Genomic DNA, 43,706 nt, shown 5'->3' with positions numbered 1-43,706 from the left:
CCTGTAGGAGCGGACTTGTCCGCGAAGAGGGCGGTACATTCAATGCATTGGCTGCGTTTGGAATATAGCCTTCGCGAACAAGTTCGCTCCTACAGGAGTACGCGGTACCTTGTCGGAGCGAGCTTGCTCGCGAAGAGTCCGGTGCAGTCGATGGCTTTTCTGCGTCAGGAATACCGCCTTCGCGAACAAGTTCGCTCCTACGGGAGTACGCGGTATCTTGTGGGAGCGCGCACGGCATGACGCCCTGAGGGAGCGGCTAGGCGGCGATTCGCCTTGCTCGCGAAGGCGTCAGTCGGGTTTTACTTCTCGGGCGAACCCTGAACAGCGGCTGCCGGATCCTCGATTGCAGCAGGCTCTTCAGCAGGTGCCACGTCGAGCAACCCATCTTCGACCGCCTCGGCAGCCACCTCAGTTTCGGTCGTCAGCGGCCTCAGCAAACTCGGATCCGTCACCCCCGTCAGCTTCTTGCGCAGGCGCTGCAAGTCACCGACGCTGAGCTTCAACAGTTTGGCCGACTTGGTCTTGATCAGCGTGGTGACACTTTCTTCCTCGCCCAGGCGCGCCATCTGCCCCGCCAGGTTCATTGCCAGCACTTCGCGCGTGTAGATGCCGGTGTTGTACTGATACACCGCAGCGATCAGCTCACGCAGTTCCAGCGGCAAACGCCAGCGCGTGCGCAGAGCAGAACCGAAGGCAGCGGAATACTGCTCCAGAGACTGCCCGATCACCTGCTCATCCAGTTGGCCGCCAGCCAGCAGCCACTCCTGCAGACAACCCAATACCGCCAGGTCACCCAGCGATTGCAACAGCCCGGCGCTGAAGCAGCGCTCCGCATCCAGCTCCAGCATGCCGCCCAGAATGCGTGCGTAATCTGCCGTGCGCTGCGACAGGGTCCAAAGCTCATGGGCCTTGACCAGCAACGCATCATTGGTCAGCACCGCCATACGCTTTTTGGCCAGGCCTGACGCGATATTGGCACCCTGCACCGGCCCGAGAATGGCCAGCGCCCCGCCCATGGTCTGGATCGGCTTGCCCAGATGCTGCGCCGCCGTATTGGCAGCTGCGATCAGTACTGCCGTGATGTGCGGATCGTTGCGCAGCTCCTGCTCCAGCAAGGCGGCGTCGATGCCGCTGGCGGTCTGGCTGAGCGTCACCGCCGTGGCGACATCGACGAACAGCGGCGCGCCATCGGCTATATCACGGCGTTTGTCTAGAAACTTGGTCAGGGTCAGGCCCGGCGTCAGCGCGGGCACCGCACCCGCAACCGGGGCACTGCGTTCCAGCAACAGGCCTTCAAGACGCTGGCGCAAGCCTTCAGTATTCAGTGGTTTGGTCAGGTAGGCAGTCGGCGCCAGCGGCACGACCTCACGCACGCTGGCGCTGTCATTGCGATTGCTGATCAGAATGAACGGGATGGCGGGCTGACGACGCAGATTGCGCACGCCCCGCAGCAGGCTCAGGCCATCGATCCCCGGCAGCTCGCGGGCGGCGATGATCAGGTCCGGCAGGTGTTTTTTCATCCACTCGACGGCCTGTTTGCCATCGGTGCACATCTCCAGCTCGATATCCGCACGCACGTCCAACACCAGGTCGCTAAGCGTCTCGCGAACCCATGGATCAGACTCGGCTATCAGTACGCGAGGAACGGCGGGCAAAACTACAGCGGTCATCATGACTCTCCGATGTCAATGCGATCACCTTAGCCAATGCAAACGTCCGGATATACCCAAAACAGCGAAATACCCTGCTCAAACGCAAAAAAAACCCGTCGAAACGGGCTTTTTTTGTCTGTTTGGTCATAAATTAATCAATTCATGACTTCACACTTTTTACGCGATTTCAGCAAAGCATTCGTCGAGAATGGTCAGGCCGCGGTTCAGCAATTCGTCTTCAGCGGTCAACGGCACCAGCACGCGCAACACGTTGCCGTAAGTACCGCAGGACAGCAGAATCAGACCCTTGTCACGCGCCTTGGCAACCACCTGAGCCACAGCGGCGGCGTTAGGCTTGTGCGAATCGCCGTCTTCGAACAGCTCGACAGCGATCATCGCACCCAACGCACGCACTTCACCGATAACCGGGTACTTGGCCTGCATCGCCTTGAGCGAGGTCACCAACTGCTCGCCAACCGCCTTGCAGCGCTCCAGCAGGTGCTCTTCTTCGAAGATGTCCAGCACCGCCAGTGCCGCAGCACAGGCCACGGGGCTACCGGCATAGGTGCCGCCCAGACCGCCGGGTGCAATGGCGTCCATGTATTCAGCCTTGCCGCACACGCCCGCCAGCGGGAAGCCGCCTGCGATGGACTTGGCGAAAGTAGTCAGGTCAGCCGCAACGCCCATCTGCTCCATCGCGAAGAACGTGCCCGTACGGCCCGCGCCGGTCTGCACTTCGTCAGCGATCAGCAGAATGCCGTGCTTGTCGCACAGCTCGCGCAGACGCAGCATGAAGGCCTTCGGCGCCACGTAGAAACCACCTTCGCCCTGTACGGGTTCGATGATGATTGCAGCGATGTCCTTGGGCTCGGCGTCGTTCTTGAAGATGCGCTCGATACTGGCGATGGAATCGTCAACGCTCACACCATGCAGCTCGCACGGGTACAGCGCGCGGAAGATACCGCCCGGCATCAGGCCCATGCCGGCCGAGTAAGGCACGACTTTGCCGGTCAGGCCCAGGGTCATCATGGTACGGCCGTGGTAAGCGCCGGTGAAGGCGATAACGCCCGCACGACCGGTCGCAGCACGGGCGATCTTCACGGCGTTTTCCACCGCTTCGGAACCGGTGGTCACCAGCAGGGTTTTCTTGTCGAAATCGCCTGGCACCCTGGCGTTGATTTTTTCACACAGCTCGACGTAAGGCTCGTAAGCCAGTACCTGGAAGCAGGTGTGGCTCAGCTTGGTCAGCTGTTCTTGCACGGCGGCGATGATCTTCGGGTGCAGGTGACCGGTGTTCAGAACGGCAATACCGCCCGCGAAGTCGATGAACTCACGACCTTCCACGTCGGTAACGGTCGCGTTCTTCGCCGAAGCAGCGAAGATCGGGTGGATCTGACCAACGCCACGCGGGACGGCTGCATGGCGGCGTTGCATCAGGGATTCGTTAGTCTTGCTCATGTATTCCTCATTCGCCGCTCATCGGTCGGCGTGGGTCAAGGATCAAGCGGACCGGATCAACTGCGGCAGCATACGATGATCGACTGCTGCAGCCTTCAGGCCACCAGGAAACTGCGGTGCAACAAAAGCCGATGACACGTCGCTCTCGCGCGCCATCGACTGCAATACCCGAGTGTCGGTCAGACCGACAGGCAGAGGTATTTGATTTCCAGATAATCTTCGATGCCGTACTTGGAGCCTTCACGGCCCAGGCCGGACGACTTGATACCGCCGAACGGCGCCAATTCGTTGGAGATCAGGCCGGTATTGATACCCACCATGCCATATTCCAGCGCCTCGGCAACACGGAACACGCGGCTCATGTTCTGCGCGTAGAAGTACGACGCCAGACCGAACTCGGTGTCGTTGGCCATCGCGATCACTTCGGCCTCGTCCTTGAAGCGGAACAGCGGGGCCAGCGGACCAAAGGTTTCTTCCCGGGCCACGGCGGCATCTTTCGACACGTTGACCAGAATGGTCGGTTCGAAGAACGAGCCTTCCAGGCTGTTGCCACCGGTCAGCACGGTTGCGCCCTTGCTGACGGCGTCGGCGATATGTTCCTTGACCTTGGCCACCGCCTTGTCGTCGATCAACGGGCCGGTGGTGACGCCTTCTTCCAGGCCGTTACCGATCTTCAGCTTGCCGACCGCCGACTTGAGCTTCTCGGCGAATGCGTCGTACACCGCGTCCTGCACGTAGATGCGGTTGGCGCACACGCAGGTCTGGCCGTTGTTGCGGTACTTGGAGATCATCGCGCCTTCGACCGCCTTATCGAGGTCGGCATCGTCGAACACGATGAAAGGCGCGTTACCGCCCAGCTCCAGGGAAACCTTCTTGATGTCCTTGGCGCACTCGGCCATTAGCTGGCGACCAATGTCGGTCGAGCCGGTGAAGGACAGTTTGCGCACGATCGGGTTGCCGGTCAGCTCGGCACCGATATCGCCTGCGCTGCCGGTCACCACGCTGAACACGCCAGCCGGAATGCCCGCACGCTCGGCCAGTTCAGCCAGGGCCAGTGCCGAGAACGGCGTTTGCGACGCAGGCTTGAGCACCATGGTGCAGCCCGCCGCCAGTGCCGGACCGGCCTTGCGGGTGATCATTGCCGCCGGGAAGTTCCACGGAGTGATCGCCGCCGTTACACCAATCGGTTGCTTGAGCACGATCAGGCGCTTGTCCGGCTGGTGACCAGGGATCACATCGCCATAGACGCGCTTGGCTTCTTCGGCGAACCACTCGATGAACGACGCGGCGTAGGTGATCTCGCCCTTGGCTTCAGCCAGTGGCTTGCCCTGCTCCAGAGTCATCAGCAGACCCAGATCGTCCTGGTTCTCGATCATCAGCTCGAACCAGCGGCGCAGCTTGCTGCCACGCTCCTTGGCAGTCAGCGCACGCCAGGCCGGCAGCGCCTTGTCAGCCGCCTCAATCGCCCGACGCGTCTCGGCTGCGCCCATTTTTGGCACCGTGCCGAGGATCTCGTTGTTGGCAGGGTTGTTGACCTTGATCGACTGACCACCGTCCGCATCCAGCCACTGGCCGTTGATGTAGGCTTGCTGGCGGAACAGTGTGGAATCTTTGAGCTGCATGTCGGCCTCCTAAACAGCATCGCCCGAGAGGCGACGCGAACAATTGATATCGATGCACCCCATTTGGAAGCCATCGTCAGGAAAACATTCCATCGGGTTCCAGCGCTGCGCAACGCATGAAGGCAGGAAGACCGAACAAGAGCGTTTGAAATCTCAAACGAATCCTAGGCATTGCAGGGGGAAAGGACAATAGCCCGTTCGAAAAAAAGAACGGGAGTACGGAGGTGTGTAGTTTTCTGATCAGCGCCGAACCTGAACGCAAGGCAGCCGCAGTGTGATCAGGCAGCGCATAAAAGCCGTGAGCGACCACTGAGCAACCGGCGAAGGTCACGATCAACCTCAAGGCATTGCCGAACGACCCGATCATCGTCCTGGCCGGGCCGTGGCTGATCGAGTTCGACAGCGCCATGACCACCGCAGAGCCCGGCGCAGGTTTTAACCCACGCCTGTAGCGCTATCGATAATCCGGAAGCGTGAATGACTGCACCGCCGGGGTCAGCGCCCTGGCAGCACGTTTGCTGATAAAGGGCGTTGCCACCAGCCGCTGCACGGCGCGCAGGATCTTCACCCCGGTCTGACTGCGAGGATGGACCAGACGCGGAACAAGTTTCGGCACGCTCTGCGACTTTTTCACCACAGGGCGCAGGACATATTCGTACGCGGCAAGCGCCTCGGCAATGGTGTCGGTCTTGGTGAGTTCGCCCGCCAGCACATACGCCCCAATCAACGCCAGCGAAGCACCGACTCCACCCAGTGGCGTGACACACCAGGCCGCATCGCCCAGCAGTACCACCGGGCCATTCGACCAGCGATCGATCTTCACCTGACGCAAGTCATCGAACCAGAAATCCTCCGCAGCTTCCATCCCCTCCAGTAAACGAGGCACCTCCCAGCCCGCGCCTGCAAACGACGCCCGGAGAAACGCCTTCTGCTCGGCAATGCTGTTGCCGACCGTCAGATGGCTACGGCCGTGCACATTAAAGAACGCACGCGTCGTACCGCGATTGTCCGGACGAACCCCCGCACTGCGACCGCCCACCGCGTTATACCAGCGCGCGGTCTGGCTATCGGTCGGCGCACGAGGCACGGTAAAGAACGCGCTGGCCAGGTCCATCCGGCGCGGCTGATTCTCGCCGGGGAACACCAGCTCCCGCGTACGCGAGCCGACACCTTCAGCAATAATCAACAGATCAAAACGCTCCTCGCCACCCCTCTCGAACGTGACAGATACGCCCTCGTCATTGTGCTCGACCGAGACAATACGATCACCGAAGCGATAGAACGCATCAGCAGACGACGCCTCATACAGCAGACGCGCAAGATCACCGCGCAACACCTCAAGCTCTGCAGTGGGGCCGTCCCCGTCCAGACCGGCCAGATCAATGCGCGCCGCCGTGCGGTTATCCTCATCGACCCACGCAAGCCCGGTCTCGCCGGTATTGAGCTCCTTCACCGCCTGCTCAAGCCCCATCAAGCGCAAGACCTCCCGAGCCGCGCCCCGCACATCCACATTCTGCCCGCCATCACGAAAGGCAGATGCCTGCTCGACAACCGTGACATCGCAATCGCGCTGCGTCAGCCACCAGGCCGCGGCACACCCCGCGATACTGGCCCCGGTAATAAGAACGCGGCACGGGCTGCGCTCGATGCTTTTGAACTGATTGATAAGAGGCCCTCGGTGAGAACGAACTGACGGAGTGGTATGGGGAGCATCATGCACCACCACACAGCCGTGCCGAAAGCGCAGGTCTGATCCTTTGCGGGCGGTAATGGGTGTGGGCTGATGAAAGGCTGTCGCGGGGCGCGCTGGGTGATTTGTGTCTCGCACCGCCCGCAACTGGACGCCCCGTACCCATGTGAGTATCATGGCGCCCGCGTCGCACCAGTAGCTCAGCTGGATAGAGTACTGCCCTCCGAAGGCAGGGGTCGTGGGTTCGAATCCCGCCTGGTGCGCCATCTTTTGCAGTCTGGATGTGTCTTGAGTTGTGGACAGTCTATGAAATGCCCGAAGCCCGCCTTGTGCGGGCTTTTTTGTTTCTAACCTTCTAAAATGATGCCATAACCTGAACGTACTTGCGTCAAGGTTGGCTCTGCTGTGCTTCAGGATTTTTTGGAGAAATGGTCCCACCTCCGGAAGTAAAAAATCCTTACTTCGATCAGTACATTGGCGCATTTGCAGGTCGAGCCATTCCAATGGTTGGCTAAGCTTACACAGCACCAGCACTAGAACTCATTGGCTATAAAACCGTTGTTGCCTACCATAACATGGTATGTGCTGAAGATCAGGTGTTCTGAATGAGTAAGGATAACGTGGAGTATGAGCTGCTGAACGATATAGTCAGGTGTATTCAAGAGGTGTTTGAATTCAGCAAAGATGCATTTTAAGATCTCAGCCTGGCCACGGATATTAACCGTGAGCTGAGCATCGAAGGGGACGATGCCAATGAGTTGATGCCCGAGTTCTTTGAGCGTTTTTCCATTAGTATGGATAACTATGATCCTTGCAGATATTTTGTACCTGAGGGGTATGATTTTTTTGCCTTTAAACGAGGCAAGGAAAGGCGAGGTAAGATTCCTATAACTCTGGGTATGCTGTATTTGGCTGTTGAAATGAAAATCTGGGACACACAAGAGTTAGAAAGCGTAGGGTTCAGTCCTACTCCGCTTTATAACTGTACGTCTAAGGTTTCTTTGGAAGTTTATAACGTCAATAATAAAATAGAGCTTCTCATTCGCGCGCATCTCACTCGCTTTTGCGTATCCGTTAGACCTCTGTCCATTAGCCTGTTAGGGTCGATCGTCGAACTGCCTGCCAACGTAGAGCGCTAAAGCATTGTGGTTATCACTACACCTCAACTCTGGGCGTCCCCTGCCCAGAGTCGTTCAAGTATCTATACATCTCGAAGCCTTATCGCATGGTGCACACAATTTCTCAATTTGTAAACGGAAGATTAAGCTGAAGGACGTTCAGCCTAATGGACAACGGATTGGGTTCAGTGGCATTAGTCACTGAACGACACCTAGCCGATGCTACCCACTCATTTCCAATGGAAATTTTATTTTCAAGTGAAATAAAAGATCCCGCGTCTGCTCTAATGCAAATCGGTTGATTAATTCCAAGTCTTAACTCTCCGAGCGGCACCGCAAGCTGACCATTATTCAGCGGGCCTGACTTACCTAGTGCCGGATCATGCCAGTACATGCTCCACCCATACAAATTGTCGTCTTTAAGGCTACCCTCACGACGAGTAGCAGCTTTAAAAAAACTATAATTGAAATCTTCAGGTTGTATTTCAGAAATCACATTCCAGTAAAACGCCCCGTTTTCACTTAAGAACTTAATCTCGTAGCTTTGTACGTCATCCCGATAAAGGAATAAATATTGAATATTACGGTTGGTCACAGTAGCCATCGATAATCGATTTCCAGTATAAGCTGCTGCTGGCGATACGCCTGACTGGTATTGTGTAAAACCAATAGCGCCCAGTGAGTTATCTTGGCACATTGTGGCAAGAAAAGAATACTTCTGATTGAAAATGATCACGTCAAATTTTCCTTATTTGATGAGGTGAAAAGCTAGTTAATGGCTAGATAAATTATTGGGCGATCAGCAGTTGGCTATCGCTATACGCAACCATAGCTCCGTCTTGGCATAGGCCTTAGACTTTTTTCGACTAGCGTAAAAAATTAACGATGGTATCCAGGAAGCAGTCGTGGTTGATAGGTGCTTTCTTTATAATTATTCAAAATATTTTTTTGGTTTTTATAATGATTAAGGGAACTCTGAAGAAGACTATCAGATTCGACAAGATGTCTAATCGTAACCGCCGAGGGGCCCGATGAAGCAGAGGACCTTTGCTGGTGCCGGGTATGCTGGTAAGCGCAAGCAAACCCGTAAGGGACGTTTCCTGATTGATCTGGATCAGAACCCTGGAAGGGATTGATCAATCTGATTGAGCCTGGCCGTCCCGCCTATCCATTAATGGCGATGCTGCGCATTCATTTGATGCAAAACTGGTTCGGCTACAGCGACTCCGATATTTATCGGAATATGAAAGGACACCAGTATTTCTTCGGCATGCAAGCGCATGTCGACGAAGATGCCGAGTCGAGTTTAGTACGTGGCCTGGCGGGTACCGCAGCAAGTGTGGCGGACGTGACTCGCATCGATCAGTTGAAACCTAGGTCATTGGCGATGCAGTCTAGACCGGCGTGGACAAGCGTGCGAGTCATCAGAATCGTTAGATAATCTGCTCTATCGCTGTACGCCCGAGCAGTTAAAAACATGGCAAGAAAAGTTTGATCGTACGCGTGCGTCGCAAGATTTAGTACGCGAAAGCCCAGGTTTGGGCGAAGGTTGAGCATCCATTTCGTGTGATCAAGCGCCAGTTTGGTTATATAAAGGTGCGGTCTGAAGGGCTGGTCAAAAACACAGCACAATAGGCCATGCTATTTACCCTACCGAACCTCTAGCTGCTGGCCATGGGAAAGGTGCGCCTGCAAAGCGGGGAAACGTCTCGGAAAGTTGCTATTGGCTGGTAGGCGCCGCCCCGCTACAGCCTGAAACAGCCCACTCTCGGAGTTTGCGGCAGCACAGTCGTGAGGGCGCTGTAAAGCAATTTCAAAAAAACACCTCAAGCACCAGCCCAACGAGTAAAGTACCGCCGCCCGAGACGTGGATCCGGGTTTTCCCATGGAGTTTCACCTTGAAGTCATTTAGCAAAGTCGTAGCCGCAGCAGTATGTGGTCTGGTTCTGGCGGGTTGCACCGGCACCCCTATGAAAACCCCGCAATACGACAGCAGCCAATACACCGTCGTCGGTCACAGTGAAGCAAGCGCCACCGGCCTGATGTTGTTCGGTCTGATCCCGATTCGTCAGAACGACCGTTTCGTTCGTGCGCAGAACAGCGCCATTCAGGCCAAGGGTGGCGATGCGCTGATCAATACCCAAGTGCAGGAGAAGTGGTTCTGGGCCTGGGTTCTGAACGGCTACACCACCACCGTTTCTGGTGACGTGATCAAGCTGAAAACCGCTAAATAAGCACTGCCCGTTTTCAGAAAGCCCGGTTCGCCGGGCTTTTCTGTTTCTGGCGATTGGCGGATGCGCTGCCGAGCGATGGAGCAAGCGCTGACATGCATCGTTACCCACCGCCAAAAGGTTTAGCATTCAGCCCACTTTCGGATGTGAAGTTTTCTGCATGACGGCCTTCTACCTCAAGTTACTCATCACCCCCGCGCTGATGCTGGCTATTTCATTGGCGGCAAAGCGCTGGGGTACCGGTGTTGCAGGGCTGCTTTCCGGACTGCCGATGACCTCGGCGCTGGTCATGCTGTTTCTCAGCCTTGAGCAAGGCACCCAGTTCGCCTCGATGGCGGTGCCCGGCGCACTGGCCGGGCTGGCGGCGATTCAGGCGACTTACCTGTTTTATTTCCTGGTCACTCGACGCGTTTCAGCGTTGACGGGATGCATCCTGGCGCTCGCGGTGTATGGCGCGACGGCCTTTGTGGTGAACCTGTCGGGCTTACTGGCGCTGTCGATCATCTTCACGCTGCTGATGGTTGGGCTGATCGTCGTTGCCACCTCGAAACAGGCTCCGCCGAACGTAGCGTCATATGTTGCAATGCCGCGCTGGGTCATTCCGATGCGAATGCTGACCGCCACCCTTCTGCTGCTGGCGATTACCGCAAGCGCTACCTGGCTCGGGCCGGTGATCAGTGGGCTGCTGGCGCCGATCCCGGTGATCGCCTGGCCGCTTGCAGTGTTCGTCCACGTTCAAGGCGGGCGTTATGAACTGGCGGCGATAATCCGCGGCAATGCCATTGGCGCGGTCGGGGTGGTGAGTTTCTACCTGACCCTCAGGTACTCCATAGTGCAATGGGGCGCGCTTCTGTCTATCGCAACTGCCGTTTTGCTGGCTGTGGTGGTGACGGCTGTGTTGGCGCGGTTGTTGGCGAGGCGGTAGTGCCTATAGTTGTTTCACAGACGTTAAAAAACACTTCAGCCATGCTCCTCAAGGTGCCTTATGAATTTGATACCGGAACTGAACAGCGAGGCTAACGTGCTGATATGCGGAGCCAGCCGAGGTATCGGCTTGGCACTGTGCGCGGCATTGCTTGCTCGCGATGATGTGGCGCGGGTATGGGCGGTCGCGCGACAAGCCAGCACCTCCACAGAACTGGCAACGCTTGAAGAGCAATATGGCCAACGCATCAAACGCGTCGACTGCGACGCGCGCAATGAACAATCCCTCGAAGCGCTCGTGAGCGAGACGCTTGATGGATGCGAGCATCTGCACCTCGTCATCAGTACGCTAGGCATTCTTCATCAGGACGGCGCAAAAGCAGAAAAGGGCCTGGCACAACTGACACTTGCGAGCCTGCAGGCGAGTTTCGCGACCAACACCTTTGCACCGATCCTGCTGCTCAAACACCTACTCCCGTTATTGCGCAAACAACCTTCTACCTTCGCGGCGCTCTCCGCGAGGGTTGGCTCTATTGGCGATAACCGACTGGGTGGCTGGTACAGCTACAGAGCCAGCAAAGCTGCGCTCAACCAGTTGCTGCACACGGCCAGTATTGAGTTGAAACGCCTTAACCCGGCCTCTACTGTCTTGGCAATACACCCAGGCACGACTGACACGGAGCTGTCTCAGCCATTCCAGGCGAACGTGCCCGAAGGCCAACTGTTCGAACCGGCGTTCTCGGCGGATCGCATCATTGAGGTGGTAGGCGCACATGGACCGGCCGACAGCGGGACCTTCTGGGCCTGGGACGACAAGCCTATTGTTTGGTGACTTGTTTCACTCACCAGGGCAATGCATGAGCCAAGTGGAAATTCGACACATCACCCATCTCCCACCGCAAATTCTCGCACTAGAGAAAGAGGCGATTGGAGAGGGTTTCAGGTTTATCACCCGCCTGATTGCCGAGTGGCACTCCGGGGCAAATCGCTTCGATGCCCCCGGCGAATGCTTTATGGCAGCGTATTTGAACCAGCAACTAATAGGCATCGGAGGCCTTTCAGTTGATCCATACGTCAAAACGAACACGGCAAGGCTACGACGCGTTTACGTCAGCGCTTCGTCAAGAGGGCACCACGTGGGGCGGACACTGGTAAAGGCGCTGGTTGCGCATGCAGCTCAGCGTTTTCAAAGCTTGCGCCTCACCACCGATACCTCTGCAGGCGACGCGTTTTATCTGCAGTGTGGATTTTTGCGAATAGATCATGACGATGCCACCCACTCCATGTGCTTGAGCCCCATAGCGAGAACTATCGACGTATGAATTTGGCCCGCGAAAACATCCGAGAGTTTCTTATCAATGGCGTCGTTGTGGGTGATCTTCTTTTACCCACGCACTATGCAGAACTGGATCGTCTTGATGATTTTCAGGCTGGCTTTCGGACACATGGGAATACCGGTGTAAGCCTGGTATCCGATACTGAAGGCGAATGGAATCCAGACTGGTATGTCCTTGCAATGACCGGGCTGGACGACCCGGTTTTTATTGCAGCGACCGAAGCTCCAAGCGGCTATCCCGTCTATACCGCAGCCCACGGAGCAGGTCGGTGGGACGCAATACGGATAGCGCCGAGCCTTGTGGCGTTTCGCCGTTTGCTGGAAGCATTGGCAGAAGTGAATGATGACATCATCGAATTCAGTCGCTTGATCATGGCCGAGATCGGCTCTGCGAATCAGTACTGGCGTGAAGTAATCGATGCGCGCCAGGAAGCAGAGCTCCTGGAGCAATCGCCCGCTGAAGTCAGTGCCTATGACCCGGCTGATTTTGAAAGCGGCGACTTGATCGTTACTGCCCTGGGCCTTCATAAGCTCAAGGTTATTCAGCTAGTCAGCAAAGGGAGCGAGTTGTCATTGAAGGAAGCACTGGCACTTGCCGACGCGTCTGAATTCAACGCCAGAAGCGGTACAAGACGTCAACTGCGCCAATTGCGCGACCAACTGGAAGCCTTCGGCGCAACAGTCGAATTCCGGCCCGATTGACGGCTGAGCGCATACCCAATTTTTCATTGGTAGATCGTACTCGACCAGAAGCAGCGCATCGAGCAGCGCCGTGTTGCCAAGTAAATAATAACGAGTGTAATTGCGCCCTACCTCCCTTCCGGTCCACTCATATGCAGCTCAGCGGACTCACCCTTGATCGAATCAACCGGCCAGGTTCTTCATTGGGCGGGTGTACCGTTACAGAGCGTAGCTACCTGGATTTCCGAATCGACGGGTGTTCGGTCCTGGATATGCTTACGAGCGCTGACGGTGGTCATTCGGATTTCATGACCCCCTTTGCCAGTGGTTTTGCCCAACAAAATCAAGCATTCGTCGCCGATCTCCTATGCTGGGATCTACCTGAAGGACGGGCTGCCCGAGTCATTATTTACATCTGCCCAGAGTGCGCGGACATTGGATGCGGAGCCTATTCTGTAGAAGTTGAAAGGAGCGATACCGGCATCGTCTGGGATTCATTTGCGTATGAAAACGGATATGAATCCCCTCGTCCAATCAGCGGTATTGGCCCATTTGTGTTCGATTCAGATGAGTACAGGCGGATCATCATCGAAGCGCCGGTACTGTGCTAAGTAACCTCGACCAGATCCAAATTCGAACTGCTGAATCGCCGTACTGTCGAGGTTCTGCTATCAGTCCCTGGCAACTGCACATGCCTTGAGCGAAACTTCGGTGCATTAGCCGCCCAGGAACGGACATGGCACTGACCAGCAAGATCACTCCCTACACTCCGGCGTGGCCTGCCCGATTTCTGGCAGACAAGCCATTAATCGCTTCTGCTTTTGGCGATGAACTGATTGCCATACACCACGTTGGAAGCACCGCTGTTCCAGGGCTCGCGGCGAAGCCCGAGATCGATGTGCTCATCGAGGTTAACGATCATCGCCATGCCTCGGCGCGAGACGAGGTGTTAATGGGTTTGGGATATGTACGAGGAGATGATCTATCGGAAGGGCATCATTTCTATCGGCGTAACGTGGCTGGTATTCGCACGCACAAGCTTCACGCTTGTACCCGTGACCACCTTACGATCACCCAGATGTTGGGGTTCAGAGATTTGCTTAGGCGCGAGCCCTCGGTGCGCCTGCAGTATGAAGCGCTGAAGCTTCAGCTGGAGTCGAGCAATACCGGTGGGATGGCGGAGTATCTGGAGAAAAAGTCTCCGTTCATTATCGCGGCGCTACTTCATGCCGGTATATCCATTCGTGAACGACCGATGGGCTGCTAAGCGACACGGGTATCAACTGTCCGCTTCGGGTCGAAAGCTGTCCGTCGTGGAGTCAGCGCTGCGACTCTTCGGCAAATGGTGGTACAAACTGAGCATATGACAGCATGGATAGAGGTGGAATGAATCAGCTGAGTCCCGATCTGCGCGAAGACCTCCTCGAAGTGCTGGATGAGGTCTCTACACTGATGTCCGCTGAATATGCGCAGCTTGGCCCCTTGCCTGATGATCATCCACTGGCACAGTCAGGTCTTGAGAATGGGGCAGAAATCGTTCTGGACTACATCGCGCATGGCGAAGCGGGTGTCGCACTCGATCATCTGTTCTACATGATCAAAGAGCCTCCTCTCGCTATCTCTGCCAGATCTGCCGAGAAGCTGGCTCGGCTTGCCAAAGTGTTCGAAATGCCCTTGAGCTGGAGGGCATGAGGTCTGATCGGATAGTAGAACAGGACGCGCCATTGTCGGAGCGGAAGACGGCTATCGGCCAAAAGCAGGCATTCTGGTCACAACCCCGTGAAACACGAAAACCAAGGTAAAGCAGCGTCACTGCTATGCCCTTTGTACTCTGCTTGTCCTCGAAGATCATGCATACAAAAAGACAAACTGATTGTGGCTGGAATAGACAGAACGTTGAGCATCCAGAGAAAGACATTGCTGGATTCAAACCATAACAAGGCGGCAATGTTAATGACCACAAGGACGATTATCACGATATTGCATTTCAGGTGCTGACGCCTGAAGGAGGCAAAGCTATCCCAGTTATAAATCAGCCACGTATGAGAAAAGACTCCGCATTCGGGGCACTTATGGGTGGGTGGCACCCTGATAGGGAGATGGCCACAGCTGGGGCATCGAAACTTGGCAGCGTTATCCACTGTTGGATTATGTTCCTGATTACGTTTTCTGGGCGGCTGATTTTATCCTAGCACTATTGGCTAGAGGGACGCATGCGCCGATTTCTGCCGATGATGGCCGGCAGCTTAGGCCTAAAGCTGCCTGATCAAGCATTGACCAGACGCATGAAGTGGGTGACATGGACATCTTCTACTTGCGTGAAGCCGCAGCGCGATTGAAAAGCGTCTTTTCCAGAAGTATCGATAGAGGACTCACGTTCTGAAAGTGTTTCAGCCCTTGCCCATCGCCACGGAAGCGATCAAACCAACGTAAATAACTGACTGCAAAACACCTAAAAACGTCGTGCAGTCGCCAAATCTATAAATAAAGCTAACTAATTCTTGGCAATACAAACCTTTTAATCCAGAATTTGCAGGCGTTCAATCGCTTGCTGGTGGTCTGAAAGCTACTCGATATAAGGAAATAAAATGGCGATGGTCTTCTGTCGTGGCTGCGCAAAGGAAATACATGAAACGGCACTCAACTGCCCGCAATGTGGCGCCAGTCAGGTCTCCGCAACTCCCGCGCAACAGCTACAACAAACTGGCTCTCCGTGGATGGCTATCGTCTCTCTGGTGCTGGGCATCCTCTGCTCGCTGGCGCTGTTCGACGATGGTGAATGGGATCTGGATACCGTCGTCGGGCTCGGCATGTGCTCGATAGCCGGACTGGTTCTGGGCGTTATCAGCATCAACAAAAAGTTGCCTGGAAACGGAATAGCGATAGCAGGCACTGTCTTGTCAGCAGTATCGCTGCTGATATTTTTTGGATTAATAGCTAACTGATTTAGGGAAGAATGAGATGGTATTTTGTCGTGGTTGTGCAAAGGAAATCAGTGATGACGCTGGTACGTGTCCGCACTGCGGGGCACCGCAGCTGGTTGTTTCGCCAGCCAGTGCGAGCACCGATAACCCGCCTGCGTGGAGCTGGTACACAGACGTTCTGAAAAAATACGCGGTGTTCACGGGCAGGGCACGCAGAAAAGAATACTGGATGTTTTTTCTGTTCAACATCTTGATCTCGATTGTCCTCGGCGTTATCGGCGGGCTGATAGGTGATGGCGGCATTATCGCTAACCTTTACTCCCTGGCCGTGTTGGTCCCAGGTATCGCGGTGGGTGTTCGCAGGTTGCACGACACGGATCGCAGCGGCTGGTGGCTGCTGGTACCGATTGCTAACCTCGTGTTTTTGATTCAGGAAGGTCATCCAGGACCTAACCGTTTTGGGCCAGGTCCTAAGTAAATACGGTGTGAAGATGTGGTCGTCTGGCCACATCTTCAAAGGCTTTTCGCTGCCGCGCAGCCCATAGATGGAGGCACTGTTTTATATGGACACCTCTGACGGAACGTTACAAGGCACCTGCCATTGCGGCGCTGTACGATTTCAAGTTCGGCTGAGTGACGGGTTTAAGACCGTCCGGCGCTGCAACTGCTCCTACTGCCGCATGCGCGGTGCAATCGCGGTTTCGGCAGCCCTGGAGGATATAGAGATCACTTCTGGCGAGGCGATGCTCAAGCTCTATCAGTTCAATACCCGGCAAGCGAAGCATTATTTTTGCTCACAATGTGGGATATATACACATCACCAGCGACGCTCCAACCCGGCTCAATACGGAGTTAATGTGGCCTGTCTTGAAGGCGTCAGTCCATTTGATTTTGAAGAGGTTCCAGTCAGCGAAGGGCGAATTCATCCGAAGGATAGAACGGCAGGAAGCGGGTCGAACATCGCTGGATACCTACGCTATTTCCCTACTACTACTTCCTGAGATGAGGTAGATCGCTTGGGCGACCTCAATGACTGCTCTGGTCGAAAGCTGATGATCCTGCGCCCGGAAAATCGCATTTTCTGAAAATAACCGGAAGCTCGGGCAATCCGGCTTATGGTGTTACTCCAACGTATTGAAAGCCAACCGACCTGCGGAAAATAGGCTGAACTTGTAACGGGCGCGATCTCTCTCAATAACTACGCACACCTGTTTATAAGGAAAACACCATGTCCAAACTCGCAGAATACCGCCAGCTGGAAAAGCACCTCGCCGAGCAACTCCAGGCACTGGAGACGATGAAGGGCGACCAGGGGCTCAAGAAGGAAATCGAGTTCGAAACCAAGCTGCGCAAGCTGCTTGAGCACTATGGCTTCAGCCTGAAGCACATCATCAATCTGCTGGATCCACAGACCTCGGCCCGCGGACAGACCGCTGAAAAGCCTGCGGGCAAGCGTAAGCCGCGCGAACTCAAGGTTTATAAACATCCGAAAACCGGTGAAGTGATCGAGACCAAGGGTGGAAATCACAAGGTCTTGAAGGAGTGGAAAGCGGAGCATGGTGCCGATGTTGTTGAGGGCTGGCTGAAGAAATAAAGCCTTGCCGCGTGCAACTATCGATTGATCGATCTTGATCCTTGCGTCGACTCATTACCGTTGGCGCGGTGGAATAGCCGACGCCGGGAACGATCCGCGGCGGCTATTCGTCAGACCTGTATCGGCTCACTGAAAAAGGTACAGCACAATGGACAAGGCAATGGAAAAGACGATCACCGTGGACCAACTGGCTAAAACTGACCTCAGATCAGTTAAAGAGATATGGCTTGGTGATACCCATACTCAGCTATGTCTGTGGCGTGGCGAACAAATCGTCACACACGACATGCTCAGCGAGGGTACCCACGATCAGAACAATAGTCGCCTGCACTTGCAACTGGTCAACCCTGACGACCGGGCTGCAGTGGCCAGCGTCGAGGCGCTCGTTCGTGAGCGGCTGGAAAGGATGGGAAGCAAGGGTGAGTTTTATCCCGCTGAGAATGCGGATACTCACCAGTAATCACGCTGATTACACGCGATTCTGTAGGGTCCTTGGACTGCGTTGCCAGACTGTAGATGTGTGACGCAGAGCGTCACGAACTGCATGCCAACGCAGAGCATTGGCACGATGATCATCTGCAATTGCAGAGTTGTTCCGCCTGCAGACACTACCCCTTCAAACAATCTCCCAAATCCTCAATCAAACCTGGCCCCTTGGGCTGCCAGTCCAAGCGTTCGCGTGTCTTGTGGCTCAGGCTGCTCATGTCCTTGGTCGCGAATGTCGACAGCCAGCCAAAGTGTGCGGCAGCTTCATCGGCGGGCAAGGCCAACGTGGGCAGGCCGAGGTGTTCTCCGATGGTTTCGGCAATCAGGCGGAAGGTGATGCCTGATTCGGCAGTCGCGTGATAACGAGCCCCCGGCTGATGTTTCTCCAGAGCCAGACGATACAGGCGCGCCGTGTCTTCAAGGTGCGCTGCGGACCACTGATTAAGGCCTTGGTCGATATAGGCCGAGCAGCCTTTCTCCTTGGCCTGTTTGATGACTTCGCTGACCAAGCCCTGTTTGACCGGGTTATGAATTTGCGAGAGTCGCATGACGACTATGTTGACGCCACGTTGCAACAGCGCCTGCCCGGCGAGCTCCGATGCGACGCGAGGGTTGGGATGGGCTGGGTCGAAGTAGTCCTCGTCTGCGGCCTGCCCGGGTGCTGAAGAGCCCATCGCCGTGCTGGAGGTGATCACCAGCGGGCGCGCAGAGCCTGCCAGCGCAGAACCCAATGCGTCGATAACGCGAGCGTCCTGCTGGCAGTTGGCGACGAAGTGCGCGAAGTTGTGATCAAACGCCGTGTGAATCACCGCGTCGCACTTCTCCACGCCACGCTGAAGGCTGGACAGGTCTTCGATATCACCGCGATGCGGATCGGCTCCCATGGCAAGTAGAGCTCGATCCCCGGCTTCCGAACGTGTCAGCCCCACTACCTGATGGCCTGCGTTGATCAGTTCCCAAGTGACGCGAGTGCCAATAAAGCCTGTGGCGCCGGTTATAAATATGCGCATAGTCAAATCTCTCTTTGCTGAAGTCGGCAGAGTGCGCGTAACGTTTATCCCGTAAAAGACGTGACGTTATCAGGGTATAAAAACCAACAGGATCATCATGGCCAACCCGCTGGGAACGTATTTGAAGGACTGTCGGGCGCGTCTGGACCCCGCGAGTCTGGGGCTTTCCACTACGCGTCGACGCACGCCAGGCTTGCGTCGGGAAGAAGTTGCCCAGCGCGCCAATATCAGCGCAACGTGGTACACGTGGCTGGAACAAGGACGCGGCGGCGCGCCGTCTGCTCAGGTTCTGGACCGGATCGCGCAAAGCCTCCTGATGACCGAGCCCGAGCGGCAACACCTGTTCATGCTCGCTTTTGGTCATCTGCCCGAAGTGGTCTACAGCGCGCCCGAGGGCGTATCGCCACGCTTGCAGCGTATTCTGGATACGCTCGCGTTCAGCCCTGCTTTTATCAAGACCGCCACTTGGGATGTTCTGGCCTGGAACAACGCTGCTGCCGCCGTATTTACTGACTACAGCCTGCTGCCCGTAGAGCAGCGCAACATCCTGCGCCTGATGTTTTGCAATGCTGGCACGCGTGCAAAGCAGGACGACTGGCAGGCCGTCGCGCGCTTTATCGTCGCCGCATTCAGGGCCGACGCGACCCGTGCCGGAGCCGCCTCGGAACTCCGTGAACTCGCTGACGAACTCTGCACGCTCAGTGCTGATTTCGCTGCTTTGTGGCGCGACAACGATGTGCGTTTGCAGGGCGAAGGCACCAAGCGCCTGAGGCATCCGGTTCATGGGCTGATTGAGCTGGAGTATTCGGGTTTCGCAGTGGATGGCCGGCCGGATCTGTCGATGATTGTTTATAACCCGGTTACCCATGAGGACGCAGCGCGGGTTCAGGCGCTGGTGGAGGGTTACGTACAGCGTTAACGCGGCTGGAGAGTCTTCAAACCGACTGGAAAGCCATCAGGCTTTTCTGCTACCAGGCCGCCCTCCCGCCCGAAAGATCGAACCGCCATTCCATCACGTACTCGAAAGTGTGTGACCTCAAAAAACCAGCCCTTTCCCTCCATCTGGCAATGCCGTATTCGAAGCCCCGGTACAGCCCTCGCTTCATTGATGATCGCCGCATTCCGACACCGCCGAACAGGTGTCGACCACAACGCCCCGAACCTCGCCAGATGGTCAATCCGCATTCAAAAAGAGTAACCCTATGAGACCGCAAACCTCCTTCATCTTTGACCTGGACGGCACGCTGACCGACAGCGTTTATCAAAACGTTGCCGCCTGGAAAGAAGCACTGGACGCAGAAGAAATCCCGCTTGCGATGTGGCGTATTCACCGCAAGATCGGCATGAGCGGCGGACTGATGTTGAAATCACTGTCGCGTGAAACCGGCTTGAACATCAGCGAAGAACAAGCCGAACGGCTCAGCGAGAAACATGCTCAGGCTTACGAGCGGCTGCAAGGACAGATCATCGCATTGCCCGGCGCCGTCGAGTTGCTGGAGACGCTCGACAAGGAAAACCTCAAATGGTGCATCGCCACCAGCGGCGGGATCGATACGGCGACGATCAACCTGAAAGCGCTGAAACTGGACGTCAAAAAGATCAACATTGTTACGCGCGATGACGTGAGCTATGGCAAGCCTGACCCCGACCTGTTTCTGGCGGCTGCAAAGAAGATAAACGCTCCGATTGACGAGTGTCTGGTGATAGGGGACGCGATCTGGGACATGCTGGCGGCACGTCGCTGCAAGGCAACCGGCGTCGGTCTGCTGTCGGGTGGCTATGACATAGGCGAGCTTGAGCGTGCTGGCGCGTTAAGGGTTTATGAGGACCCGCTGGATCTGCTGAATCATCTGGACGAGATTGCTTCTCGGCCTTGAGTCGGCGTATTCATCATCCCCAACCTCTGTGAACAGCTCAACGTCCCTTATATGAACACGTTTGAGCTGTTACATCACCTTAGCGCCATATTTGTGCTCCCTCAGCCCGGCGAAACACCACCACCCTCATCCGCGACGATATCCGGGTCATCCGAATACACTTCCGGCTCGTCATCTTCGTAAGCCTCGTCGCCTTCCGTGCGTTTCTTGACCTCGTCGCCGCGTTCCGAACCTACACCGGGTCTGTTCGCATTCATGGCGAGGACCGGGTCTGCTTCACGATCGTACTGGCCGAGTTGCGGGCTGGCGGGGTCTTCTTTGGGCACGCTGTTTGTGAGTATGTGATCGGTTGTCATGTCAGCCACCTTTTTCGTTTGCCAAAGAAAGTGGACGTGGCATCGGGCTGAGGGTTCGATTCAATCGATGAGCGTGGCGGTGCTCAGCCGCCAAACGATGCGTATTGCAAGGGCAGGCCGGTGGTGAATTTGATCTGTTCCATGGCGAAGCTGGAGCTTACGTCGCTGATCCCGGGGATGCTGATCAGTTGTTTGTACACCGCGTCGTACCCTGCGATGTCGGCTACGACGATGCGCAGCATGTAGTCGGTGTCGCCTGCCATGCGGTAGCACTCGACTACTTCAGGCAGCTCGCCGACGGCGGCGTGAAACTGTTCGAGCCAGGCGGCGTTGTGCTGGTTGGTGCGGATGGCGGCGAAGACGCTGACTGAGACGTTCAGCCGTTGCGGATTGAGCAGCGCGACCCGGCGGTCGATGATGCCGGCCTCTTCCAGCTTCTGGATACGTCGCCAGCACGCGGTACTGCCCAGGCCGATACGCTCGGCGATGTCCGCCACCGAACGGGTGCAGTCGGTTTGCAGGATGTTGAGGATTGCCCGGTCGAATTTGTCCATTAGCGGTTTCCTGCGTTAGTCGCTTTACACTGATCGTTCCTCACGCTCCGCGTGGGAATGCCTGTCGTGACGCTCTGCGTCACCCAACGGTGCAGCCCCTTGAGTTCCCGGATTGGACGCGGAGCGTCCAGAACTGCATTCCCACGCGGAGCGTGAGGAACGATGGTGTCTGGCTACGATCTGCGCCTCACGCAGCATGACTATCGTGCCAATGCTCCGCGTTGGCATGCATTTCGTGACGCTCTGCGTCACCCAACAGTGCAGCCCCTTGCATCCTCGGATTGGACGCGGAGCATCCAGAACTGCATTCCCACGCGGAGCGTGAGGAACGATGGGTGTCTGGCTGCGATTCTGCGCCTGAAGCAGCATCCTAGAATTTTTAATCGTAAAAATCCAAGCGTAAGCGAATATTTTTTCGCTTTGGCTGCTCGTATCCGTGTAAATATCAAAAAATTTTCGCCTGCGGATCAGTAATCTTTCAAGCAGTCGGTCTGGTAATGCCAGCCCTTGATTTTGACTCGATTACAAAGCGAATTGCCCATGACCACTTCTGCGCTCTATCTGGATTACGCCGCCACCACGCCTGTTGATGAACAGGTCATCGACGCTATGGTTGCCTGCATGGGGCGCGAAGGTCATTTCGGTAATCCGGCATCCAGCGGGCACGGTTATGGGCAGGTGGCGCGGCAGGCCGTTGAACAGGCACGCGCGCAGGTGGCCGATGCGGTGGGTGCGCCTGTCGACACCATTGTCTGGACCTCCGGCGCAACCGAGTCCAACAACCTGGCGATCAAGGGCATCGCCCATGATTCCAGCGCGCAGCGCCGTCACATCATCACCAGCGTGCTGGAACACAAGGCCGTGCTCGACACCGTCAGCACACTGGAGCGCCAGGGCTTTCCCGTCACTTGGCTGAGGCCGGACGCTCAGGGCCTGATCCAGCCTCACGCCGTACAGGCTGCATTGCGCGAAGACACGCTGCTGGTATCGCTGATGCTGGTGAATAACGAGCTGGGTACGCTGACCGATATTGCCAGCATTGGCGCCTTGGTGCGCGAGCACGGTGCGCTGTTTCATGTGGACGCTGCGCAGGGCGTCGGCAAGGTGAAGGTCGATCTGGCGAGTCTGGCCGTCGACCTGATGTCGTTCTCGGCGCACAAGGCCTACGGCCCCAAGGGCATTGGCGCGCTGTACGTGGGCCCACGCGCGCATTCGTTGCTGAAAGCGCAGATCCACGGCGGCGGACATGAAGGCGGCTTTCGTTCGGGCACCTTGGCCACCCATCAGATCGTCGGCATGGGTACAGCCTTTGCGTTGGCGATCAGCCAGGCCGACACTGAAAACCGCCGTATCGAAGAGCTGAGTCGCCACCTGCGCGAAGGCTTGTTGAGCCTGCCGGATGTGCAGCTCAATGGCTGTCCGCAACAACGCATTCCGCACACCCTGAACCTGTGCATCACCGGCAGTGGCTTCACCAGCTCGCAGCTATCCCACAGCCTGGCGTTGTCCTCGACGTCTGCGTGCAACTCGGCCAGCAATGCCCCCTCGCATGTGCTGCTCGCTCTGGGCATGGACTCCGCCAAGGCCCTGGCCAGCGTGCGTGTCAGCCTTGGCCGCTACACCACGCAGGCAGACGTCGAGCGTGCCATTGAGGTGTTCAGCAAGGCGCTCAGCGCACCTGCTGCGTTCTGGTGACCAGTATTTTCGAGATCAGAAAAAGCAACAACAGAGCGATGTCGTTATAATGGCACAACCCGGCGGCTGCCAAGTGATGCTCACGGATCAGGTTTTAACCCTAAAGGAATAAGTCATGACCTTTGCTCTTCCAATCAGGTGTATTTTCCTGGCGTTTGTGACGACCGCCATCAGCCCCCTGGTTTTTGCCAAGATGTATACCGACTCCGACAAAAATGACGCCTACTCTCCCTACACCCTCTACATGGAGCACTGCAACAAAACGCAAGAGCAAGTGGATTCTCTGGAGGCTCAACAAGGCCCGCTGGACCCAAAAGAAGTGATCAACTCGCTCACTATTACTTCCTACTCCCTCAGCGCTGACAACTACACCCCCAGCGAAATGGGTGTGAGCGCAGAGGAGCTTGCGCGATGCAATGCCACTTACGCTAAAGCGGGTAAGTTACGCAAGCAGGCCGAAGCTACTCTGGCGGCCGCTCAGGCCATTGAAGACAAGAAGCAAAAGAAAGCCGACTTGATCGCTCACCAGAATTTACCTGAATACAAACAGGCGAGATCGTTGGGGTTCAAGGACGTAGGCAATATCACGTTTCTGAAAATGTATGACGACATGGTCGGTGACGCTGAGCTGAAGTCAACACTGATTAACGTTGACCAGCAATGCGGAAAGTATCTGCGGGCCACGCAGTACGTGGAGCCGTACGTCATTTATACGACTGACCCCAGATTCAATGGCCCATGTGGGTCAGTAAAAAGATTCGCGATCAGAGGAACCCGCGGCGTGAACAGCGGTGACTGGATCAACCCCGACGCCCAATTCAGATACGTCGGCTGGCAGAAAATCCTCGCACCCAACGGGTTCAAGATCCGGATACAAGCGCTGGAGCAGCTCTGAGTATCGAAGCGGTCCCTGACGCTCTGAAAAGTAATGCCCTTCCCCAGAGCCAGCCATCGCTGGCTGTCATCTTCTCCCATGTTTTCAAGTCAAGGCCCCGAACATCACCCGGCGGGGGCCTTTAGCGTCGATTACATGAAAATGTACCCCTCCAGATACAAAAAGACACAAATTGGCACAGATCTTTCAAGTGGAACGGTCGTGCCATAAACCAATGGTGCACGCTGCATTCATGGGGTGCCTACACGCACCAAAGTGCAGTTCACGGACGTCAGAGCGTCCACAAACAGTGCAGGGGAGCAGACCACAAGTCTCGCTGCCCGCCAGGAAAGGAATCTAGCTGTGCCCTATCAGTCTTGCGTCAGACCACCGTTACGCTGGCAATTCACACCTTGGGCATCACCTGCCTCAAGCGATGCCGGCACGGCCGCTTCAACCTTGTCCCGATCTGCGCGCTGTTATTCGACCGCCCTGCACGTCTGGACTTAAGACATTTCGCGTGTGCCTTGAATGTTCTGATGATGAATCAGCGCCTTGCACGCCTGTGCGCGTCATTAAGTACACACGGGGTTGTTTTTAATTAAAAGACGGTCGACCTATAAAGAGTGTCCGACACTTTATTTTGAGTGCTTTCATTTTGCCATCATCTAAAAGGGTGGCGTTTATTTCAATAACCACAACTGTCCGCACAACCGCCGTACCCACACGGAGTATTGTTTTTATGAGGCGCTGACCAACTAACGCACCAACGTGGTCCTAGTGACACAGTATTGGTGCATTTAAAAAAGTGACTTGCAGGTCATGATTTTTGAACGCGTCTGCTCATGCAGAGGGTCATTGTTTGCCTGTTTTTTTGTTCAAGGTCTTATTCATATCTGCCGCTTTGAAGTCAACGAAATCGGGAATCGATAAATAGTTATACGAATGCGACACCCGCTCTGCATCAGCGGTTCCAGCGAGGGCTTTCTGGCACAGCGGTTGCAGTGTAAGCATTCAGGAACATCGCTGTACGTCCCCGTACATGACGATAAGCAAGCAAGGATCTGCAATGTCAGTGCCCTGATTCAAGACGTCCTTTAACTGTTTGAGTTCGCCGTGTGCGCACCCACCGCGTTGCCCTGCCTATCCACAATATGCAGGTCTCCATCAATCGAACAGTTACCCATTGTTCGAGCGGAATCTTATTGCCCTTTAACTACCCGAGGGAGCGTTAATGAATGATGCGGTAATAATGAAAGCGGTCCCCTCTCCTTCGCCCGATGACACTTCGACGGCGTGGCAGGGTATTCCTTTCAGCGCCAATACGTCGCGTCCGGGCGGCCTTAACAAGCCGCAAGTAATGGTGTTGATTGCTGCGTCGGTCCTTATTCATGGTGCGATCTGGTGGTACATGCAAACTGCCCAGCCAGACGTCCCGGAAGTTGCACCACAAGTTCCGGAAATGACCATTGAACTGACCAGCCCTACGCCACCTGCCCCGGAACCGCCGCCGCCCGAGCCACCACCTCCGCCGCCGCCTCCACCGCCTCCCCCCGAACCGGAACAACCGGTCGAGGATCCGGACGCTGTCGAGCCGCCGCCCAAGCCAGTGGAAAAGCCCAAGGTCGAGAAGCCCAAGCCGGTCAAGAAAGTCGAGCCGGTGAAAAAGCCGACGCCGCCTGCGCCAACGCCTGCCGCCGCACCCAGCCCGCCCGCGCCGCCAACACCTGCGCCCGCGCCGCCGGCACCTGCTGCGCCACCGGCTCCGGTCAAGGAAAGCGCTGCGGTATCCGGGCTCGCCAGCCTGGGCAACCCGCCGCCGGAATACCCGGGGCTGGCCTTACGACGCAGTTGGGAAGGTCGCGTGATTCTGCGCATCAAGGTGCTGCCAAACGGCCGCGCTGGCGCTGTCGAGGTGACCAAATCCAGCGGCAAACCGGTACTGGACGAAGCGGCCGTGGAGGCTGTGCGCAACTGGAAGTTCATACCGGCCAAACGCGGTGACACGCCGATAGAAGGCTTCGCGACGCAGACCATCGACTTCAAGTTGCCGGAATGATCCGGCGCATGACAACCGACTATTCAATTATCAAAGCTGGTGAGGTTTAAACCATGAACGCATCGCTCTCTTCCATGATCGTCCCGGCCGTGCTCTGGGCACTGATTCTGTTTTCCGTATTGAGTTGGGCACTGTTGCTGATCAAGTCGGCGCAGTACGTGCGCCAGAAGTCCCAGAACAAACAATTCACCAAAGCCTTCTGGAGCGCACCGGACCTGCTCACCGCTGCCGAGCATTCTGCGCAATACCCCGGCGCGCTGGCGCGTATCGCCAATAGTGGCTTCGAAGCCATGGCGGTCGATGAGTCGCCGCGCACCACGCAACAACTGGCGCACACCATCAACCGCTCGGACCGTCTGGAGCGCAACCTGCGCCAGCAGATACAAAAAGAGCGTCGCGCACTGGAAAGTGGTCAGGCAATTCTCGCGAGTATCGGCAGCACCGCGCCCTTCATCGGCCTGTTCGGTACGGTCTGGGGGATCATGGAAGCACTGCAAAGCATCGGTGTGACCGGCTCGGCGAGCCTTGAAGCGGTCGCCGGGCCTATCGGTCACGCGCTGGTCGCCACCGGTGTGGGTATCGCCGTAGCCGTGCCAGCAGTGTTGATCTACAACTTCTTCCTGCGCCGCCTCAAGCTCGCCGTGGCCGACATGGATGACTTCGCCCACGACTTCGACGCCCTCGCCCAGCGCAGCGCCTTCGCGGTCACCCGTCAGCCCATCGCCAGCAAGAATGGCCATGCCGTTCGGGAGGCCAGCTAATGTCTTTCTCCACTCAGGACAGCGATGAAGTACTCAGCGAAATGAACGTCACGCCGCTGGTCGACGTGATGCTTGTGCTGCTGGTGGTGTTCATCGTCACCACGCCGCTGATGACCAACGCGATCAAGGTCAACTTGCCCAAGACCGACGCAGTCGCCCCCGCCGAGAAGAAAAACCCGGTGGTGGTCAGCGTCGATCAGGACGGCAAGTTCTACCTCGCCAAATCGGAAATCGCCCCGGAGCTGCTGGAAAAAAGCCTGCAGGACGAAAAGGCCAAGGACCCGGAAATCCGCGTTCAGTTGCAGGCCGATACCGCCGTGAATTATGGCCAGGTGGCCAAGGCCATGGCCTCCATCGAACGTTCCGGCATTACGAAGATATCCGTCATGACAGCGAAATGACGCTCGACTGACCGGGTGGCTTCGCCTCGCGAAGCCGTCTGACCCGACCCCCGTGAATGCGGTTGTCCGTGGGCTGAAAAGCCCTTGGAGGGGAGCGGCTTGCTGGAAAAAGAAGAAGTGGAACTCCCGCTCGGCACAACCGCGTCGGGAACAGAGGGCTCACAAGGCCATTTCAATAATGTCTGGATCAAGTCGGAACTAACCATGCTGATGAATCTTCCCGGTTGCACCCTCAAACCACTGGCCCTCGCGGTCCGGCGTCATCCACGTGCCCTGCTCTGTGCATTGGCCATGGGCATGAGCGGTGCCCAGGCGGCAGATGCCGTCGATGCGGATACCAGCGGCTCGGCCGTGTCCACCAGTGCAGCGGTTGTGCCTGCCACAACTCAACTGCAACGTGTAGAAGTCACCGGTTCGGCAATCCGCCGGGTCGATGCCGAAACCGCCGTGCCGATAACCATCCTGCGCGCCGACGACCTGAAGAAACAGGGCGTGACCACCACCCAGGAAATGGTCCAGCGCATTACCGGCAGCCAGTCGATCAACAACAGCGCAGGCTCGGTCGGCGCCGGAACAGGTGGTGCCTCGTTTGCCGATATGCGCGGCATCGGCGCCAACAAGACGCTGGTGCTGCTCAACGGCCGCCGTCTGGCCAATAACGCACTGTCGGGTGTGGGCACGCCCAACGGCAGCGCCATCGACCTGAACATGATCCCTTTTGCCGCCATCGACCGTGTGGAAGTATTGCGTGACGGCGCCTCGGCGCTATACGGGACTGACGCCATTGGCGGTGTGATCAACTTCATCACCAAAAAATCCCTGACCGACGGCAGCCTGACCCTGGGTGGAGAAACCCCGACCGCCAGCGGCGGCGGTGCCACCAAGGACATGAGCGCCAGTTGGGGCTTTGGCGATCTGGAGCAAGACCGCTTCAACGTCATGGGTGTATTCAACTACAACAAGCAGCAAAACCTGGACGCCAACGACCGCTCGTTTGCCAGAGATTACGTGCCAGGACGCGGGCTCAATCAGACCTCCGGTACGGCCTATCCCGGCAATTACTTCCAGGGTGACAACTCTGCGAACCCGCTGGGCAGAAACTGCGGCGGCCCTAACCTGATCGCCAGCAACGGCATCTGCCGGTTCAGCACCCGTGAATACATCGACCTGATCCCGCAAACCGAAAAGACCTCGTTTTTTGGCAAGGCCACCGGCAAGCTGGCAGACGATCATAACGTCAGCCTCGAATACTTCTGGGCTCGTAACAACAACCATACCGATATCGGGCCTGCGCCCCTTACCGGCCTGTCTCTGGACTCATCGTCGCCTTTTTATCCCGGCAACGGCATCACTCCGGCACCGACCGACTTTACTCTCGACCCGACCCAACCGATCAGCACAGCCTGGCGAGAAACCGCAGCCGGGCCACGCGGGTCCAGCGACCAGAACACCAGCCAGCGTTTCCTGCTGAACTTCGACGGCCTGGTGGGCGGCTGGGACTACAACGTAGGTGCTTCTTACAACCAGAACAAAGTCCTGTCATCGCTCACCAACGGTTATGTCAGTGACGCTGCAATGCTCAACGGCCTGGCCAATGGCACCCTTAACCCGTTCGGCCCGCAAACCGCTGCCGGTCAGGCACTGATCGATGCCAACGAATATCACGGCCAGTACTCCAGTGCTGTGGGCCGGGTGGCCGGGCTCGATGCGCGCATCAGCCGGGAAATCGGTGACTGGTTCGGTGCAGGCCCTGCGGGTCTGGCGTTGGGCGGCGAATACCGCAAAGAGAAAATGCATCAGCAGTACGAAGCCTACGTCAACGACATCAGCAGCCTGGGCGCAGATGCCGCCGGTAGCGTCGAAGGCGACAGGAGCGTCAAGGCGGAATACGCCGAACTGAACGTGCCCGTGCTGGACAGCCTTGAACTGACCGCCGCCGTCCGTCACGACAAATACAGCGACTTCGGCAGCACCACCAACCCGAAATACTCGTTCCGCTACCAGCCGTTCAAGCAACTGGTGGTCCGTGGTGCCTACAGCGAAGGTTTCCGCGCGCCGTCGCTTTACGAACTGTATGCCCCGCGCAGTACGACTTTCACCCAGGGCTATTACAACGACCCGGTTCTGTGTGCCGGTGGCGTCGTCCAGCCGGGTGGTAACGCCGGTCGTGATTGCCAGCAGCAGTTCCTCAACAATGGTGGAGGCAACACCGAGCTGGCCCCGGAAAAAGCCCGCAACATGACGCTGGGCTTCGTCTATCAGCCGGTCAACAACCTGTCGATGGGCCTGGATTTCTGGTGGATTCACATTTCCAACCAGATCCAGGCGTTCCCCGAGTCGACCGTGTTCGATGACCCCAACACCTACGCCGACCGCTACGTGCGCGCTGCCGACGGTTCGATCGCCAATATCGTCACCGGCAACGCCAACCTGGGCATCGTCAAGACCAGCGGTGTCGACGTAACCCTCGACTATCGCTTCCCGAACACGCCTTATGGTCAGTTCGGTCTGGGCATGACCGGCACCTATGTGACGCGTTATGACTTCCAGAACATCATCGACGGCCCGTACACCGACAAGGTCGGCGACTTCCAGGGCGACGGCGTGATTTCGCGTTGGAAACACGTGCTGACCGGTACCTGGGCACTGGGCGATACCCGCGCCTCCATCACCAACCGCTTCACCAGCGGCTACAACGACTACGACCGCACCACCAATGCGCGGGTCGCGTCGTATGCGCTGTGGGACATGTCGGTGGGTCATACCTTCGACAAAGTGCTGGATATCGACGCCGGTGTGCGCAACATGTTCGACCGCAACCCGCCGTTCTCCAACCAGGCCTACAACTTCCAGTCCGGCTACGACCCTCGTTACGCCGACCCGCTGGGCCGCACCCTGTTCGCCCGCGCGACTTACCACTTCTGAGTGTGACGACGTGGCCCATAACGCTCCGTGGGCCACGTCAGATTGCGAGCTCGCCCCCTCCGGCCCAGGTTTCATCCGCCTTCCCCGGCCGGGGGCTTTTTCGCAGTGTTCCGTCATTCAGTGCGTACGAGGAAAGCCCCACCATGTCGCGTCTTAACCGTTTTCTGCGGCGCCTGCTTCTGGGTGTTGCACTGTGCAGTGGCTGGCAGACTGTGCTGGCGACGCCGACCCACGCCTTGACCGTCTATGGCGAGGCACCGAAATACCCGGCCGGTTTCCAGCACTTCGATTACGTCAACCCGAACGCTCCCAAGGGTGGTTCGCTGACCCGGTCGGCGGAAGAAATCGGCCAGTTCAATTACCTCAATCCCTACGTCGATCAGGGCATCAATGTGCGCGAGGTCGACAGCTGGGTGTACTCGCCACTGGCCTATCGCTCGCTGGATGAGCCGTACACGGTGTATGGCCTGATCGCGGAAAAGATGGAGATGGACCCGGACGGTCTGTGGATTCGTTTTTTCCTCAACCCCAAGGCGCGCTTCGAGGACGGCAAGCCCGTCACCGCCGAAGACGTGCGCTACACCTTCGAGCTGATAACCACCAAGGCCAGCTTCAGTTATCGACCCATGTTCGCTGACGTCAAAGAGGTGACCATCGAAGGGCCGCTGCAGATTCGCTTCGACTTCAAGAACAACCTCAACCGCATGCTGGCGCTGGACATCGCCAGCCTGCACATCCTCCCCGAACACTGGTGGAAGACCCGCGACTTCGCCAACGGCGGCGGTTTCGAGCCGCCTTTGGGCAACGGGCCGTACCGGGTCGCCAAGGTTGACGCCGGGCGCAGCGTCACCTTCGAACGGGTCAAGAACTGGTGGGGCAAGGACCTGTCGGTCAGCCGTGGCCTGTACAACTTCGACACGCTCACCGTGAACTACTACGGCGACACCGAAATCGCCCGCCAGTTGCTGCAGGCCGGGACGTTCGACTACAACCGCGAGTTCTCCTCTTCAGGCTTCGTGGTCGGCTACAGCGGCCCGGCGATTGACGACGGGCGCCTGCAAAAGCGCATCCTCGCACCGCAACGTCCGGTCGCCGCGCAGGGCTTTGTGTTCAATCTGGACAAACCCATGTTCAAGGACCGCCGCGTGCGCGAGGCGCTGTCGTTGCTGTGGGATTTCGACTGGATCAATCGTCGGGTCATGCGCAATTTCTACGTGCGCGAACAAAGCTATTTCCCGAAAAGCGACATGGCCGCCACCGAGCTGCCGACCCCGGCCGAGCTGAAAATTCTCGAGCCCTTGCGCGGCCAAGTGCCGGAAGAGGTGTTCAGCAAGGTCTATCAGCCACCGAAAACCGACGGCAGCGGCTACATCCGTGACAAGCAGTTGCAGGCCCTCAAGCTGCTGGCCGAAGCCGGTTGGCATCCGAAGGACAACAAGCTGGTCAACGCGGCGGGCGAGCCGATGGTGTTCAGCTTCATCGACGGTCAGGGCGGTTTCGACCGGCTGATTCTGCCGTTCAAGCGCACGCTGGCGCAGATCGGCATCACCCTGGATTTCCTGCGCATCGATTCGGCGCAGTACATCAACCGGCTCAATGCGCGGGACTACGACATGATCGTGGTCAACCTGCCGAAAAACGGTAATCCGATCATTTCCCCTGGCCGTGAGCTGTACAACCTGTACGGCTCGCAAAGCGCCACCGAAGTGGGCAGCTCCAACGCCATGGTGCTGCGCAATCCTGCGGTGGACACGCTGATCGACGGGCTGGTCAGCGCCAATACGCGCAATGACATGGTGCTCTACGCACGGTCCCTGGACCGGGTCCTGCAATGGGGTTACTACATGATTCCCAACTACTACTCCAAGGGCACGCCACTGGTGTTCGCCAACCGTTTCGGCATGCCGGATGTGGCACCGACCTATGACGTTGGTCTGGAAACCTGGTGGCAGATCAGCCCGACGCCGCTGACCAATGCTCAGGCCGCTGCGCTGACCGGCAAGCCTGCCGCCGCCAAGGAGTACTGAGATGCTGGCTTATGTGATTCGACGCCTGCTGCTGATCATTCCCACGCTGCTGGCCATTCTGATTGTGAATTTCCTGATCGTGCAGGCCGCTCCCGGCGGACCGGTCGAGCAGGCCATCGCGCGCATTCAGGGCTTCAGCCCCAACGGTGTGGGGGGCGGCGGGGGCGAAGTAGCCGCAAGCGGCACCGCCAGCCGCAGCACCCGTGGGCTGGACCCGGCGCTGATCGAGCAGATCAAGGAACATTACGGTTTCGACAAACCGATGCACGAACGACTGTGGCTGATGCTCAAGAATTACGCACAGCTGGACTTCGGCACCAGCTTCTTCCGCGGTGCGCCGGTCACCGAACTGATTGCACAAAAGCTCCCGGTGTCGCTGTCCCTCGGGCTTTGGGCGACGCTGATCACCTACCTGATTTCCATCCCGCTGGGCATTCGCAAGGCGGTGCGGCACGGTAGCGCGTTCGATGTCTGGAGCAGCACGCTGGTGATCATCGGTTACGCCACGCCCGCGTTTCTGTTCGCCATTCTGCTGATCGTGGTGTTTGCCGGGGGCAGTTACCTGAGCTGGTTTCCGGCGCAAGGGCTGTTCTCGGAAAACTTCGACAGCCTGAGCACCTGGGGCAAGGTAAAGGACTATCTGTGGCACCTGGTGTTGCCAGTCAGCTCGCTGGTAATCGGCGGCTTCGCCACGCTGACCATCCTCACCAAGAACAGCTTTCTCAACGAGATCAGCCGCCAGTACGTAGTCACGGCGCGCGCCAAGGGCCTGACCGAGCATCGCGTGCTGTACGGCCACGTGTTTCGCAACGCCATGTTGCTGGTGATCGCCGGTATTCCGCAGGCCTTGATCGAGGTGTTCTTCGCCGGCTCGCTGCTGATCGAAACCATCTTCGGCCTCGATGGTTTGGGGCGCATGAGCTACGAAGCAGCCGTCTCGCGCGACTACCCCATCGTATTCGGCACGCTGTTTCTGTTCACGCTGTTCGGCCTGCTGATCAAACTGATCGGTGACCTGTGTTACACGCTGGTCGACCCACGCATCGACTTTTCCGCGAGGAGCGCCTGATGTTCGAGTTCTCTCCCCAGACCCGGCGTCGCTTCGACCTGTTCAAGGCCAACCGTCGCGGTTGGTGGTCGCTGTGGATCTTCATCGGCCTGATGCTGGTGTGCCTGTGCGGCGAACTGATCGCCAACGACAAGCCGCTGCTGGTCAGCTACGACGGGCAGATGTATTACCCGGTGTTGCACACCTACATGGAAACCGATTTCGGCGGCGAGCTGCCTTTCGAGCCGGACTATGCCAGCGATTATGTGCGCAAGCTGATCGCGGCAAAAAACGGCTGGATGCTGTTCGCGCCGATCCCGTTCAGCTACGACACCATCAACTACGACCTGGACGCGCCATCGCCCAGCCCGCCGGACCACATCAACTGGCTGGGCACGGATGAACAGGCCCGTGATGTGCTGGCGCGGGTGTTGTTCGGCGCGCGGATTTCCATTCTGTTCGCGCTGCTGCTGACCGCGATCAGCACGGTGATCGGCGTGTGTGCCGGGGCGATTCAGGGGTACTACGGCGGCATGACCGACCTGATCGGCCAGCGCATTCAGGAGATCTGGTCGGGGCTGCCGGTGCTGTACCTGCTGATTATTCTGTCCGGCTTCGTGTCCCCCAGTTTCTGGTGGCTGCTGGGGATCATGGCGCTGTTCTCCTGGCTGTCGCTGGTTGACGTGGTGCGTGCCGAGTTCCTGCGCGGGCGCAATCTGGAATACGTCAAAGCCGCCCGCGCACTGGGCCTGACCGACGCTGCGCTGATGTGGCGGCACATCCTGCCCAACGCGATGACCAGCACCCTGACCTACCTGCCGTTCATCATCACCGGCGCCATCGCCACCCTCACTGCGCTGGATTTTCTCGGCTTCGGCATGCCGGCGGGCAGTGCGTCGCTGGGCGAGCTGATCGGCGAGGCCAAGCGTAATCTGCAGGCGCCCTGGTTGGGGCTGACCGCGTTCGTGGTGCTGGCCTTGATCCTTTCTCTGCTGGTGTTCATCGGCGAAGCCTGCCGCGACGCGTTCGATCCTCGGAGCTGACATGCAAGACAACCTGATTGAAATTCGCGACCTGCGGGTCGCTTTCAACGGCCGCGAAGTGGTGCATGGCGTCAGCCTCGACATCCGTCGTGGCGAGTGCCTGGCGCTGGTGGGCGAATCCGGCTCGGGCAAGTCGGTCACGGCGCATTCGATTCTGCGTCTGTTGCCGGCGAAAACCGTCAGCACCCAGGGCTCGATTCGTTACGACGGGCTGGATCTGGTCAGCGCCAGCGACAAGCAGTTGCGCAGCCTGCGCGGCAATCGCGTGGCGATGATTTTTCAGGAGCCCATGAGTTCGCTGAACCCGCTGCACACGGTCGAAAAACAGATCGGTGAAATCCTCGTGACCCACAAGGGCCTCAAGGGCAAGGCCGCGCTGAGCCGCACCCTGGAGCTGCTGGAACTGGTCGGCATTCGTGACCCGCTGTCACGTCTCAAGGCGTATCCGCATCAACTGTCGGGCGGACAGCGGCAGCGCATCATGATTGCCATGGCGCTGGCCAACGAGCCGGATCTGCTGATCGCCGACGAGCCGACCACCGCGCTGGACGTGACCGTGCAGGTGAAGATTCTGGAATTGCTCAAGTCCCTGCAACAGCGGCTGAACATGTCGCTGCTGCTGATCAGCCACGACCTCAATCTGGTGCGGCGCATCGCCCAGCGGGTCTGCGTGATGCGTGAGGGCGAGATTGTCGAGCAGGCCGATTGCCAGACCCTGTTCGACAGTCCGCAGCACCCTTACAGCCGCCTGCTGATCAATGCCGAGCCGGATGGCGAACCGGTGCCGTCCACGCACAGCAACACGCTACTGTCGGTGCAGGACCTGAAGGTCTGGTTCCCGCTGGGCAAGGCCTGGTTCAAACGTGAGCCGCAGTATGTGAAGGCGGTGGACGGGGTGAGTTTCGAGCTGCTCAAGGGCAAGACGCTGGGCATTGTCGGCGAGTCGGGTTCGGGTAAATCGACTTTGGGTCAGGCGATTTTGCGGCTGGTCGATTCAGAGGGCAGCATACGCTTCGGCACCAAGGAACTGAGCCTGCATAGTCAGCACCTGATGCGCCGGTTGCGTCGCCAGTTGCAGGTGGTGTTTCAGGACCCGTTCGGCAGCCTCAGCCCGCGCATGACCGTGGAACAGATCATTGCCGAGGGCCTGGTGACGCACAACATAGGTACGCCGAAAGAGCGGGAACAGACGGTGATCCGCGTGTTGCAGGAAGTCGGCCTGGACCCGGCCACCCGGCATCGTTACCCGCACGAGTTTTCCGGCGGTCAGCGCCAGCGTATTTCCATCGCACGGGCGTTGGTGCTTGAACCGGATCTGATCCTGCTCGACGAGCCGACCTCGGCGCTCGACCGGACCGTGCAAAAGCAAATCGTCGCCCTGCTGCGTGACCTGCAAATCCGTCGCGGTCTGACGTACCTGTTCATCAGCCATGACCTGGCGGTGGTTCACGCCCTGGCCCATGATCTGATCGTGATCAAGGACGGCAAGGTGGTCGAGCAGGGCCCGTCCCGTGAGATCTTCGCCGCACCGCAGCAGGCCTACACTCAGGAACTGCTGCGCTCATCGGGGCTGGTGTTTGCCTGAGCCCGAAAGCTACGCGTGAAAGCTCTGGCCCAGCGCTTCCAGGCGAATGGCCAGCGGCGACAGGCTCTGGCTGCTGGTCGCCAACACACCGATATTGGCAGCGGTGTGCTCGGCGATGGTCTGTACCGAGCGCAGCTGATCGGCAATTTCCCGGCTGACGGTGGACTGTTGTTCGGTCGTCGTGGCAATCAGGCCGTTGAGCTGGGTGATATGGCCGATGCCTTCGCCGACGGCGCGCAAGGATTCCGAAGCGCGCTGGCTGTCCTCGACACAACGCCCGACGCCCTGCAGGCTGTCGTTCATGGCCGTAGCGGCCTGACGACTGCCTTTTTGCAGGTCTTCGATGATGGTCTGGATTTCCTTTGTCGACGACGCTGTGCGCTGCGCGAGGTTGCGCACCTCGTCCGCCACCACCGCAAAGCCTCGGCCCTGCTCACCGGCGCGTGCGGCTTCGATTGCAGCATTGAGGGCCAGCAGGTTGGTCTGCTCGGCAATGCTGCCGATCACGTCCAGCACTTTGCCGATCTGTTCTGACTGGTTGGCCAGGGCCTGTACGGTTTCATCGGTGGTCGTGATGCGTGCGGCAAGCTGGGTGATTTCGCTCTGCGCACGGTCGACACTGTCGCGCCCGTGGGCGACCTGATCGCTGGCGTCACCGGCCCGCTGCACAGCTTGCGCGACGTGGCTGGAGATATCGTTCATGGCTTCGCCCATGCGCTGCATGGCGCTGGTCATGCGGGCGATTTCACTGAGCTGATGCTGCGCACCGGTTTCCAGCGTACCACTGGCCCTGGCGAGGTCATGACCCAGTTCGCCCAGCCCGCGAGTGTCACGTACCACACCGTCGACCAGGCTGGTGATCTGCGCCAGAAACTGCTCGAAACGTTGCGCCAGCGAGACATGTTTGCCCGAGCGCTCGCTGGACTGGCTATCGGTAGAGAACTGGTTGGTGGTGGCCAGCATCCGGTCCAGCATGTCCTGATTCTCGACCGCCTCGGCCTGATTCTGCACGGCCAGGTAAACCAGAATCGCGCTTTCAACGACTACATACACCGCATGCACAAGGACCATGCTCCAGCCGAAGCCGTGGTGCATGACGTACACCGGGAAGCCGGAATGCTGCAAGGCATGGAAAACGATGTGGTGGAGAGCGATGGTGACGGCAGCGACCAGAATCGGCAGCCAGTCGCGGTAGAAGGTCAGCACTGCCAGCAGGACGAAGATGCCGAAATGTATCTCGACCTGCCCGTGGGTCTGATTGATGTGCAGCGCGGTCATGACCATCAGGCCCACACCGAAGCAGCAACGCATCAATCGGGTGCCGCCGATGGCCCGATACAGCCCGGTCAGCACCACCGCGGTGCCGCCACCGACGACGACTGCCTGGGTGAAGGTGTCGAACCAGAACGCCAACCCGAGCGCGTAGATGAACAACAGCCAGATCAGACCCAGCATGATCCGGTCGGCCTTGCGGTAATGGTCAAGGAAACGAGGGGCTACGGGCATCGAACACATCCTTTTGAAATCCATGACGACAGGGGCTCCTGCCGGTTTTCAAATCTGCACGAGCAAAAGCCCGGCCAAAGTGCCGTCCGGATAGTAGCCCTATGCCAGAATTTCAGAAATACATATTCTTTGCCCGGTATTCACGGCTGCGTATGCGGTGCTGCGCAGATCTGTGACGCGGAGCGTCACGCAAGGCATTCCCACGCTGGAGCGTGAGGAACGATAGGTGTCAGGGATATCGCAGAGCGGGTGGCGCGCGAGGTGTCCGGGCAAACACCATCGTGGCTCAGCGCGATACACCCATCCTGTGGGAGCGAGCTTGCTCGCGAAGAGGCCAGTCAGCCTTGATATCAGGTCGCTTTAACCACCGCCTTCGAAGCAATGCAGATCGCCGTCCCGGTCACTCCCACAATCCACATGGCCCTCGTGCCCATGCTTTGAAGTGGGTATGCCGTTCCGGACGCTCCGCGTCCTCTTGGCTGGAGCTTCAGTGGCGCAACAGTTTGCGCAGCGGTACGCCGTCTTTCATGACCGGGGATTTGATGACGATGTAGCTGAAGTACTTGGAGATGCCGATGTTCTTGTCCAGCAGCTCTTCGATCACTTCCTGGTAATGCTGAATGCTGCGGGTCATGAAGCGCACCAGGTAATCGTAGCCGCCGCTGATCAGGTGGCATTCCAGCACTTCGTCGACGTGACGGATGTTGGCTTCGAATTTAGCGAAGTCTTCGCGCTTGTGGTCGCTGAGGGAGATTTCCGTGAACACGGTGACCGATTCGGTGATCTTGGCCAGATTAAGGTGCGCCTTGTAGCTGGAAATATAACCTGCCGACTCCAGACGTTTGACGCGTTGCAGGCAAGGGCTCGCGGAAAGTCCGACGGCATCGGCCAGGCTGACGTTGGTCATGCGCCCGTCTTTCTGGAGTTCTACCAAAATATTGATATCAATCCGATCCAGTTTGACCAAGCCTTCCATTACCTACCTCTTGTATTGCCATTCACGGTGCCTACCTTCTAGCAAAATCAGCGCCGTAAAGACAGCTGATGCTGAGCGACCAGATCGGCCATGCTGTTGATGCACAGGTCGGCGGTGCATGGCTGACGGTGTTGCTCACGGCTGCGGCGGATCAGGCACAGCCCGCCAGTACTCAGCGCCGAGGCCGGAGGGCGTGACACTATCAGGGTGTCACGCGGCTCCAGATCCATGTCGGCAAGCCACGCCGTGTCGTTCAGCGGGTGGGTGGTCAGTGACAGCAGGCTGTCGGGCTCGAGCCCCAGTCGTTCGCACAGCACACCGCGATCCTGCAGGTCGCGGTCGGCGTACACCAGCAATCGATAGAACTTGCGCAGGTAGAGCATCGCGCCGGGCGCATCCTCGAACAGCGTCCAGTTCGGCACCGAGCGGGCGAAGGTCATGCCCTCTTCCCAACTCGCCTTGAGCCCCAGGCGTTCGGCCAGCTGTCGATGCGCAAAGCACAGCAGCCCGCTGAAACCCAGTTCGTCGAAGCGCGGGTACAAGGTGCGGACCACGTCATTGAACTCGGTCAGCACCTGATCTTTCTCCGGTGTATTCAGGCCGTTTTCCAGCAACGGCTGCAACGCCGCCCAGACACCTGAATCACGGTCCACCAGCACTTCATCACAATCGATCAGCAGTGCGCGGTAATCAATAAGCCCCATGGCAGGCAACGTCTCCATTCAACAATGATCCCCAGCGCGGGTGGTCGCAGCGTCTCGCGACGGCCGCGACCACGCTTGCGCTCAGCTGGACTTCAATACTCGTGCCAAGGCAGCGTCGAGAATGCCCAGTGCTTCATCGATCTGCTGCTCGGTGGTCACCAGTGGGGCCAGGAAACGCAGGACGTTGCGGTACACGCCGCACTTGATCACCAGCAGGCCGCCGATGCGCGCCTGATCGATGACCTTCTGGTTAAGATCGGCGTCCGGACTGCGTGCCGCGTCATTCTTGACCAGCTCCATGGCGAGCATGAAACCCGTGCCGCGCACGTCGCCAATACACGCGTAACGTTCTTTGAGCGCAAGCAGACCCGCACGCAGACGTTCGCCCAACTGCTCGCCGCGTGCCAGCAGGTTTTCCTGCTCGTACGTGTCGATCACCGCCAGCGCAGCGGCGCACGACAGCGCATTACCGCCGTAGGTGCCGCCCAGGCCGCCCGGAAGCGGTGCGTCCATGATCTCGGCACGCCCGACCACGCCCGACAGCGGCATGCCGCCCGCCAGGCTCTTGGCCACGGTCACCAGATCAGGCTGGATACCCGAATGCTCGAAACCGAACCATTTGCCGGTCCGCCCGAAACCGGACTGGATTTCATCGACAATCAGCACGATGCCGTGTTGCTCGGTCAGCGCACGCAAGGCCTTCATGAACTCCACAGGCGCAGTCAGGAAGCCGCCATCGCCCTGCATCGGCTCGATCAGAATCGCCGCCACACGCTCCGGTGCAACCTGAGTGGCCAACAGCTCGTGCAACGCCGCCAGCGCGACTTCGCTGGTCACGCCGCGATACTCGTTCGGGTACGGCGTATGGAACACTTCGGGGGCCATAGGGCCGAAATTCTGTTTGTACGGCTGGCTCATGCCGGTCAGCGTGGTGCCAAGCAGCGTACGGCCATGAAAACCGCCGCGGAACGAGATGATTGCCGGGCGATTGGTGTGGGCGCGGGCGATTTTCACCGCGTTTTCGACCGCTTCGGCGCCGGAGGTGAAAAGCACGGCCTTGTGATCGATGCCGCTCTGGCCCGCGATGAGATGGCTCAGGCGTTTGGCCAGGTCCAGATAGGGCTGATAGGACGCCACCTGAAAGCAGGCGTGGGTGACTTTGGTCAGTTGCGCCTGAATCGCCGCGACCACGTTCGGGTGGTTGTGGCCGATGTTCAACACGCCGATACCGCCGACGAAATCCAGATAGCGCTTGCCATCGACGTCCCACAATTCAGAACCCTGTGCCCGGTCGATGACCAGCGGGTGGGCCGTGACAATCCCGCGCGGCACGAACTGATCGCGCTGGCGGAGCAGATGAGGGGTTTCGTCGACTTTGCTGTTCATGGTTATACCTGTCGTGGGCCAGGCAGCCGGCGGGGTGGCTGCGATGCTGTTCAGGTTAAGCGTTCAGCGAAATGATCTACGCCGAACTTGCCCCCTCAGATGTCCATATCGACTGTTTTTCGCCTTGCAAACGGCAGATTCCTTCATGCCCGCAAATCGCCATGCAATCTGCCGGGCAGCGGCGCTTTTCGGACATTGGAGAGGCCAGGAAGCAGGCGTTTCGACAGATCCTGCTTTGCATTTGCGGCATGATGGGGCTCCCCTTTCATGCTCAGGAAATGCCCATGCCCGCCCTGCTCTACAAAGCCGATCCCGCACGTGCCGAACGATGGCGCGTCCTGTTTGCCGAGCACGCGCCGGACATTGAATGGAGGGTATGGCCGGACATCGGCGCCCCGGCCGACATCCACTATCTGGGTGCCTGGCTGGCGCCCGATGATCTGCAGGAGCTGCTGCCCAACCTGAAAGTGCTGTTCGCCCTCTCGGCAGGTGTGGACCAGCTGGACCTGAGCCGTATTCCGAAATCGCTGCCGGTGGTGCGTCTGCTGGACCCCGGCATCAGTCACGGGATGTGTGAGTACGCAACCTTTGCCGTGCTGACCCTGCACCGGGAAATGCTGCGTTATCGGCAGCAGCAGGTTGAAGGCGTCTGGAAAGCCCACCCGCTGATACCGGCAAGGCAACGTCGAGTGGGCGTGATGGGGCTTGGGTTGCAGGCGCAGCATATTCTGTCGAGCCTCAAACCGTTCGGTTTCCAACTGTCGGGCTGGGCGCGCAGCGAGCATCGAATCGACGCTGTCGAGTGCTATGCCGGGGAAGGGCAACTGCAAGCCTTTCTGGGGCAGTGCGACATTTTGCTGTGTGTACTGCCGCTGACCGGGCAGACCGAAGGCATCCTTAATCGTCAGCTTTTCGAACAATTGCCCAAGGGTGCCGCGCTGATCAATATGGGTCGTGGCGGGCATCTGGTGGAAGCGGACTTGCTGGAAGCGCTGGACAGCGGCCAACTCAGCGCTGCGGTACTGGATGTGCTGCAGCGGGAACCGGCAGCAGCCGACCATCCGTTCTGGACCCACCCGAAGATCCTGCTGACCCCGCATGTGGCGGCCATGACCCAGCCGGAAAGCGCCTTTCCTGGCCTGCTCGATAACATTCGCCGTTTTGAGCGTGGTGAAGCGATGCAGGGGCAGGTGGATCGCGGCCAGGGTTACTGATGCGTTGGATTATCGTTCCCCACGCTGGAGCGTGAGGAACGATAATCTCAACTATCGTGCCGACGCTCCGCGTTGGTACGCCGTTCTGAACGCTACAACCCGCCCACATGAAACGCCTTCACTTCCAGGTATTCATCCAGTCCGTAGCTGGAGCCTTCGCGGCCCAGGCCGGATTGTTTGATGCCGCCGAACGGGGCGACTTCCATGGAGATGATGCCGGTGTTGAGGCCGACCATGCCGAACTCCAGCGCCTCGCCGAAACGCCATGAGCGACGCAGGTCCTGGGTGAAGTAATACGCACCCAGGCCATAAGGCGTGGCGTTGGCCAGTGCCAGCGCTTCGGCTTCATCTGTGAAGCGCATCAGCGGCGCGACCGGGCCGAAGGTTTCTTCGTTGGCCAGCAGCATGCCCGCGTGGGTATCGCCCAATACCGTGGGCTGGACGAACTGGCTGGTGCCGTCGGGAGAGCCGCCGTGCAGCAGTTTCGCCCCCTGGCTCAGCGCACCGTCGATATGCCGGGCGACTTTGCTGACCGCTGCCGGGTTGATCAGCGGGCCGATGGTCACGCCCTCTTCCAGGCCGTTGCCGACCTTGAGCTTGGCGACCTCTTCCACCAGCCGTGCAGCGAAACGGTCGTAGATGCCGTTTTGCACCAGAATCCGGTTGGCGCACACGCAGGTCTGCCCGGCGTTGCGGAATTTGCTGAGCATGATGCCCGTCACCGCCTGTTCCAGGTCCGCGTCGTCAAACACGATGAAGGGCGCGTTGCCGCCCAGTTCAAGGCTCAGACGCTTGATGTGTTCAGCGCTCTGGCGCATCAGCAGACGGCCGACGGGCGTCGAACCGGTGAAGGAAATCTTGCGCACCACCGGGTTGCCGGTCAGTTCTTCGCCAATCCCGGCGGGCATGCCAGTGATGACATTGAACACCCCGGCAGGAATGCCCACGCGTTTGGCCAGCACCGCCAGCGCCAGGGCTGACAAGGGCGTGAGGTCCGATGGCTTGACGATGATCGGGCACCCTGCGGCCAAGGCTGGCGCACACTTGCGGGTGATCATGGCGTTGGGGAAATTCCACGGCGTGATCGCGGCGCAGACACCCACCGGCTGCTTGAGGGTCATCAAGCGACGGTCTGCGCTGGGGGCGGGAATGGTTTCACCGTACGAGCGGCGCGCCTCTTCGGCGAACCATTTGACGAAGCTGGCACCGTAGCGGATCTCGCCGCGCGACTCGTTCAGCGGCTTGCCCTGCTCAAGGGTCATGATCAGCGCCAGGTCTTCGACGTTGTCGAGCATTGCCTGATGCCAGCGCTCCAGCAGCGCCGCGCGTTCGGCCGCGGGACGTGCGCGCCAGGCAGGCCAGGCGCGATCGGCCGCTTCGATTGCACGTCGGGTTTCGACGCCCTGCAGGGCCGGCACCTGCGCCAGCGTCTCGCCGGTGGCCGGGTCGCTGATGGTCAGGGTTGCACCATCGTCAGCGCTGATCCATTGCCCATCGACGTAGGCGCGGTCTACCAGCAGGCTGGGGTCTTTCAACTGATTCTTGAGCATGATCGAGTCCTGTTCCGGGATGACTGCCAGTCTAGGCAGACGCCACAGTCCAGGATGCTGAAAGCAGGATAACGGCAGCGTCCGATGCTGAAATTTGCCTGCGGACGGCAGCCTCTACTGCTTCAATGACCCCAGCAGGCTCTGCAGAAACCGCTCGCCTGCGTCCATCTGGCTCTCTTCGATAAACTCGTCCGGTTTGTGTGCCTGCTCGATGGAGCCTGGCCCGCAGACCACCACCGGCACATTCAGGCGCCCGGCGAACAGGCCGCCCTCGGTGCCATAAGAGACCTTGATGTGCTGTGTGCCCGGTTCGGCAAACGCATGCAGCATGCGCACTGCTTCAACGCTTGGGTGTGTCTCCAGTGCCGGGTACTCGTTCATCACTTCGATTTCGATAGCGGCCACGCCCGACAATTGTTTCGCTTCGCGTACCAGCACT

The 43,706-nt window shown here is 58.3% G+C and carries 41 protein-coding genes, 1 tRNA gene and 1 pseudogene (1 of these 43 running past the window's edge); 29 read left to right on the top strand and 14 right to left on the bottom strand.

Annotated features, from left to right (window positions below; genetic code table 11):
- Nucleotides 1–299 precede the first annotated feature (299 nt).
- From ACW55A_RS24195 to ACW55A_RS24180, 4 genes are all read right to left on the bottom strand, one after another.
- Nucleotides 300–1,670: an HDOD domain-containing protein gene (locus ACW55A_RS24195; protein ID WP_498811680.1), complete on the bottom strand. Its 1,371-nt coding sequence runs from the start codon at nucleotides 1,668–1,670 to the stop codon at nucleotides 300–302.
- A gap of 159 nt (nucleotides 1,671–1,829) precedes the next feature.
- Nucleotides 1,830–3,110, bottom strand: coding sequence for a 4-aminobutyrate--2-oxoglutarate transaminase (gabT, locus tag ACW55A_RS24190; protein ID WP_455808404.1), 1,281 nt, complete (start codon nucleotides 3,108–3,110; stop codon nucleotides 1,830–1,832).
- Nucleotides 3,111–3,289: 179 nt separating this feature from the next.
- Nucleotides 3,290–4,732 (bottom strand): NADP-dependent succinate-semialdehyde dehydrogenase, encoded by a 1,443-nt coding sequence (gabD, locus tag ACW55A_RS24185; protein ID WP_455808402.1) that lies wholly within the window; start codon nucleotides 4,730–4,732, stop codon nucleotides 3,290–3,292.
- Nucleotides 4,733–5,186: 454 nt separating this feature from the next.
- Nucleotides 5,187–6,452 (bottom strand): FAD-dependent monooxygenase, encoded by a 1,266-nt coding sequence (locus ACW55A_RS24180; RefSeq protein WP_498811679.1) that lies wholly within the window; start codon nucleotides 6,450–6,452, stop codon nucleotides 5,187–5,189.
- Nucleotides 6,453–6,611: 159 nt separating this feature from the next.
- On the opposite strand from ACW55A_RS24180, the gene ACW55A_RS24175 reads away from it, so the two are divergent.
- Both ACW55A_RS24175 and ACW55A_RS24170 read left to right on the top strand, forming a co-directional pair.
- Nucleotides 6,612–6,688: transfer RNA gene (locus ACW55A_RS24175), tRNA-Arg, on the top strand.
- Between the two features lie 438 nt (nucleotides 6,689–7,126).
- A complete protein-coding gene (locus tag ACW55A_RS24170) occupies nucleotides 7,127–7,561 on the top strand; it encodes a DUF1493 family protein (protein WP_455808411.1) in 435 nt (144 codons plus the stop codon).
- Nucleotides 7,562–7,664: 103 nt separating this feature from the next.
- On the opposite strand, the gene ACW55A_RS24165 is transcribed toward ACW55A_RS24170, so the two are convergent.
- A complete protein-coding gene (locus ACW55A_RS24165; protein WP_455808391.1) occupies nucleotides 7,665–8,276 on the bottom strand; it encodes a hypothetical protein in 612 nt (203 codons plus the stop codon).
- A 295-nt stretch (nucleotides 8,277–8,571) separates the two neighbouring features.
- On the opposite strand from ACW55A_RS24165, the pseudogene ACW55A_RS24160 reads away from it, so the two are divergent.
- The 14 genes and pseudogenes from ACW55A_RS24160 to ACW55A_RS24095 all read left to right on the top strand — a co-directional run.
- Nucleotides 8,572–9,172: pseudogene (locus tag ACW55A_RS24160) on the top strand (transposase); the annotation flags it as partial.
- Nucleotides 9,173–9,438: 266 nt separating this feature from the next.
- Nucleotides 9,439–9,774 (top strand): hypothetical protein, encoded by a 336-nt coding sequence (locus tag ACW55A_RS24155; RefSeq protein ID WP_005745763.1) that lies wholly within the window; start codon nucleotides 9,439–9,441, stop codon nucleotides 9,772–9,774.
- Between the two features lie 157 nt (nucleotides 9,775–9,931).
- Nucleotides 9,932–10,696 (top strand): hypothetical protein, encoded by a 765-nt coding sequence (locus ACW55A_RS24150; RefSeq protein ID WP_455808390.1) that lies wholly within the window; start codon nucleotides 9,932–9,934, stop codon nucleotides 10,694–10,696.
- Between the two features lie 60 nt (nucleotides 10,697–10,756).
- On the top strand, nucleotides 10,757–11,527 hold the full coding sequence (locus ACW55A_RS24145; RefSeq protein WP_455808389.1) for an SDR family NAD(P)-dependent oxidoreductase: 771 nt from the start codon (nucleotides 10,757–10,759) through the stop codon (nucleotides 11,525–11,527).
- A 25-nt stretch (nucleotides 11,528–11,552) separates the two neighbouring features.
- On the top strand, nucleotides 11,553–12,017 hold the full coding sequence (locus tag ACW55A_RS24140; protein WP_455808388.1) for a GNAT family N-acetyltransferase: 465 nt from the start codon (nucleotides 11,553–11,555) through the stop codon (nucleotides 12,015–12,017).
- On the top strand, nucleotides 12,014–12,733 hold the full coding sequence (locus ACW55A_RS24135; RefSeq protein WP_003339948.1) for a hypothetical protein: 720 nt from the start codon (nucleotides 12,014–12,016) through the stop codon (nucleotides 12,731–12,733). The genes ACW55A_RS24140 and ACW55A_RS24135 overlap by 4 nt, the downstream gene beginning before the upstream one ends.
- 131 nt (nucleotides 12,734–12,864) lie before the next feature.
- Entirely contained in the window at nucleotides 12,865–13,323 is a 459-nt protein-coding gene (locus ACW55A_RS24130; RefSeq protein WP_024682711.1) for a hypothetical protein, read from the top strand.
- Nucleotides 13,324–13,448: 125 nt separating this feature from the next.
- Nucleotides 13,449–13,979, top strand: coding sequence for a GrpB family protein (locus tag ACW55A_RS24125; protein ID WP_455808387.1), 531 nt, complete (start codon nucleotides 13,449–13,451; stop codon nucleotides 13,977–13,979).
- A gap of 119 nt (nucleotides 13,980–14,098) precedes the next feature.
- A complete protein-coding gene (locus ACW55A_RS24120) occupies nucleotides 14,099–14,404 on the top strand; it encodes a hypothetical protein (RefSeq protein WP_039011496.1) in 306 nt (101 codons plus the stop codon).
- Nucleotides 14,405–15,300: 896 nt separating this feature from the next.
- Complete coding sequence (locus tag ACW55A_RS24115) at nucleotides 15,301–15,657, top strand: DUF4190 domain-containing protein (RefSeq protein WP_003413911.1); 357 nt, start codon at nucleotides 15,301–15,303, stop codon at nucleotides 15,655–15,657.
- Nucleotides 15,658–15,673: 16 nt separating this feature from the next.
- Nucleotides 15,674–16,114: a DUF805 domain-containing protein gene (locus ACW55A_RS24110; RefSeq protein ID WP_455808386.1), complete on the top strand. Its 441-nt coding sequence runs from the start codon at nucleotides 15,674–15,676 to the stop codon at nucleotides 16,112–16,114.
- 85 nt (nucleotides 16,115–16,199) lie between these two features.
- Nucleotides 16,200–16,637: a GFA family protein gene (locus tag ACW55A_RS24105; protein ID WP_072365239.1), complete on the top strand. Its 438-nt coding sequence runs from the start codon at nucleotides 16,200–16,202 to the stop codon at nucleotides 16,635–16,637.
- 227 nt (nucleotides 16,638–16,864) lie between these two features.
- Nucleotides 16,865–17,230 (top strand): histone-like nucleoid-structuring protein, MvaT/MvaU family, encoded by a 366-nt coding sequence (locus ACW55A_RS24100; RefSeq protein WP_003435103.1) that lies wholly within the window; start codon nucleotides 16,865–16,867, stop codon nucleotides 17,228–17,230.
- A 148-nt stretch (nucleotides 17,231–17,378) separates the two neighbouring features.
- Complete coding sequence (locus ACW55A_RS24095) at nucleotides 17,379–17,690, top strand: hypothetical protein (protein ID WP_498811678.1); 312 nt, start codon at nucleotides 17,379–17,381, stop codon at nucleotides 17,688–17,690.
- Nucleotides 17,691–17,838: 148 nt separating this feature from the next.
- On the opposite strand, the gene ACW55A_RS24090 is transcribed toward ACW55A_RS24095, so the two are convergent.
- Complete coding sequence (locus ACW55A_RS24090) at nucleotides 17,839–18,726, bottom strand: SDR family oxidoreductase (RefSeq protein ID WP_455808385.1); 888 nt, start codon at nucleotides 18,724–18,726, stop codon at nucleotides 17,839–17,841.
- A 97-nt stretch (nucleotides 18,727–18,823) separates the two neighbouring features.
- Between ACW55A_RS24090 and ACW55A_RS24085 the strand changes: the two genes are divergently transcribed.
- Both ACW55A_RS24085 and ACW55A_RS24080 read left to right on the top strand, forming a co-directional pair.
- Nucleotides 18,824–19,645: a helix-turn-helix transcriptional regulator gene (locus ACW55A_RS24085; protein WP_003367631.1), complete on the top strand. Its 822-nt coding sequence runs from the start codon at nucleotides 18,824–18,826 to the stop codon at nucleotides 19,643–19,645.
- A 283-nt stretch (nucleotides 19,646–19,928) separates the two neighbouring features.
- Nucleotides 19,929–20,603, top strand: a complete 675-nt coding sequence (locus tag ACW55A_RS24080; RefSeq protein ID WP_455808384.1) for an HAD family hydrolase — start codon at nucleotides 19,929–19,931, stop codon at nucleotides 20,601–20,603.
- A gap of 101 nt (nucleotides 20,604–20,704) precedes the next feature.
- On the opposite strand, the gene ACW55A_RS24075 is transcribed toward ACW55A_RS24080, so the two are convergent.
- Together ACW55A_RS24075 and ACW55A_RS24070 are read right to left on the bottom strand one after the other, a co-directional pair.
- Nucleotides 20,705–20,959, bottom strand: a complete 255-nt coding sequence (locus tag ACW55A_RS24075) for a hypothetical protein (protein WP_003367627.1) — start codon at nucleotides 20,957–20,959, stop codon at nucleotides 20,705–20,707.
- A gap of 83 nt (nucleotides 20,960–21,042) precedes the next feature.
- A complete protein-coding gene (locus tag ACW55A_RS24070) occupies nucleotides 21,043–21,513 on the bottom strand; it encodes an Lrp/AsnC family transcriptional regulator (RefSeq protein ID WP_455808383.1) in 471 nt (156 codons plus the stop codon).
- 540 nt (nucleotides 21,514–22,053) lie between these two features.
- Between ACW55A_RS24070 and ACW55A_RS24065 the strand changes: the two genes are divergently transcribed.
- The 10 genes from ACW55A_RS24065 to ACW55A_RS24020 all read left to right on the top strand — a co-directional run bounded on the left by ACW55A_RS24065 (nucleotide 22,054) and on the right by ACW55A_RS24020 (nucleotide 35,931).
- On the top strand, nucleotides 22,054–23,208 hold the full coding sequence (locus ACW55A_RS24065; RefSeq protein WP_498811677.1) for a cysteine desulfurase family protein: 1,155 nt from the start codon (nucleotides 22,054–22,056) through the stop codon (nucleotides 23,206–23,208).
- Between the two features lie 115 nt (nucleotides 23,209–23,323).
- Nucleotides 23,324–24,103, top strand: coding sequence for a hypothetical protein (locus ACW55A_RS24060; protein WP_002555833.1), 780 nt, complete (start codon nucleotides 23,324–23,326; stop codon nucleotides 24,101–24,103).
- Nucleotides 24,104–25,334: 1,231 nt separating this feature from the next.
- Entirely contained in the window at nucleotides 25,335–26,141 is an 807-nt protein-coding gene (locus tag ACW55A_RS24055) for an energy transducer TonB (RefSeq protein ID WP_239989843.1), read from the top strand.
- Nucleotides 26,142–26,194: 53 nt separating this feature from the next.
- Entirely contained in the window at nucleotides 26,195–26,902 is a 708-nt protein-coding gene (locus ACW55A_RS24050) for a MotA/TolQ/ExbB proton channel family protein (RefSeq protein ID WP_002555938.1), read from the top strand.
- Nucleotides 26,902–27,303, top strand: a complete 402-nt coding sequence (locus ACW55A_RS24045; RefSeq protein ID WP_002555939.1) for an ExbD/TolR family protein — start codon at nucleotides 26,902–26,904, stop codon at nucleotides 27,301–27,303. The genes ACW55A_RS24050 and ACW55A_RS24045 overlap by 1 nt, the downstream gene beginning before the upstream one ends.
- Nucleotides 27,304–27,507: 204 nt before the next feature.
- A complete protein-coding gene (locus ACW55A_RS24040) occupies nucleotides 27,508–30,228 on the top strand; it encodes a TonB-dependent receptor (RefSeq protein WP_498811676.1) in 2,721 nt (906 codons plus the stop codon).
- A gap of 143 nt (nucleotides 30,229–30,371) precedes the next feature.
- Entirely contained in the window at nucleotides 30,372–32,255 is a 1,884-nt protein-coding gene (locus tag ACW55A_RS24035) for an extracellular solute-binding protein (RefSeq protein WP_151342564.1), read from the top strand.
- A 1-nt stretch (nucleotide 32,256) separates the two neighbouring features.
- On the top strand, nucleotides 32,257–33,324 hold the full coding sequence (locus ACW55A_RS24030; protein ID WP_005745742.1) for a microcin C ABC transporter permease YejB: 1,068 nt from the start codon (nucleotides 32,257–32,259) through the stop codon (nucleotides 33,322–33,324).
- On the top strand, nucleotides 33,324–34,346 hold the full coding sequence (locus ACW55A_RS24025) for an ABC transporter permease (protein ID WP_003435077.1): 1,023 nt from the start codon (nucleotides 33,324–33,326) through the stop codon (nucleotides 34,344–34,346). The genes ACW55A_RS24030 and ACW55A_RS24025 overlap by 1 nt, the downstream gene beginning before the upstream one ends.
- A gap of 1 nt (nucleotide 34,347) precedes the next feature.
- Complete coding sequence (locus ACW55A_RS24020) at nucleotides 34,348–35,931, top strand: ABC transporter ATP-binding protein (RefSeq protein ID WP_498811675.1); 1,584 nt, start codon at nucleotides 34,348–34,350, stop codon at nucleotides 35,929–35,931.
- Nucleotides 35,932–35,940: 9 nt separating this feature from the next.
- On the opposite strand, the gene ACW55A_RS24015 is transcribed toward ACW55A_RS24020, so the two are convergent.
- The 4 genes from ACW55A_RS24015 to gabT (ACW55A_RS24000) all read right to left on the bottom strand — a co-directional run bounded on the left by ACW55A_RS24015 (nucleotide 35,941) and on the right by gabT (ACW55A_RS24000) (nucleotide 40,503).
- Nucleotides 35,941–37,437: a methyl-accepting chemotaxis protein gene (locus ACW55A_RS24015; RefSeq protein ID WP_058397877.1), complete on the bottom strand. Its 1,497-nt coding sequence runs from the start codon at nucleotides 37,435–37,437 to the stop codon at nucleotides 35,941–35,943.
- Nucleotides 37,438–37,924: 487 nt separating this feature from the next.
- Entirely contained in the window at nucleotides 37,925–38,413 is a 489-nt protein-coding gene (locus ACW55A_RS24010) for an Lrp/AsnC family transcriptional regulator (RefSeq protein ID WP_002555947.1), read from the bottom strand.
- A gap of 47 nt (nucleotides 38,414–38,460) precedes the next feature.
- Complete coding sequence (locus tag ACW55A_RS24005; protein ID WP_498811674.1) at nucleotides 38,461–39,135, bottom strand: HAD family hydrolase; 675 nt, start codon at nucleotides 39,133–39,135, stop codon at nucleotides 38,461–38,463.
- Between the two features lie 63 nt (nucleotides 39,136–39,198).
- The gene (gabT, locus tag ACW55A_RS24000) at nucleotides 39,199–40,503 is read right to left on the bottom strand and encodes a 4-aminobutyrate--2-oxoglutarate transaminase (RefSeq protein WP_054082330.1); all 1,305 of its coding nucleotides are present in this window, start codon (nucleotides 40,501–40,503) and stop codon (nucleotides 39,199–39,201) included.
- Between the two features lie 284 nt (nucleotides 40,504–40,787).
- Between gabT (ACW55A_RS24000) and ACW55A_RS23995 the strand changes: the two genes are divergently transcribed.
- On the top strand, nucleotides 40,788–41,717 hold the full coding sequence (locus ACW55A_RS23995) for a 2-hydroxyacid dehydrogenase (protein ID WP_455808378.1): 930 nt from the start codon (nucleotides 40,788–40,790) through the stop codon (nucleotides 41,715–41,717).
- A 92-nt stretch (nucleotides 41,718–41,809) separates the two neighbouring features.
- On the opposite strand, the gene ACW55A_RS23990 is transcribed toward ACW55A_RS23995, so the two are convergent.
- Both ACW55A_RS23990 and argE read right to left on the bottom strand, forming a co-directional pair.
- Nucleotides 41,810–43,267, bottom strand: a complete 1,458-nt coding sequence (locus ACW55A_RS23990; protein ID WP_455808377.1) for an NAD-dependent succinate-semialdehyde dehydrogenase — start codon at nucleotides 43,265–43,267, stop codon at nucleotides 41,810–41,812.
- 114 nt (nucleotides 43,268–43,381) lie between these two features.
- Nucleotides 43,382–43,706 carry the end of an acetylornithine deacetylase gene (gene argE / locus ACW55A_RS23985; protein WP_455808376.1) on the bottom strand. It continues 833 nt past the right edge of the window, so 325 of the gene's 1,158 nt are visible here — the last part of the coding sequence; its start codon lies beyond the right edge, outside the window; its stop codon occupies nucleotides 43,382–43,384.

The organism is Plantibacter cousiniae (nom. nud.), from assembly GCF_977070315.1.
Note: the sequence above shows the minus strand (reverse complement) of the source record. Positions and strands in the feature narration are given on the sequence as shown.

Excerpts from the sequence above, each read along its gene's own strand:
- ACW55A_RS24195 (WP_498811680.1), bottom strand. The coding sequence starts at position 1,670 with ATGACCGCTGTAGTTTTGCCCGCCGTTCCTCGCGTACTGATAGCCGAG.
- gabT (WP_455808404.1), bottom strand. The coding sequence starts at position 3,110 with ATGAGCAAGACTAACGAATCCCTGATGCAACGCCGCCATGCAGCCGTC.
- gabD (WP_455808402.1), bottom strand. The coding sequence starts at position 4,732 with ATGCAGCTCAAAGATTCCACACTGTTCCGCCAGCAAGCCTACATCAAC.
- ACW55A_RS24150 (WP_455808390.1), top strand. The coding sequence starts at position 9,932 with ATGACGGCCTTCTACCTCAAGTTACTCATCACCCCCGCGCTGATGCTG.
- ACW55A_RS24145 (WP_455808389.1), top strand. The coding sequence starts at position 10,757 with ATGAATTTGATACCGGAACTGAACAGCGAGGCTAACGTGCTGATATGC.
- ACW55A_RS24140 (WP_455808388.1), top strand. The coding sequence starts at position 11,553 with ATGAGCCAAGTGGAAATTCGACACATCACCCATCTCCCACCGCAAATT.
- ACW55A_RS24135 (WP_003339948.1), top strand. The coding sequence starts at position 12,014 with ATGAATTTGGCCCGCGAAAACATCCGAGAGTTTCTTATCAATGGCGTC.
- ACW55A_RS24130 (WP_024682711.1), top strand. The coding sequence starts at position 12,865 with ATGCAGCTCAGCGGACTCACCCTTGATCGAATCAACCGGCCAGGTTCT.
- ACW55A_RS24125 (WP_455808387.1), top strand. The coding sequence starts at position 13,449 with ATGGCACTGACCAGCAAGATCACTCCCTACACTCCGGCGTGGCCTGCC.
- ACW55A_RS24120 (WP_039011496.1), top strand. The coding sequence starts at position 14,099 with ATGAATCAGCTGAGTCCCGATCTGCGCGAAGACCTCCTCGAAGTGCTG.
- ACW55A_RS24115 (WP_003413911.1), top strand. The coding sequence starts at position 15,301 with ATGGCGATGGTCTTCTGTCGTGGCTGCGCAAAGGAAATACATGAAACG.
- ACW55A_RS24110 (WP_455808386.1), top strand. The coding sequence starts at position 15,674 with ATGGTATTTTGTCGTGGTTGTGCAAAGGAAATCAGTGATGACGCTGGT.
- ACW55A_RS24105 (WP_072365239.1), top strand. The coding sequence starts at position 16,200 with ATGGACACCTCTGACGGAACGTTACAAGGCACCTGCCATTGCGGCGCT.
- ACW55A_RS24100 (WP_003435103.1), top strand. The coding sequence starts at position 16,865 with ATGTCCAAACTCGCAGAATACCGCCAGCTGGAAAAGCACCTCGCCGAG.
- ACW55A_RS24095 (WP_498811678.1), top strand. The coding sequence starts at position 17,379 with ATGGACAAGGCAATGGAAAAGACGATCACCGTGGACCAACTGGCTAAA.
- ACW55A_RS24090 (WP_455808385.1), bottom strand. The coding sequence starts at position 18,726 with ATGCGCATATTTATAACCGGCGCCACAGGCTTTATTGGCACTCGCGTC.
- ACW55A_RS24085 (WP_003367631.1), top strand. The coding sequence starts at position 18,824 with ATGGCCAACCCGCTGGGAACGTATTTGAAGGACTGTCGGGCGCGTCTG.
- ACW55A_RS24080 (WP_455808384.1), top strand. The coding sequence starts at position 19,929 with ATGAGACCGCAAACCTCCTTCATCTTTGACCTGGACGGCACGCTGACC.
- ACW55A_RS24075 (WP_003367627.1), bottom strand. The coding sequence starts at position 20,959 with ATGACAACCGATCACATACTCACAAACAGCGTGCCCAAAGAAGACCCC.
- ACW55A_RS24070 (WP_455808383.1), bottom strand. The coding sequence starts at position 21,513 with ATGGACAAATTCGACCGGGCAATCCTCAACATCCTGCAAACCGACTGC.
- ACW55A_RS24065 (WP_498811677.1), top strand. The coding sequence starts at position 22,054 with ATGACCACTTCTGCGCTCTATCTGGATTACGCCGCCACCACGCCTGTT.
- ACW55A_RS24060 (WP_002555833.1), top strand. The coding sequence starts at position 23,324 with ATGACCTTTGCTCTTCCAATCAGGTGTATTTTCCTGGCGTTTGTGACG.
- ACW55A_RS24055 (WP_239989843.1), top strand. The coding sequence starts at position 25,335 with ATGAAAGCGGTCCCCTCTCCTTCGCCCGATGACACTTCGACGGCGTGG.
- ACW55A_RS24050 (WP_002555938.1), top strand. The coding sequence starts at position 26,195 with ATGAACGCATCGCTCTCTTCCATGATCGTCCCGGCCGTGCTCTGGGCA.
- ACW55A_RS24045 (WP_002555939.1), top strand. The coding sequence starts at position 26,902 with ATGTCTTTCTCCACTCAGGACAGCGATGAAGTACTCAGCGAAATGAAC.
- ACW55A_RS24040 (WP_498811676.1), top strand. The coding sequence starts at position 27,508 with ATGCTGATGAATCTTCCCGGTTGCACCCTCAAACCACTGGCCCTCGCG.
- ACW55A_RS24035 (WP_151342564.1), top strand. The coding sequence starts at position 30,372 with ATGTCGCGTCTTAACCGTTTTCTGCGGCGCCTGCTTCTGGGTGTTGCA.
- ACW55A_RS24030 (WP_005745742.1), top strand. The coding sequence starts at position 32,257 with ATGCTGGCTTATGTGATTCGACGCCTGCTGCTGATCATTCCCACGCTG.
- ACW55A_RS24025 (WP_003435077.1), top strand. The coding sequence starts at position 33,324 with ATGTTCGAGTTCTCTCCCCAGACCCGGCGTCGCTTCGACCTGTTCAAG.
- ACW55A_RS24020 (WP_498811675.1), top strand. The coding sequence starts at position 34,348 with ATGCAAGACAACCTGATTGAAATTCGCGACCTGCGGGTCGCTTTCAAC.
- ACW55A_RS24015 (WP_058397877.1), bottom strand. The coding sequence starts at position 37,437 with ATGCCCGTAGCCCCTCGTTTCCTTGACCATTACCGCAAGGCCGACCGG.
- ACW55A_RS24010 (WP_002555947.1), bottom strand. The coding sequence starts at position 38,413 with ATGGAAGGCTTGGTCAAACTGGATCGGATTGATATCAATATTTTGGTA.
- ACW55A_RS24005 (WP_498811674.1), bottom strand. The coding sequence starts at position 39,135 with ATGGAGACGTTGCCTGCCATGGGGCTTATTGATTACCGCGCACTGCTG.
- gabT (WP_054082330.1), bottom strand. The coding sequence starts at position 40,503 with ATGAACAGCAAAGTCGACGAAACCCCTCATCTGCTCCGCCAGCGCGAT.
- ACW55A_RS23995 (WP_455808378.1), top strand. The coding sequence starts at position 40,788 with ATGCCCGCCCTGCTCTACAAAGCCGATCCCGCACGTGCCGAACGATGG.
- ACW55A_RS23990 (WP_455808377.1), bottom strand. The coding sequence starts at position 43,267 with ATGCTCAAGAATCAGTTGAAAGACCCCAGCCTGCTGGTAGACCGCGCC.